The 51,447-nt window shown below is 65.5% G+C and carries 46 protein-coding genes and 1 tRNA gene (1 of these 47 running past the window's edge); 29 read left to right on the top strand and 18 right to left on the bottom strand.

Going from position 1 to position 51,447, the window contains the following annotated elements; all coding sequences use genetic code 11:
- Nucleotides 1–770: HNH endonuclease signature motif containing protein (locus M1248_RS26540; protein ID WP_317150203.1), on the top strand; the 770-nt coding region annotated here is incomplete at its 5' end.
- Here the strand turns inward: M1248_RS26540 and M1248_RS26535 are convergent.
- Together M1248_RS26535 and M1248_RS26530 are read right to left on the bottom strand one after the other, a co-directional pair.
- Nucleotides 767–2,224, bottom strand: a complete 1,458-nt coding sequence (locus M1248_RS26535; RefSeq protein WP_317150202.1) for an NAD(P)/FAD-dependent oxidoreductase — start codon at nucleotides 2,222–2,224, stop codon at nucleotides 767–769. The two genes, M1248_RS26540 and M1248_RS26535, sit on opposite strands and share 4 nt — an antisense overlap.
- Nucleotides 2,221–3,036, bottom strand: a complete 816-nt coding sequence (locus M1248_RS26530) for an SDR family oxidoreductase (protein WP_163729207.1) — start codon at nucleotides 3,034–3,036, stop codon at nucleotides 2,221–2,223. Before M1248_RS26530 ends, M1248_RS26535 begins: the two co-directional genes overlap by 4 nt.
- An 81-nt stretch (nucleotides 3,037–3,117) precedes the next feature.
- Between M1248_RS26530 and M1248_RS26525 the strand changes: the two genes are divergently transcribed.
- From M1248_RS26525 to M1248_RS26495, 7 genes are all read left to right on the top strand, one after another.
- The gene (locus M1248_RS26525; protein WP_317150206.1) at nucleotides 3,118–3,687 is read left to right on the top strand and encodes a TetR/AcrR family transcriptional regulator; all 570 of its coding nucleotides are present in this window, start codon (nucleotides 3,118–3,120) and stop codon (nucleotides 3,685–3,687) included.
- 32 nt (nucleotides 3,688–3,719) lie between these two features.
- Nucleotides 3,720–4,133, top strand: a complete 414-nt coding sequence (locus M1248_RS26520; protein WP_163729203.1) for an NINE protein — start codon at nucleotides 3,720–3,722, stop codon at nucleotides 4,131–4,133.
- Nucleotides 4,123–4,542: a DUF2752 domain-containing protein gene (locus M1248_RS26515; RefSeq protein ID WP_317150201.1), complete on the top strand. Its 420-nt coding sequence runs from the start codon at nucleotides 4,123–4,125 to the stop codon at nucleotides 4,540–4,542. The genes M1248_RS26520 and M1248_RS26515 overlap by 11 nt, the downstream gene beginning before the upstream one ends.
- An 86-nt stretch (nucleotides 4,543–4,628) precedes the next feature.
- Nucleotides 4,629–9,182 carry a glutamate synthase large subunit gene (gene gltB, locus M1248_RS26510; protein WP_317150200.1) on the top strand — a complete coding sequence of 1,518 codons (4,554 nt, stop codon included), beginning with the start codon at nucleotides 4,629–4,631 and terminating at the stop codon, nucleotides 9,180–9,182.
- Nucleotides 9,175–10,683 (top strand): glutamate synthase subunit beta, encoded by a 1,509-nt coding sequence (locus tag M1248_RS26505; protein WP_317150199.1) that lies wholly within the window; start codon nucleotides 9,175–9,177, stop codon nucleotides 10,681–10,683. The genes gltB and M1248_RS26505 overlap by 8 nt, the downstream gene beginning before the upstream one ends.
- Before the next feature lie 37 nt (nucleotides 10,684–10,720).
- On the top strand, nucleotides 10,721–12,139 hold the full coding sequence (gene pyk, locus M1248_RS26500; protein WP_163729195.1) for a pyruvate kinase: 1,419 nt from the start codon (nucleotides 10,721–10,723) through the stop codon (nucleotides 12,137–12,139).
- Between the two features lie 20 nt (nucleotides 12,140–12,159).
- On the top strand, nucleotides 12,160–13,020 hold the full coding sequence (locus M1248_RS26495; RefSeq protein WP_163729193.1) for an acyl-CoA thioesterase: 861 nt from the start codon (nucleotides 12,160–12,162) through the stop codon (nucleotides 13,018–13,020).
- On the opposite strand, the gene M1248_RS26490 is transcribed toward M1248_RS26495, so the two are convergent.
- From M1248_RS26490 to M1248_RS26465, 6 genes are all read right to left on the bottom strand, one after another.
- The gene (locus M1248_RS26490) at nucleotides 13,017–13,553 is read right to left on the bottom strand and encodes a DUF4190 domain-containing protein (RefSeq protein WP_317150198.1); all 537 of its coding nucleotides are present in this window, start codon (nucleotides 13,551–13,553) and stop codon (nucleotides 13,017–13,019) included. The genes M1248_RS26495 and M1248_RS26490 overlap by 4 nt on opposite strands.
- A gap of 11 nt (nucleotides 13,554–13,564) precedes the next feature.
- Nucleotides 13,565–15,055, bottom strand: a complete 1,491-nt coding sequence (locus tag M1248_RS26485) for an ATP-binding cassette domain-containing protein (protein ID WP_317150197.1) — start codon at nucleotides 15,053–15,055, stop codon at nucleotides 13,565–13,567.
- A complete protein-coding gene (gene cydD, locus M1248_RS26480) occupies nucleotides 15,048–16,619 on the bottom strand; it encodes a thiol reductant ABC exporter subunit CydD (protein ID WP_317150196.1) in 1,572 nt (523 codons plus the stop codon). Before cydD ends, M1248_RS26485 begins: the two co-directional genes overlap by 8 nt.
- A 41-nt stretch (nucleotides 16,620–16,660) precedes the next feature.
- A complete protein-coding gene (cydB, locus tag M1248_RS26475) occupies nucleotides 16,661–17,710 on the bottom strand; it encodes a cytochrome d ubiquinol oxidase subunit II (RefSeq protein ID WP_163729182.1) in 1,050 nt (349 codons plus the stop codon).
- Nucleotides 17,711–17,719: 9 nt separating this feature from the next.
- Nucleotides 17,720–19,180, bottom strand: a complete 1,461-nt coding sequence (locus M1248_RS26470) for a cytochrome ubiquinol oxidase subunit I (RefSeq protein WP_317150195.1) — start codon at nucleotides 19,178–19,180, stop codon at nucleotides 17,720–17,722.
- 62 nt (nucleotides 19,181–19,242) lie between these two features.
- Nucleotides 19,243–19,839, bottom strand: a complete 597-nt coding sequence (locus M1248_RS26465; protein ID WP_317150194.1) for an HdeD family acid-resistance protein — start codon at nucleotides 19,837–19,839, stop codon at nucleotides 19,243–19,245.
- A 187-nt stretch (nucleotides 19,840–20,026) separates the two neighbouring features.
- Between M1248_RS26465 and M1248_RS26460 the strand changes: the two genes are divergently transcribed.
- Genes M1248_RS26460 through M1248_RS26430 form a run of 7 tightly spaced genes read left to right on the top strand, consistent with a single transcriptional unit; the run spans nucleotide 20,027 to nucleotide 26,777 of the window.
- Entirely contained in the window at nucleotides 20,027–20,944 is a 918-nt protein-coding gene (locus M1248_RS26460; RefSeq protein WP_163729171.1) for an ABC transporter substrate-binding protein, read from the top strand.
- A 9-nt stretch (nucleotides 20,945–20,953) separates the two neighbouring features.
- The gene (locus M1248_RS26455; protein WP_163729168.1) at nucleotides 20,954–21,889 is read left to right on the top strand and encodes an amino acid ABC transporter permease; all 936 of its coding nucleotides are present in this window, start codon (nucleotides 20,954–20,956) and stop codon (nucleotides 21,887–21,889) included.
- The gene (locus M1248_RS26450; RefSeq protein WP_317150193.1) at nucleotides 21,886–22,647 is read left to right on the top strand and encodes an amino acid ABC transporter ATP-binding protein; all 762 of its coding nucleotides are present in this window, start codon (nucleotides 21,886–21,888) and stop codon (nucleotides 22,645–22,647) included. Before M1248_RS26455 ends, M1248_RS26450 begins: the two co-directional genes overlap by 4 nt.
- Nucleotides 22,647–23,777, top strand: a complete 1,131-nt coding sequence (macS, locus tag M1248_RS26445) for a MacS family sensor histidine kinase (protein WP_317150192.1) — start codon at nucleotides 22,647–22,649, stop codon at nucleotides 23,775–23,777. The genes M1248_RS26450 and macS overlap by 1 nt, the downstream gene beginning before the upstream one ends.
- Nucleotides 23,750–24,406, top strand: a complete 657-nt coding sequence (locus tag M1248_RS26440) for a response regulator (RefSeq protein WP_278220024.1) — start codon at nucleotides 23,750–23,752, stop codon at nucleotides 24,404–24,406. The genes macS and M1248_RS26440 overlap by 28 nt, the downstream gene beginning before the upstream one ends.
- Before the next feature lie 45 nt (nucleotides 24,407–24,451).
- A complete protein-coding gene (locus M1248_RS26435; protein ID WP_317150191.1) occupies nucleotides 24,452–26,233 on the top strand; it encodes a DUF2339 domain-containing protein in 1,782 nt (593 codons plus the stop codon).
- 55 nt (nucleotides 26,234–26,288) lie between these two features.
- The gene (locus tag M1248_RS26430; protein ID WP_317150190.1) at nucleotides 26,289–26,777 is read left to right on the top strand and encodes a DNA starvation/stationary phase protection protein; all 489 of its coding nucleotides are present in this window, start codon (nucleotides 26,289–26,291) and stop codon (nucleotides 26,775–26,777) included.
- A 25-nt stretch (nucleotides 26,778–26,802) separates the two neighbouring features.
- Here M1248_RS26430 and M1248_RS26425 read toward each other — a convergent pair whose 3' ends face one another.
- Entirely contained in the window at nucleotides 26,803–28,092 is a 1,290-nt protein-coding gene (locus M1248_RS26425; protein ID WP_163729151.1) for an adenylate/guanylate cyclase domain-containing protein, read from the bottom strand.
- 711 nt (nucleotides 28,093–28,803) lie between these two features.
- Between M1248_RS26425 and M1248_RS26420 the strand changes: the two genes are divergently transcribed.
- On the top strand, nucleotides 28,804–29,064 hold the full coding sequence (locus M1248_RS26420; protein WP_317150189.1) for a hypothetical protein: 261 nt from the start codon (nucleotides 28,804–28,806) through the stop codon (nucleotides 29,062–29,064).
- Between the two features lie 96 nt (nucleotides 29,065–29,160).
- Here the strand turns inward: M1248_RS26420 and M1248_RS26415 are convergent.
- Nucleotides 29,161–29,237, bottom strand: a tRNA-Leu gene (locus tag M1248_RS26415).
- Between the two features lie 88 nt (nucleotides 29,238–29,325).
- Here M1248_RS26415 and M1248_RS26410 point away from each other — a divergent pair.
- The 6 genes from M1248_RS26410 (at nucleotide 29,326) to M1248_RS26385 (ending at nucleotide 35,251) form a co-directional block, all read left to right on the top strand.
- On the top strand, nucleotides 29,326–29,958 hold the full coding sequence (locus tag M1248_RS26410) for an ANTAR domain-containing response regulator (RefSeq protein ID WP_163729078.1): 633 nt from the start codon (nucleotides 29,326–29,328) through the stop codon (nucleotides 29,956–29,958).
- Between the two features lie 199 nt (nucleotides 29,959–30,157).
- Nucleotides 30,158–31,375: a branched-chain amino acid ABC transporter substrate-binding protein gene (locus tag M1248_RS26405; protein ID WP_317150188.1), complete on the top strand. Its 1,218-nt coding sequence runs from the start codon at nucleotides 30,158–30,160 to the stop codon at nucleotides 31,373–31,375.
- A gap of 82 nt (nucleotides 31,376–31,457) precedes the next feature.
- Nucleotides 31,458–32,504, top strand: a complete 1,047-nt coding sequence (locus M1248_RS26400) for a branched-chain amino acid ABC transporter permease (RefSeq protein WP_163729071.1) — start codon at nucleotides 31,458–31,460, stop codon at nucleotides 32,502–32,504.
- On the top strand, nucleotides 32,501–33,700 hold the full coding sequence (locus M1248_RS26395; protein ID WP_163729068.1) for a branched-chain amino acid ABC transporter permease: 1,200 nt from the start codon (nucleotides 32,501–32,503) through the stop codon (nucleotides 33,698–33,700). Before M1248_RS26400 ends, M1248_RS26395 begins: the two co-directional genes overlap by 4 nt.
- Nucleotides 33,697–34,524: an ABC transporter ATP-binding protein gene (locus M1248_RS26390; protein ID WP_163729063.1), complete on the top strand. Its 828-nt coding sequence runs from the start codon at nucleotides 33,697–33,699 to the stop codon at nucleotides 34,522–34,524. The genes M1248_RS26395 and M1248_RS26390 overlap by 4 nt, the downstream gene beginning before the upstream one ends.
- Nucleotides 34,508–35,251 (top strand): ABC transporter ATP-binding protein, encoded by a 744-nt coding sequence (locus M1248_RS26385; protein ID WP_163729060.1) that lies wholly within the window; start codon nucleotides 34,508–34,510, stop codon nucleotides 35,249–35,251. The genes M1248_RS26390 and M1248_RS26385 overlap by 17 nt, the downstream gene beginning before the upstream one ends.
- A gap of 73 nt (nucleotides 35,252–35,324) precedes the next feature.
- Here M1248_RS26385 and M1248_RS26380 read toward each other — a convergent pair whose 3' ends face one another.
- From M1248_RS26380 to M1248_RS26370, 3 genes are read right to left on the bottom strand one after another with little or no spacing between them, the layout of a single operon-like run.
- Entirely contained in the window at nucleotides 35,325–35,639 is a 315-nt protein-coding gene (locus M1248_RS26380) for a hypothetical protein (RefSeq protein ID WP_317150187.1), read from the bottom strand.
- Between the two features lie 9 nt (nucleotides 35,640–35,648).
- On the bottom strand, nucleotides 35,649–36,848 hold the full coding sequence (locus tag M1248_RS26375; RefSeq protein WP_317150186.1) for a lipid-transfer protein: 1,200 nt from the start codon (nucleotides 36,846–36,848) through the stop codon (nucleotides 35,649–35,651).
- Nucleotides 36,845–37,282 (bottom strand): Zn-ribbon domain-containing OB-fold protein, encoded by a 438-nt coding sequence (locus M1248_RS26370; protein ID WP_317150185.1) that lies wholly within the window; start codon nucleotides 37,280–37,282, stop codon nucleotides 36,845–36,847. Before M1248_RS26370 ends, M1248_RS26375 begins: the two co-directional genes overlap by 4 nt.
- Before the next feature lie 163 nt (nucleotides 37,283–37,445).
- Between M1248_RS26370 and M1248_RS26365 the strand changes: the two genes are divergently transcribed.
- From M1248_RS26365 to polA, 3 genes are all read left to right on the top strand, one after another.
- On the top strand, nucleotides 37,446–37,823 hold the full coding sequence (locus M1248_RS26365) for a hypothetical protein (protein ID WP_163729047.1): 378 nt from the start codon (nucleotides 37,446–37,448) through the stop codon (nucleotides 37,821–37,823).
- A gap of 15 nt (nucleotides 37,824–37,838) precedes the next feature.
- Nucleotides 37,839–38,276 (top strand): hypothetical protein, encoded by a 438-nt coding sequence (locus M1248_RS26360; protein ID WP_317150184.1) that lies wholly within the window; start codon nucleotides 37,839–37,841, stop codon nucleotides 38,274–38,276.
- 94 nt (nucleotides 38,277–38,370) lie between these two features.
- On the top strand, nucleotides 38,371–41,031 hold the full coding sequence (gene polA, locus M1248_RS26355) for a DNA polymerase I (protein ID WP_317150205.1): 2,661 nt from the start codon (nucleotides 38,371–38,373) through the stop codon (nucleotides 41,029–41,031).
- Between the two features lie 186 nt (nucleotides 41,032–41,217).
- Here the strand turns inward: polA and M1248_RS26350 are convergent, their stop codons facing one another.
- Nucleotides 41,218–42,387, bottom strand: coding sequence for a PrsW family intramembrane metalloprotease (locus M1248_RS26350; protein ID WP_163729040.1), 1,170 nt, complete (start codon nucleotides 42,385–42,387; stop codon nucleotides 41,218–41,220).
- A 219-nt stretch (nucleotides 42,388–42,606) separates the two neighbouring features.
- On the opposite strand from M1248_RS26350, the gene rpsA reads away from it, so the two are divergent.
- Entirely contained in the window at nucleotides 42,607–44,052 is a 1,446-nt protein-coding gene (gene rpsA, locus M1248_RS26345; RefSeq protein WP_163729037.1) for a 30S ribosomal protein S1, read from the top strand.
- Nucleotides 44,053–44,153: 101 nt separating this feature from the next.
- Nucleotides 44,154–45,365, top strand: coding sequence for a dephospho-CoA kinase (coaE, locus tag M1248_RS26340; RefSeq protein WP_317150183.1), 1,212 nt, complete (start codon nucleotides 44,154–44,156; stop codon nucleotides 45,363–45,365).
- A 3-nt stretch (nucleotides 45,366–45,368) separates the two neighbouring features.
- Here coaE and M1248_RS26335 read toward each other — a convergent pair whose 3' ends face one another.
- Complete coding sequence (locus tag M1248_RS26335; protein WP_232076114.1) at nucleotides 45,369–45,953, bottom strand: hypothetical protein; 585 nt, start codon at nucleotides 45,951–45,953, stop codon at nucleotides 45,369–45,371.
- A 98-nt stretch (nucleotides 45,954–46,051) separates the two neighbouring features.
- Entirely contained in the window at nucleotides 46,052–46,495 is a 444-nt protein-coding gene (locus tag M1248_RS26330) for a DUF402 domain-containing protein (protein ID WP_163729028.1), read from the bottom strand.
- Between the two features lie 134 nt (nucleotides 46,496–46,629).
- On the opposite strand from M1248_RS26330, the gene uvrB reads away from it, so the two are divergent.
- Together uvrB and M1248_RS26320 are read left to right on the top strand one after the other, a co-directional pair.
- A complete protein-coding gene (gene uvrB, locus M1248_RS26325; protein WP_197905527.1) occupies nucleotides 46,630–48,780 on the top strand; it encodes an excinuclease ABC subunit UvrB in 2,151 nt (716 codons plus the stop codon).
- Nucleotides 48,781–48,842: 62 nt separating this feature from the next.
- Complete coding sequence (locus M1248_RS26320; RefSeq protein ID WP_163729025.1) at nucleotides 48,843–50,246, top strand: MFS transporter; 1,404 nt, start codon at nucleotides 48,843–48,845, stop codon at nucleotides 50,244–50,246.
- Here M1248_RS26320 and M1248_RS26315 read toward each other — a convergent pair.
- Entirely contained in the window at nucleotides 50,206–50,925 is a 720-nt protein-coding gene (locus M1248_RS26315; protein WP_163729022.1) for a hypothetical protein, read from the bottom strand. The two genes, M1248_RS26320 and M1248_RS26315, sit on opposite strands and share 41 nt — an antisense overlap.
- Nucleotides 50,922–51,447 carry the 3' portion of a 5'-methylthioadenosine/adenosylhomocysteine nucleosidase gene (locus M1248_RS26310; protein WP_163729019.1) on the bottom strand. The gene runs 191 nt beyond the window's last position, so 526 of the gene's 717 nt are visible here — the last part of the coding sequence; its start codon lies beyond the right edge, outside the window — the gene reads right to left on this strand; the stop codon is at nucleotides 50,922–50,924. Before M1248_RS26310 ends, M1248_RS26315 begins: the two co-directional genes overlap by 4 nt.

Raw genomic sequence — 51,447 nt, 5'->3', positions numbered from 1 at the left:
GTACAACTCGTAGTAGTCCCATCTCGGACTTACACAGAATTCGTGACAGGCTCCCAGCGACAGCAGCACAGGCCGACGCCAAGAGCGCTGCGGCCACAGCAGTCATTCATGTGCTCGCCGAACAAGCCACCCTCGACGGCACCAGTGACGCGCCAGGCTACCTACGCGGATTCGGGATTCTGCCGGCCGAGTCGGTACGCGAGGTCGCCAAGACCGCCACGCCCAAGCCGCTCACAGTGCCCAGCGGTGAGGCGCCCGATCCCGGATATCGGCCCTCGGCGAAGACCAAGGAATTCCTGGCGTGGCGTGACTTGACGTGCCGCTGGCCGGGCTGCGACAAGCCGGTCGAGAAGTCCGATGTCGATCACACGGTGCCGTACCCATTGGGTTCGACGCATCCGTCGAACACCAAGCACTACTGCCGGATCCACCATCTGCTCAAGACATTCTGCGGGTGGACCGACCGGCAGTTGCCCGACGGCACGATCCTGCTGACGTCCCCGACCGGGCACACCTACACCAGCGAAGCGCACGGCGCGGCGATGTTTCCCGCCTTGGCCCGGCCGACCGGCGAACTCGACTTGCCGCCCTATGTGGTCGATCAGAACCCGGACCGAATGGCAATGATGCCGCGGCGTAAACAAACCCGCGCCCAGGACCGCCAAGACCGCATCAACGCCGAACGACGTGAACGCACCGAATTCATCGCCGAAGAAGAACGACAACACCAAGCCTGGCTCGCCGCCAACTACCAGCCACCACCCTTCTAGCCGGAAGTGGTGATGTGAAAGTCGCGATCGTCGGGTCGGCTCAGCATGGCGGTCATCGTCTTGCGGTCGTATGGCCACAGGTCGACGTTGCCCTCGTCGGTGAGATACCAAGAGTTGCAACCGGTATTCCACACGGTGGGCCCCAACGCGGCAGTGACGTCGTCGTTGAACTTCGCGGTGGCTTCCTCGGTCACCTCGACGGTGTCGATCTCGCCATCGCGGAACTTCCGCAGCCAATGCGTGATGTACCGGGCCGTCAGCTCTGACGAATACTGCAGAGACACCGAACCCGTGGGTGAGTTGGGGCCTAGCACCGTAAAGAGATTGGGGAAACCAGGGATCGCCGTCATCCGATATCCCCGTGGGCTCTTGGCCCACGCGTCGTCGATCGAGACACCGTCGCGCCCGCGCAGGTCCATCGGGCGCATGTAGTTGTGCGCCTCGAATCCCGTGGCCAACACCAGCAGGTCGACGTCGATCTCACGGCCGTCCTCCAGCCGAATGCCCTGCGGCGTCACCCGCTCGATCGGCGTGGTGACCAGCTCTGCGTTCCCCGCACGGATCGCGCCATAGTACGAACTCGACACGACCTGCCGTTTGCAGAAGGGCTGGTAGTCCGGCGTGAGACTGTCGCGCAGTTCGCGATCGCGAATCTGTATGCGCAGACACAGTCGCGCGTAACTCTGTGCCAGTCGGCGCTGCACGGTCGGTCGCAGCGCGATGTCGGTCAAAATGCGCGAGCCTCTGAGCAATGCGCCGTAGAGCCGACGATGCAACGCGGGCGCCTTTCGCAGCAACGAGCCCACCACCGTCGGCTGGGACAGCCCCATCGGCGCCCAGATCACCCATTGCGGGGTCCGCACGAAGTGTGTGATGTGGCCGGCGCCGGCCTGGAGTGCAGACACGATCTGCACCCCGGTCGAGCCGTTGCCGATGACGGCGATCCGTCGCCCATCAGTGGCTACACCGTCGCCCCACCGCGCGGTGTGGACGACGTCGCCCGTAAAACTCTCCAGGCCGGGAATGTCGGGGGTGAACGGGTGATGGAGCACACCGGTCGCCGATATCAGAAAGTCCGCTTCCAACTCCGTACCATCGGAAGTCGTTACTTGCCAGGATGATCCGGTGAACACCGCTGACCGAACTTCCGAATCGAGCCTGAGGTGTGGGTCGAGCCCGAACTGCTCGACGACGTCGCGAAGGTACCGCTGAATCTCCTCGCCGGATGCGAACAGCCCCGACCAGTCCGGCTTCGGTGCGAACGAGAACTGGTACAGCTGCGACGGGACATCGCAGGTGAGGCCGGGATAGCGGTTCCAGTGCCACACACCGCCGACGTCGGAACCCTTCTCCAGGATCGTGAACTCGTGAAAACCGGCCCGCTGCAACGTCACCGCGGTGGCGATGCCCGCAATGCCCGCGCCGATGATGACAACCCGAGGTTCGCGCGTCATTGGCGGGCCTGCGCTGCGATCGTCTGCTCATAGGCGGCGCGGACATCGTCCTGCACCGACGTCAGCGCCCTGCGATCCCCGATCAGCTTGCGGCCCAGGCGCATCACCGGCTCCGGTGCCGTCGCATTCACCAGATCCCATCCCGCCAGATACCGGGGCACGGTGATTTCGGCGCGCCGACTGCGGACACTGCCGACAATCGCACGTGCGACGTCAGCGGCGTCGACCGTCGGCATCCCGTGGCCGAGTGGCACGCCCGACGCGAGCCGCGTCCGCACCGCACTCGGCAGCACCGCGCTCACGCTGACACCGGTACTCCGGTATTCCTCTCGGACCGCAGCGGACAGCCCTACGGCCGCGAACTTGCTGGCGTTGTAGACCGCCAATCCCGGGACGACCAGCTTGCCTGCCATCGACGCCACGTTGACCACATGTCCTCGGCCGCGCTCGATCATGTGCGGCATGACGGCTCTCATACCCTGAATCAGGCCCCACACGTTCACATCGAGCGTCGTTCTGCTGATCGCGTCGTTCTCGGAGAGGAAGTCGCCCAGCGGCATCACGCCGGCGTTGTTGATGAGGATGTCGATGCGGCCGTATCGGTCCATCACCGTGCCGACGAAAGCCCCGAACGATTCGCGCGAGGTGACGTCGACGACGAGTGCGTCGGCCGCGTCCGCCGGGTCGAGGTCCCCGACGCATACCACTGCGCCACGCGCGGCGAAGAGATCGGCGGTCGCCTTGCCGATTCCGCGGGCTCCGCCCGTCACGGCGACGACGGCGCCGCGCAGCGCGATCTTGGGATAGGGCATACCGTGCTCCCTCCATTAAGAAACCGACGGTATCCAGAGTCCAAGAGTATGTCAATGCGATACGATGGCGCCGTGCCTCGGATGACTCGCGCCGAAAGCCAGGCCCAGACCAGGATGCAGCTCCTCAAGACCGCCAGGCAGCTCTTCTTCGAGGACGGCTATCACCCGACATCGCTGGAAAAGGTCGCCGACGCCGCGGGTTTCTCGAAGGGCGCGGTCTACTCGAACTTCCGGAACAAGGACGAGCTGTGCATCGCCGTGCTCGACGAGGTCCGCGGAGAGCGTCTCGGCGAGATTCTCGACATCATGGCCAAGCCGGAGGCCGCCTCCCGCGTCGAGGGACTGCAGGCGTGGGCCGAGCGCGTCATCGGCGATTCGGCCTGGACGTCCTTGGAAGTCGAGTTCGCTGCACACGCCCGTCACAACGAGCAGCTGCGCAACGAACTCGCGTCTCGACTCAACGGCATACTCCAAATGCTCACCGGGGCAGCAGAATCCGCTGGCAGCACTACGCCGGCACTGCCAGGCGGCGAAACGGCCACCGTGATGCTTGCGCTCGGAGTCGGCCTCGGATTGCTTCGCTCCATCGACCCGTCGCTGCCGGTAGACGGTCTCGCCGACGTCCTTCAGCTCGTGAGTGGCCAAACCTGAAGTAATGGCCGTGTTTCTGGCATGCTGTGGGCATGACTGAGCCGCAGTTCGGTGGCAACGAATATGGAAGCCAGCCGACGCCGCCGCCCCCGCCGCAGCCTGGCTACCCACCGCCGCCGCAGGCTGGCTATCCGCCGCCGGGCGGCCAGTATCCGCAGGCCTACATGGACCCGAGCGCGCCCTTCGGCAGGCACCCGATGACCGGTGAGCCCTACTCCGACAAATCCAAGGTCGTCGCGGGCCTGCTGCAGCTGCTCGGTCTCTTCGGGCTCGTGGGCATCGGCCGCATGTACATCGGCCAGACCGGGCTCGGCGTCGCCCAGCTGATCGTCGGCCTGGTGACCTGCGGTATCGGCGCCGTGATCTGGGGGATCATCGACGCGATCCTCATGCTGACCGACAAGGTGCGCGATCCGCAGGGCCGACCGTTGCGCGATGGCACCTGATACGACCAGCACGACCCCCAACCGCGGGCGGCTCTACACCGCCCTCGGCACGGGTGCCGCGGCGGTGGGTGCGCTGGCCTACATCGGCATCGCCGACCCCCACCGGCCGAACTTTCTGTTCCCGGCGTGCCCCTTCCAGGCGGCGACGGGTCTCTTCTGTCCGGGCTGCGGCGGCCTGCGCATGGTCCACGACGTCCTGAACGGCGACCTGTCCGCTGCCGTCGTCGACAACGTCGTCGCCTTGATCGGCTTGCCGCTTCTGCTGATATGGGTGCTGCTGCGGCGCCAAAGTGGACGCCCATGGCTGACGCCGGTCTCCGGCGCCGTCATCGTCGTGGTCGCCGTCGCGTGGACCGTGGTCCGGAATCTCCCCGGATTCCCGCTGGTACCGACGCTTCTCGACGGGTAACAAGCGCGCTGCGCTGATACAATCGGACTTCGGGCCGGTGCAGTCCCGGGACATGATTTCCCAGGACTGCGGAGGGTTTTTCCTCGATGCTCTACTCGGCATTTCCCGAGCCCCAGGGGCTCTACGACCCGAATAACGAGTCTGACTCCTGCGGCGTCGCCATGATCACCGACATCCAAGGCCGCCGGTCGCACGCCATCGTCGTCGACGGATTGGTCGCCCTGGAACATCTCGAACACCGTGGCGCCGCGGGCGCCGAACCCAACAGCGGCGACGGTGCGGGCATCCTCATCCAGCTGCCCGTCGAACTGCTGCGCGAGGTCGTCGACTTCGAGCTGCCGACGCCGACGGCCGGAGGCGCCAACACCTTCGCCGCCGGCATCTGTTTCCTGCCGCAGGATGCCGCCGACAGGGCCGCCGCACGCGCCGACGTCGAAGCCATCGCCGCCGAAGAGGGGCTCACCGTGCTCGGCTGGCGTGAGGTCCCCACCGATCCGGACGGAGCCGAGGTCGGGGCGACGGCGCTCGGCTGTATGCCGCACATGGAGCAGCTGTTCGTCGCCTCGCCGCAGCACCTCGGTGGGATCGATCTCGACCGTCACGTCTACCCGCTGCGCAAGCGCGCCGAGCGTAACGGCGTGTACTTTCCTTCGCTGTCCAGCCGCACCATGGTGTACAAGGGCATGCTCACCACAATGCAACTGCCCCAATACTTTCCGGATCTTCGCGACAAACGGTGCTGCAGCGCGATCGCGATTGTGCACAGCCGGTTTTCGACGAACACGTTCCCGTCCTGGCCGCTGGCGCATCCCTTCCGCTTCGTCGCGCACAACGGTGAGATCAACACCGTGCGCGGCAACCGCAACCGGATGCACGCGCGCGAGGCGATGCTCGCCAGCGCCAAGATTCCAGGTGACCTGTCCCGGCTCTCACCGATCTGCACACCCGGGGCCTCCGATTCGGCGTCGTTCGACGAAGTCCTCGAACTCCTGCATCTGGGTGGGCGCACCCTGCCCCACGCCGTGCTCATGATGATCCCCGAGGCGTGGGAGAACAACACCACCATGGAGCCCGCCGAGCGGGCGTTCTGGCAGTTCCACGCGTCCCTGATGGAGCCGTGGGACGGGCCCGCGTGCGTCACGTTCACCGACGGCACGCTCGTCGGAGCTGTGTTGGACCGCAACGGTTTACGACCAGGACGCTGGTGGCGCACCCTGGATGACCGCCTCATCCTCGCCAGTGAGAGCGGTGTGCTCGACGTGCCGTCCGCGCACATCGTCGCCAAGGGCCGGCTGCAGCCCGGCAAGATGCTCCTCATCGACACCGCCGCCGGCCGCATCGTGGGCGACGACGAGATCAAGGAGTCCCTCGCCGGGCAGGAGCCCTACGGCGAGTGGTTGCACTCCGGACTGCTCGACATCAAGACCCTTGCCGACCGCGTCCGTTTCCAGCCGAACCACGAAACCGTCGTGCGCAGGCAGATCGCCTTCGGTTACACCGAAGAAGACCTGCGCATTCTGCTCAGCCCGATGGCCGCCTCGGGCGCTGAGCCGTTGGGCTCCATGGGCACCGACACTCCGACTGCCGTGCTGTCGCAGCGGTCCCGGCTGCTCTACGACTACTTCGTCGAACTCTTCGCGCAGGTGACCAACCCGCCGCTGGACGCGATCCGCGAGGAGGTCGTCACGTCGATGGCCCGCATCATGGGGCCGGAGCAGAACCTCCTCGAGCCGACCGCGGCGTCGTGCCGCCAGATCGTGCTGCGGTGGCCGGTTCTCGACAACGACGAGCTCAACAAGATCGTTCACATCAACGACGACGGCGAGTACGGCGGGCTGAGGACCGCGGTCCTCAAGGCGCTCTACGACGTCGAGCGCGGCGGTGACGGCCTGGCCGACGCGCTGGAGGACCTGCGCCTTCGGGCATGTGACGCCATCGCCAAAGGTGCGCGCACCCTGGTCATCTCCGACCGCGACTCCGACCACACGAGGGCGCCGATACCGTCGTTGCTCGCGGTCTCGGCCGTCCACCATCACCTCGTCCGCACAAAGCAGCGCACGACGGTCGCCCTGGTGGTGGAGAGCGGAGACGCCCGCGAGGTTCACCACATCGCGATGCTCATCGGTTTCGGCGCCGCCGCGGTCAATCCGTATCTGGCGTTCGAGTCGATCGAAGACCTCGTCCGTGAAGGTGAGCTCACCGGCATCGAACCCGCTGCGGCGGTGCGTAACTACCTCAAGGCCCTCGGCAAGGGCGTCATGAAGGTGATGAGCAAGATGGGCATCTCGACCGTCGCCTCCTATACCGCGGCGCAGGCTTTCGAGGCGGTCGGCATCGACAAGCACGTCATCGATCAGTACTTCACCGGTACGCCCAGCCAACTCGGCGGTGTCGGATTGGACGTGCTCGCCGAGGAAGTCAAGGTCCGGCATCGGCGTGCGTATCCGGAGAACCCGACCGAGCGGGTGCACCGGCGGCTCGAGGTCGGCGGTGAATACGCGTTCCGCCGCGAGGGCGAACTGCACCTGTTCACCCCGGAAGTGGTGTTCCTGCTGCAGCATTCGACCCGCACCGGTCGCCACGACATCTTCAAACAGTATTCCGATGAGGTGAACCGCCTCTCCAGGGAAGGCGGCACGCTGCGTGGTCTGTTCAGTTTCAAGAAGCTGAGGCCCCCGGTGCCGCTGGACGAGGTCGAATCGGTCGACTCCATCGTCACCCGATTCAACACCGGCGCGATGAGCTACGGCTCCATCTCCGCGGAAGCGCACGAGACCATGGCCATCGCCATGAACAACCTCGGTGGCCGCTCCAACTCAGGTGAGGGCGGCGAGGACACCGACCGCCTCTATGACCCCCGGCGTCGCAGCGCCGTGAAACAGGTCGCCTCGGGCCGGTTCGGCGTCACCAGCGACTATTTGGTCAACGGCACCGATATCCAGATCAAGATGGCACAGGGCGCCAAACCCGGCGAGGGCGGACAACTCCCGGGTTACAAGGTGTATCCGAACATCGCGAAGACGCGGCACTCGACACCGGGAGTCGGGTTGATCTCGCCGCCGCCGCACCACGACATCTACTCGATCGAGGACCTGGCTCAGCTGATCCACGATCTCAAGAACGCCAACGCCGACGCCCGCATCCACGTCAAGCTCGTCAGTAGCGTCGGCGTGGGCACGGTCGCGGCGGGTGTCTCCAAGGCGCACGCAGACGTGGTGCTGATCTCCGGGTATGACGGCGGCACCGGTGCCGCGCCGCTCACGAGCCTCAAGCATGCGGGCATGCCGTGGGAGATCGGGTTGGCCGATACCCAGCAGACGCTGATGCTCAACGGTCTGCGCGACCGCATCACCGTGCAGTGCGACGGTGGAATGCGCACCGCGCGTGATGTCGTTGTCGCGGCGCTGCTCGGCGCCGAGGAATACGGGTTCGCCACTGCGCCGCTTGTGGTTTCGGGCTGCATCATGATGCGGGTCTGTCATCTCGACACCTGCCCGGTGGGCGTCGCGACCCAGAACCCAGAGCTGCGGGCGCGATTCAACGGCAAGCCGGAGTTCGTCGAGAACTATTTCCGGTTCATCGCCGAGGACATCCGTCGCTACCTCGCCGAACTCGGTTTCCGCAGTATCGACGAGGCGGTGGGTCATGCCGAGATGCTGGACACCGACGAAGGCGTCGCCCATTGGAAGAGCAAGGGTCTGGACCTGGCGCCGGTGTTCGCGGTCGCCCGCGGGCGGGATGGCGGGGAAGACACGGAGCCGAGCGGAGCGCGCCGCCGCATCAGGGGGCAGGAGCACGGCCTCGAACAAGCGTTGGACCGCACGATCATCCAGCTCGCCGAGGGTGCGCTGGAAGACGCGCATCCGGTGCGGCTCGAACTGCCGGTGCGTAACGTCAACCGCACCGTCGGCACGCTGCTCGGGTCCGAGGTCACCCGACGCTATGGCGCCGCGGGCCTGCCCGACAACACGATTCACATCACGTTGACCGGCTCCGCGGGACAGTCCGTCGGGGCCTTCCTGCCGCCGGGAATCACGCTGGAGCTGATCGGCGACGCCAACGACTATGTGGGCAAGGGGCTGTCCGGCGGACGGGTCGTCGTCAGGCCGCCGGACGACGTGCTGTTCCTGCCCGAGGACAACGTCATCGCGGGCAATACCCTGCTGTTCGGCGCCACGTCGGGCGAACTGTATCTGCGCGGCCGGGTCGGCGAGCGGTTCGCCGCGCGCAACTCCGGGGCGCTGACCGTCGTGGAGGGTGTCGGCGACCACGCCTGCGAGTACATGACGGGCGGCCGGGTGGTCGTCCTCGGCAAGACGGGCCGCAACATGGCGGCCGGCATGTCCGGCGGCATAGCGTTCGTGCTCGGGCTCGACCCGAAGAAGGTCAACACCGAGATGGTCGAGCTGCAGCGGCTCGAACCCGAGGATCTGACCTGGTTGCGGGACGTCATCGCCACTCACGCCAAGTACACCGGAAGCACGCTGGCCGCCAGTGTGCTGTCCGACTGGCCAAGGCGCAGTGCGCAGTTCACCAAGGTGATGCCCCGCGACTATCAACGGGTCTTGGAGGCCACCTTGGTCGCCAAACGCGAGGGCCGCGATGTCGACACCGCGATCATGGAGGCGAGCCGTGGCTGATCCGACAGGATTTCTCAGGGTCCCCAAGGTCGAAGCCGCGAAGCGGGCGGTCGACGAACGCGTCGGTGACTGGCGCGAGGTCTATGAACAACAGGATCCGCACCAGCGCGCGGGTGAGGTCTCTCAGCAGGCCCGCCGATGCATGGACTGCGGAATCCCGTTCTGCCACTCTGGAAGTGCGGGCTGCCCGTTGGGCAACCTCATCCCGGAATGGAATGACCTGGTGCGGCGCGGCCGCTGGGACGCGGCGAGTGACCGTCTGCACGCGACGAACAACTTCCCGGAGTTCACCGGACGGCTGTGCCCGGCGCCGTGCGAAGCGGCGTGTGTCCTCTCCATCGGAGAGGAGCAGACGGGCGGCAGCGTCACGATCAAGCGCATCGAACAGACCATCGCCGACCAGGCCTGGATGGACGGCGTCGTCGAACCTCAGCCCGCGGCCATCGCGACGGGTAGGCGAGTGGCTGTCGTCGGATCGGGTCCCGCCGGACTCGCTGCGGCACAACAGCTCACGCGTGCCGGTCACGATGTCACCGTGTACGAGCGTGACGACCGGATCGGCGGTTTGATGCGCTACGGCATCCCGGAATACAAGCTCGAGAAGGCCACGCTGAACCAGCGGCTGGCCCAGATGCGGGCGGAGGGAACGCGGTTCGTCACCGAGTGTGAAGTCGGCGTCGACGTGCCCGTCGAGCGCCTGCGGGCCCAGTACGACGCTGTGGTGCTGGCGGTCGGCGCGCTGCGGGCACGCGACAGCGACGCGCAGGGCCGATCGCTCAAGGGCGTGCACCTGGCGATGGACCATTTGGTGCCCGCGAACAAGGAGTGTGAAGGCGACGGTCCGAGCCCGGTCTCCGCCGAGGGCAAGCACGTCGTGATCATCGGCGGCGGTGACACCGGCGCGGACTGCCTGGGCACCGCCCATCGTCAGGGGGCGAAGTCCGTGACCCAGCTGGACTACAATCCGGAGCCGCCGGAGGCGCGCGACGAGTCACGCTCGCCGTGGCCGATGTGGCCGGTCGTGCTGCGCACCCGCCTTTCGCCTGCACACGCCGAAGGTGGCGACCGCCGGTACGAAGTGGCAGTTCAACGCTTCCTCGGTGACGACCAGGGGAATCTGCGTGCCATCGAGATCGCGGAGGTGAAGGTCGAACGGGACGCCGAGGGGCGTCGGGTGATCACGCCCGTCGGTGACTCCTTGGAACTTCCGTGTGAGTTGGCCCTGCTGGCGATCGGCTTCGATGGTGTCGAGCACATGCCGCTGCTGGACGGGCTCGGTCTCGAACTCAACCGTCGCGGAGCGCTGCCCTGCGGATCGGACTGGCAGACAGACGCGCCCGGAGTGTTCGTATGTGGCGATGCTCACCGTGGTGCCTCACTGATCGTGTGGGCCATTGCCGAAGGCCGCAGCGCCGCTCATGCCGTGGACAAATACCTGATGGGGGAGTCGGATCTGCCCGCACCGGTGATCCCGGGCGCAGTGCCTCTGGCCAGCCTGTAGCCGGTGTCTGAATCGATTAACGACTATGCTCGCAGGCGTGAATAGACGCGGAAAGATCGTCTGCACCCTAGGTCCGGCCACCGCTTCCGATGAAGCTGTCAAGGCACTGGTCGAGGCCGGCATGGACGTCGCACGGCTCAACTTCAGCCACGGCGATTACTCCGATCACGAAGCCAACTACAAGCGCGTTCGCGCAGCATCCGATGCCACTGGGCGCGCCGTCGGCATCCTCGCCGACCTGCAGGGTCCGAAGATCCGCCTCGGCAGGTTCGCGGCGGGGCCCACCTACTGGGCCGAGGGTGAGACCGTGCGGATCACGGTCGACGACTGCGAAGGCACCCACGACCGGGTGTCGACGACCTACAAGCGGCTCGCGGAGGACGCCACCGAGGGCGACCGGGTGCTCGTCGACGACGGAAACGTCGGTCTGGTCGTCGACCAGATCGACGGTAACGACGTGGTGTGCATCGTCACCGAGGGCGGCGCGGTCAGCAACAACAAGGGGATGTCGCTCCCCGGCATGAACGTGTCGGCCCCCGCACTGTCGGAGAAGGACATCGAGGACCTGGAGTTCGCGCTTCAGATCGGCGTCGACCTGGTCGCGCTGTCGTTCGTCCGTTCACCCGCCGATATCGAACTCGTGCACGAGATCATGGATCGCGTCGGCCGGCGGGTGCCCGTCATCGCCAAGCTCGAGAAGCCCGAGGCCATCGACAACCTCGAAGCCATCGTGCTGGCTTTTGACGCGATCATGGTGGCCCGCGGCGACCTGGGTGTCGAACTACCTCTGGAAGAGGTCCCGCTGGTGCAGAAGCGGGCCATCCAAATGGCAAGGGAGAACGCCAAACCCGTCATCGTCGCGACTCAGATGCTCGAGTCGATGATCGAGAATTCCCGGCCGACCCGCGCCGAGGCGTCGGACGTCGCGAACGCGGTGCTCGACGGCGCGGACGCCGTGATGCTGTCGGGCGAAACCTCGGTGGGCAAGTACCCGCTGGAGGTCGTCAAGACGATGGCCCGCATCGTCAAGGCGGTCGAGGAGAACTCGGTCGTCGTCCCGCCGCTCACCCACGTGCCCCGCACCAAACGTGGCGTCATCTCCTATGCGGCGCGCGATATCGGCGAGCGTCTGGACGCCAAGGCGCTGGTCGCCTACACGCAGTCCGGTGACACGGTCCGCCGGCTCGCACGGTTGCACACCCCACTGCCGCTGCTGGCGTTCACGTCGCTGCCCGAGGTCCGCAGCCAGCTCGCGCTGAGCTGGGGCACCGAGACGTTCATCGTTCCGCACATCCAAACCACCGACGGCATGATCAAGCAGGTCGACAAGTCGCTACTCGAACTCGGCCGTTACAAGCGGGGCGACCTGGTGGTCATCATCGCCGGCGCTCCACCGGGCACAGTAGGCTCCACGAATCTGATCCACGTGCACCGGATCGGGGAGGACGACGTCTAGTCGCACGGAAAGGGGGCCCAGTGTCAACGGCAGATTTGGATGAGCTGCTGGCGATACTGGACCTCCGTCAGACCGGCGACGACACCTACGTCGGTTCGCACCCGAGCAAGAATCCGGTGCGCACATTCGGCGGCCAGATGATGGCGCAGTCGCTGATCGCGGCGACCCGCAGCCTCGAACATGACTTGCCGCCGAGCGCGCTGTCCGTGCATTTCATCGCCGGCGGCGATCCGGAGAAGGACCTCGAATTCCACATCGCGCGACTGCGCGACGAGCGCCGCTTCGCCAATCGCAGGGTCGACGTGATGCAGGACGGCGTGCTGTTGACCAGCGCGATGGTGTCGTATCTGGCCGGTGGCCGCAGCCTGGAACACGGGATCGAGCCGCCTGAGCTGCCGGATCCGTTGACCGTGCCACCGGTCGACGATCTGCTGCGCGGATACGAAGATGTTGTTCCGCATTTCGTGAACGCGCTGCGGCCGATCGACTGGCGCTACACCAACGATCCGACCTGGGTGATGCGCTCCAAGGGGGAGAAGCTCACCTACAACAGGGTCTGGATGAAGGCCCAGGGCCACATGCCCGACGACCCCGCACTGCACGCCGCAGCGCTGGCGTACGCGTCGGACACCACGGTGCTGGACTCGATCATCACCACCCACGGGCTGTCCTGGGGGTTCGACCGGATCTTCGCGGTCACCACCAACCACTCGGTGTGGTTTCACCGCCCGGTGCGGTTCGACGAATGGGTGCTGTATTCGACGTCGTCGCCCGTGGCCGCCGATTCACGGGGCCTCGGCACGGGGCACTTCTTCGACCGGTCGGGTCAGTTGCTGGCGACCGTGGTGCAGGAGGGCATCGTCAAGCACTTCCCGCGCTAGGGCGTCGGGGTGACCGTGATCGAGAACTGGTCCTCGAGGTTCTGGGTGAACTGGTCCGAGCACTCCTGCTGGGCGGCCGGATCCGAGCCGGCTCGGTTCAGGCAGTCGACGAGGTCGGTCCCGCCGACTTCGCCGAATCCCCATATGAACAGCCCGATTACGACGATGGCTTCGATGATGCTGAGGAACCCCAGCACGATTCCGGCGACAGCGACGCCTCCGTTGGTCGCCTCCCCGCGCTTGGCCTTGCCCCACCCGAGGAACCCGAGAATCACTGCGACGACGCCGAGTACGACGCCACCGACGACCGTCAGCAGCGCGATGATCGCAGTCACCAATGCCGCGATTCCCAAACCGTTTTGGGGTGCGGACGGTGGCGGTGCGTACCCGCCGTACGGCGCCTGCTGCGGCGGATAGCTTCCGGGATACCCACCGTAGGACGGTGGTGGGGGTCCGGCCGGCGGGGGCGGGGGTGCCGGCGGGGACGCAGGCGGCGGCGGGGGTGGCGTTTCGGGCTTGTCCGGCTCGCTCATGGTGTCTGAGGTTACTCGCAGGCTCCGAGATTGAGGACGGGACTTGCAAAGTCGGCCGGCAGGTGATGGGTGGCGACGACGACGGTGCGTTCGGCGGGGAACAGCGCGCCGGGGGTCAGCATTTCGATGAGAAGTCGCTCGCCATCGGCGGCGTCGAGGTGTTCGGTGGGTTCGTCGAGCAACAGGGTCGGCATCTTCGACACCAGCGCGCGGGCCAGCAGCAGTCTCCTGCGCTGCCCCGCCGAAACGGCCGCAGCCCCGCCGACGAGGACGGTGGACAGGCCGTCGGGCAGCGCGTCGAGCCAATCGGCGAGCCCCACCCGATGCAGGGCTTCACGGAGCTCGTCGTCGGTCGCATCGCCACGCGCGACAAGGAGGTTGTCGCGAACGGTCGTGGCGAACAGATGTGCATCCTCGGCAAAGAAGGCGGTCTGCGACGGGGTCTCCTCGGGCAGCAGACCCGCGAGGTTCATCAGCAGCGTCGTCTTCCCAGAGCCGCTCGGGCCGGTGACTGCCAGTCTGGCACCGGGTTCGAGGTCGATCTCGGGGACCGTCGGACGGCGCGCGTCGTCGCGGTCCGGGTTGACCAGCACGTGCAGGCGGCGTGCGGCGAGGCGTGAACGCGCCAGCTGGACGCCGGCGGCGGGCAGCGCTGTCGTCGCTTCAAAAGCGGAGAGCGGCAACAGCATCAGTATCGCGACCGTGGTCGGCGCGACGGTCGGCGCCAAGGCGATTCCGCAGACGACGGCACCCAGCACGCTGGCGCCGATGGCCGCGATAGGAGCCGCGGAGGCCAAAGCGGCGGGTGCCGCGGCCCGGTCGATGGCGCGGCCCCAGTCGCGTTGCTGCCGGTCGGCATTGGCCAGCAGCTCGTCGAGCCGACCGCTCACCCGCAGCTCGGGCGCGTGTTCGAGTGCGATCATGGCTGCCGTATCGCGCTGTGAACGATGTTGTACAGCAAGCTGTTCAGCGGCCGCCGCGGCCCGGGCGGTCAACACGGGTGCGACGACGCCCGCAATCAGCAAGCACAACATCAGAACAATGGCGGCCGGGGGAGAGATGACGGCGATGACGACGGTGGCGGCGGTCCCGAGGATGGCCGCGACCGATATCGGGACCGCCGCGCGCACGAGCACATCGGAGAGCTCGTCGACCGATGCGCCGATGTCGCTGACCAGTTCACCGGTATGCCGCCGCAGCACCGCGTCGGCGGGTCCTGCGGCGAGCTGTGCGTACAGTCGCTCCCGGACGTCGGCGGCGGCGCGCAGGGCGGTGTCGTGCGACGCCAGCCGTTCGCAGTAGCCCAGCACCCCGCGCGAGATACCCAGTGCGCGGACCGCCACGGCCGCCACCGTCAGGTGCAGCACCGGCGGCATCTGCCAGGCCCTGGTGATCAGCCATGCCGCCACGCCCGCCAGGGCGAGCGCGCTGCCGAGGGACAGCACCCCGAACAGGATGGCGAGCAGCAGCCGGGGAACCCGCGGGCGCAGCAAGTCAAACATCGACGAGGCTCCCGATCTGCAGGACGCGCTCGCCGATGGCGAGCACCGGTGCGCGGTGGCCGACCACGATCACTGTCGCACCGGCGGCGGCGCGTGTGGTGATGGCGTCGAGCACGCGGTGTTCGGCTTCGGCGTCGAGGTGAGCGGTCGGTTCGTCGAGAAGCAGGACGGGAGCGGCCGATCCGAGCACCCGGGCCAGTCCGAGTCGTTGGCGTTGACCGAGCGAGAGGCCGACGCCGCCGCTGCCCAGCATGGTGTTCAGGCCGTCGGGCAAGTCGGCCAGCACCTCATCGAAACAGGCCATCCGGCAGGCCTTCTCGATATCATCGAGCGGTCCGAAGAGCTCGAGATTCTGCCGCACGGTACCGGGAATGATCGCGGGGCGATGCGCAAGCCACCCGACTTGTGCCCACCAGGCGGGCAGGTCCAGATCGGCCACGTCGATGGCGTCGACGTGAATCCGGCCGGACTCGGGCTCGGTGAGACCCAGAATGGCGTGCAGCAGCGTGGTCTTGCCCGCTCCGTTGGGCCCGGCGATGACGGTCACCCGGCCGGGCTCGACGGTGGCGTCGAGTGCCGTGATGGCGATGGTGGACCCCCTTGTGGCAGATCCGGCCGTCACATGGCGGGTCCCGCCCGCCGACGACGGCAGCGCATCGACGAGACGGAACGCATTGTCGGCGGCTGTCTTTCCGTCCTGTGCGGCGTGATAGGCCGCACCGACGCGGCGCAGTGGCCAGAACACCTCGGGCGCCAGCAGCAGCGCCGTGAGACCCGCAGTCAAGGTCACATCGCCGTAGACCAGTCGCAGCCCCACGCTCACCGCGACGAGCGCGACACCGAGTGTGGCCAGCAATTCGAGCACCAGCGAAGACAGAAAGGCGATGCGCAACGTCGCCATCGTCGAACGACGATGGGCGGCGCCCAATTCGGCGATCCGCGTCGCTGAGCCTCCCACGCGTCGCAGGGCCCGCAGCGTCGGCAGGCCCGCCACCAGATCCAGCAGACGCGATTGCAGCGTGGCCATCGCGCGTAACGCCGCAGCAGAGCGCTCGGAGGTGGTGAGGCCGATCAGGACCATGAAGATCGGAATGAGTGGCAGTGCGATCGAGACGATCAATGCGGATCGCCAGTCGTACCAGGCGATCACGGCGACGGTGGCCGGTGTAAGAAGCACGGCGGCGAGCAGCGCGGGTAGATATGCGGTGAAGTACATCCGCAGGCCGTCGAGGCCCCGGGTGACGAGGATGGCGGCGTCGTCACGGTGCCGCGTGAACTGGCGTGGCGGCAATGCGGTCGTCGCCGCCAGCACCGACCGGCTGATGTCGGCAATCACCTCGCTCGCCCCGCGCTGCGCGAGCCGGCCCTGCCGCCAGGTGACCACTGTCCGGAATGTCCACAGCAGCACAAGAATCGACAGCGGCCCTGCCAGCCGGCTGAGGCTGCGCGCATCCGGATCGGTGATCACGCGGGCCGCGATGTCGGCCAGCACGACCGCGGAGGCGATCGTGGCGCCGGCGATCAGTACGCCGCAGGCGGTCGACGACACGAGAAATCGGCGCATCGCTGTCGATGCACGCCACAGGCGCGGGTCGACAGGCCCGTTCACGTGCGTTGCCGTGACAATCCGACTGAGGCCGGGATGGCATCGGCGGTGATCCTGCGGCGGAACACCCAGTACGTCCACCCCTGGTATCCGACCACCAGTGGCAGCAGCGTCAAGGACGCCCACGACATGATCGCCAGCGTGTACGGCGTCGATGAACCGTTGTAGATCGTCACGTTCCAGTCCGGATTCAGCGTGGACGGCAACAGATTCGGATACATGGTGCCGAACAGCAGCACCACGACCGAGGCGACCACGACCATCGTCGAGGCGAACGCCCAGCCCTCCCGGCGGCGGGTCAGCATCAGTGCCACCGCCGTCAGCAGCGCGATCACGGCGATCCCCAGCGGCAACCATGTCCAAGTCTTGCCGTGCGCCAGTTGCGTCCAGAGTCCGAACCCGCCTGCGAACACGATGGCCGGCAGCGACAACACACGGGCGAAGCGGAATGCGTCGTCGCGCACCGCACCTGCGGTCTTCAATGCCACGAACACCGCACCGTAGAACGCGAACAGCGAGGCCGTCGCCAGCCCGCCGAGAACCGTGTAGCCGCTGAGGACATCGCCGATCGACAGGTGAGCCTGGCCGTCGGCATCAATGGGTAGGCCCCGCACCAGGATCGCGAACGCGACGCCCCACAGGATGGCGGGCAACCAGGATCCGGCCGCGATACCGGCGTCGGCCCATGTGCGCCAACGCGGATCGTTGATCTTGCCGCGCCATTCGATACCGACGACGCGCACGATCATCCCGACCAGGATGGCCAGCAGGGGCAGATACAGCGCCGAGAACATCGTGGCGTACCAGTTCGGGAACGCGGCGAACATCGCTGCGCCAGCGGTGATCAACCAGACCTCATTGGCGTCCCACACCGGACCGATGGTGTTCAGCGCGGCGCGCCTGCGCTGCTCGGGATCCGCGCCGCTGCTCTTGCCCGCCCGCCCGAACGGGGCCATCAGCATGCCGACCCCGAAGTCGAAGCCCTCGAGCAGAACGAAGCCGCCGAACAGGACGGCGATGATGAAGAACCACATCTCTTGTAGGCCCATCACACACTCCTAGTACGCGAAGGACAGGGGAGCGACGTCCTCGTCGTCCGGCGCGGGCGGCGGTACGGGCTCCGAGTCGTGCTCCAGCGGACCCTCGATCACATACCGGCGTAGCAACCAGAACCAGATCACGCCGAGTGCGCCGTACAGCAGCGTGAAGACGGTCAGTGAGAGCACCACCATGCCCGTCGCATGGCTGGATACGCCCTCCTGCACCGTCATTCGCACCAGTTGATCCCCGGTGGGGTTGGGCACCACCACCCAGGGTTGCCTGCCCATCTCGGTGAAGATCCAGCCCGCCGAGTTGGCCAGGAACGGTGTCGGCAGAGTGATCAACGCGAACCGGCTGAACCACCGTTGGTCGGGTATTCGGCCACGCCGTGTCAGCCATAGCGCGGCGAGCGCGAACACGACGGGCACGAGCAGGAGTCCGATCATGGCCCGGAACGCCCAGTAGGTCACGAACAGGTTGGGTCGGTAGTCGCCTGGGCCGAACTTCTGCTGGTATTCCTGCTGCAGATCGTTGACGCCTTCAAGGGTGACACCGCTGAACCTCGACTCCGCAAGGAAGGGCAGCACGTAGGGCACCTCGATGAGGTGGGTGACGCTGTCGCAGTTGTTGTGGGTGCCGACGGTCAGGATCGAGAAGTCGGGATCGGTTTCGGTGTGGCACAACGACTCTGCGGACGCCATCTTCATGGGTTGTTGGACGAACATCAGCTTGCCCTGGAAGTCTCCGGTGAAGAACAAGCCGCCCGCCGCCACCAGCGCGACGAGGCTGGCTGCGATGGTCGCGGGCCGGTACATGGTGCGTGCCTCTTCGGTTTCGTCCGCACGCTTGACCGACCGCACCATCAGCCAGGCACTCACCGCGGCGACGAAAACGGCTGCGGTGAGGAACGCTCCGGCCACGGCGTGCAGGAAGGCCCAGATCGCCGTGTTGTTGGTCAGCAGCGCGCCGAAGTCGACCAGTTCGGCGCGTCCGGTCTCCGGATTGTATTTGGCGCCAACGGGATGCTGCATGAACGAGTTCGCCGCGATGATGAAGTAGGCCGAGGCGTTGACCGCGAATGCGACGATCCAGATGCATGCCAGGTGGACGAGACGCGGTAGGCGGGTCCAGCCGAAGATCCACAGGCCGATGAACGTCGATTCGAAGAAGAACGCGATCAGTCCCTCGAACGCCAGGGGCGCGCCGAAGATATCGCCGACGAAGCGCGAGTATTCACTCCAGTTCATTCCGAACTGGAATTCCTGCACGATGCCGGTTGCGACGCCGAGCGCGAAATTGATCAGGAACAGCTTGCCGAAGAACCGGGTCAGCCGGTACCACGCGGGATTGCCGGTGACGACCCACGCCGTCTGCATGGCGGCGATGAGCGGAGCCAGCCCGATGGTGAGGGGGACGAGTATGAAGTGGTAGACGGTGGTCGTTCCGAACTGCCACCGCGACACATCGAGTGCGTCCATGCGAACCTCTCCCGTGGCTGTTCCGTCAGCCTACGACAGAGCGTAGTAGAAATCAGTGTGCGTTAGCTCACCGGCGCTTCTGTCGAAGGTGCAGGCGCGGCGCCGCCGAGGCCCTTGGAGGCTTTCCGAATGGCGAATGCCGTGCCGATCTCGGCTGCGCCGAGGAAAATCAGGATGATGCCGGTGACCTGGGTGACGGCGACCAGCCCCTCCATGGGCCACGCGAACATGATGATGCCCGCGATCAGACCCAGCACGCCGATGAAGATTTCCCAAATGCGTCCCGGCAGGGTGGGGTCCGAGACCGCCGACATCAGCGTCGCGACGCCGCGGAAGATGAAGCCGATGCCGATCCAGATGGCCAGCAGCTCGATCGAGTTCGAGAAGTTGATGAAACAGAGGACGGCCAGCACCAGTGCCGCCGCGCCGCCGATGAACAACAGGACTCTGCCGCCGAGGGACGACTTCAGACTGAACGCCATGACGACTTGCGAGATGCCGGTGACGAGAAGATAAGCGCCGAAGAAAATGGCGGTGACGAAGATCGCTGCCGCGGGCCGCCACAGGACCAGGACCCCGAGAATCAGCACCAGGATTCCGGTGGCCAGTGCCGACTTCCAAAGGTGCGGCAGCATGCTTGGTCGAGCAGGACTTTCCATGCGCGAAGTTTCGCATAAAGGCAATACCGAGGCCTGGATATTCCCCGTTCCGTATGCAAATCGTGTCATTGGAGCACTACGGAATTCGTCGGCCGTTCGTGTTCCCCTGCCGCCTGCGTACGTCTCTATTACTGTTCCCCTACCGGCGCTTCTCGCTGGATCAACGAGGCAGAAAGTAGAGAAAACCGTGCTACGTGAGTGTCAAGACCGCCGAGGGAAACTTCTGCGTATCGCGGGTGTGTTTGCTGCGACTGGCGCACTGCTCCTCTCGGGGTGCGCGAGCGGTACCAACACCAGCGAAAGTGAGACCGGCAGCCCGACGGCCGCCGCCGATAAGGTCGAGGAGATCGCGAACACCGTTCCAGAGGCGATCAAAGAGTCCGGCAAGCTGATCGTCGGCGTCAACATTCCTTACGCGCCGAACGAATTCAAGGATCCCAGCGGCAAGATCGTCGGCTTCGACGTCGATCTGATGAATGCGATAGCCGGAACTCTGGGGCTGGAAGCCGAGTACCGCGAATCGGACTTTGCCAAGATCATTCCATCGATTCAGGGCGGCACATACAACGTCGGGATGTCGTCATTCACCGACACCAAAGAGCGCGAGGAATCGGTCGACTTCGTCACGTATTTCAGTGCGGGCATTCTCTGGGCGCAACGGCCCGGCTCGCCGATCGATCCGAACAACGCGTGCGGCAAGAAGGTTGCGGTGCAGGCCACCACGACCGAGGAGACCGAGGAGCTGCCGGCCAAGAGCAAGGCATGCGTCGACGCGGGCAAGCCGCCGATCGAGATCGTGTCGTTCGACGGGCAGGATGCCGCAACCAACGCCGTGGTGCTCGGTCAGGTGGACGCCATGTCGGCCGACTCGCCCGTGACGTCGTACGCGATCAAGCAGAGCAACGGCAAGCTGGAGGCCGCAGGCGAGATCTTCGACTCCGCGCCCTACGGGTGGCCGGTTCAGAAGGGTTCGCCGCTGGCGCAGTCCCTGCAGAAGGCGCTCGAGCATCTGATCGAGTCGGGTAAGTACGAGGAGATCGCCAAGAACTGGGGCGTCGAGAACGGGATGATCGACAAGCCAGTTATCAACGGCGCCATCAACTAGAGGTCCCAAATGACTGATGTCGACACGTCGCCACCCAGTGCTCCGGCCGCAATCGATGCTATACCTCTGCGTCATCCGTGGCGGTGGGTGGCGGCGGTCGTCATCATCATTCTCGTCGCGCTGTTTCTCTATGGCGCGGCCACGAATCCGGCATACCGCTGGAGTGTCTACATGCAGTACCTGTTCAACGAGCGGGTGTTGTCCGTCGGTGTACTCAACACGCTGCAATTGACCCTCTACTCGATGGTGCTGGCGATCGTGCTGGGCGTCGTGCTGGCGGTGATGCGACTTTCTGCGAACCCCATCTTCCAGGCGGTGTCGTGGGTGTACCTGTGGATTTTCCGCGGCACGCCGATCTACGTTCAGCTCGTCTTCTGGGGCCTGATCCCGACGATCTACCAGAACATCCGGCTCGGGGTGCCCTTCGGGCCGGCGTTCTTCGAGCTCAATCTGCAGGTGCTGTCGATCCCGTTCCTGCTGGCGATCCTCGGTCTGGCACTCAACGAGGCGGCCTACATGGCCGAGATCATCCGCGCCGGAATCAGTTCCGTGCCAGAGGGACAGATGGAAGCGTCGACCGCGTTGGGCATGTCGTGGGGGATGGCGATGTGGCGCACGGTGTTGCCGCAAGCGATGCGCGTGATCATTCCGCCGACCGGCAACGAGGTGATCAGCATGCTCAAGACGACGTCGCTGGTGACCGCCGTGCCGTTCACGCTCGACCTGTACGGCATCACGTCCCGTGAAATCGCCGCGCGGACCTTCGAGCCCGTGCCGCTGCTGCTCGTCGCGGCGACCTGGTATCTGGTGATCACGAGCATCCTGATGGTCGGGCAGTACTACCTGGAGAGACACTTCGCCCGCGGCGCGTCCCGCAAGTTGACGACCAAACAGCTCGAGGCGCTTGCCAAAGCACAGGGACTGGCGGGAGAGGCGCATCCATGACCCCGATGGTCAAGGCCGAATCGGTCTGCAAAAGCTTTGGCGCGCTGGAAGTTCTGAAGGGCATCACTCTCGAGATCGGCAAGAGCGAGGTGCTGGTCATGGTCGGCCCGTCCGGCTCCGGCAAGTCGACGTTCCTTCGGTGCATCAACCATCTCGAGCAGGTCAATGCCGGCCGGCTCTATGTCGACGGTGAGTTGATCGGCTACCGCGACAAAGGCTCGAAGCTGTACGAGATGTCGCCCCGTGACGCCGCAAAGCAGCGCCGCGAAATCGGAATGGTGTTCCAGCACTTCAACCTGTTCCCGCATCGCACCGCGCTGGAGAACGTCATCGAGGCACCCATCCACGTCAAGCGCCTCAAGAAGGCCGAGGCGCTGGCGCGGGGCAAGGATCTGCTCAGACAGGTTGGGCTGTCGGAGAAAGCCGACGCCTATCCGGCTCAACTCTCCGGAGGACAGCAGCAGCGGGTCGCGATTGCCCGTGCCCTGGCGATGAGCCCCAAGCTGATGTTGTTCGACGAGCCCACCTCGGCACTGGACCCCGAGCTGGTCGGTGAGGTTCTCGAGGTAATGAAAAAGCTTGCCGCCGAGGGGATGACGATGGTGGTGGTGACCCATGAGATGGGCTTCGCCCGCGAGGTCGCCAATCATCTGGTGTTCATGGACGGCGGTGTGGTGGTCGAAAGCGGGCCGCCTCGTGAGGTGCTGAGCAATCCCCAACACGAACGGACGAAGGCGTTCCTGTCAAAGGTGCTGTAATGCCGGCGGCGAGCCAACCGGATCCGGCCACGCCGCTATGGCGGGCAGCCCAGGTTTTCCGTCTGCTCAGTTGTATTTACGCACTGGGCTTTCAAATCGCGGTCAACGGCGAACTGGACCGTCCGGCGATCGGCTGGACGCTGTTCGCGGTGCTGCTCGCATGGAGTGCGATGTGCGCGTTTGCATATCTGCGTGGCTTCGGCAGGCGCGCGTCCTGGGTGGTGGCCGAGATCGTCGTCGTCGTCGCGCTGATACTGTCCACCGAGTTCGTCGCCTCCGAGCAGTGGGCGTTCGCCAACCAGTCGTGGCCGACCACGCTGTGGGCGACCAATGCCACGATCTCTGCGGCCATCCTGTCCGGACCGATCGCCGGAATGCTGGCCGGGGTCGCGGTGATGATCGCCAGCACCATCGTTAAGGGCTTCATCAATTACGACCTGGGTCGCAACGCGACAATCGTGATCGAGCTCGCGGTCGGACTCGCGGTCGGCATGGCGGCACAGACGGCACGGCGTGCGCACGCCGAACTCGAACAGGCCGCGCGGCTGGCCGCCTCGCACCAAGAACGGGAGAGGTTGTCGCGCCAGGTGCACGACGGCGCCATCCAGGTGCTGGCGCTGGTATCCCGTCGCGGCCGCGAAATCGGCGGAGCCACAGCCGAATTAGCTGAGCTGGCGGGCGAGCAGGAGCGCGCCCTGCGCCGACTCGTCAGCTCGGCCGACACCGAGACGCCGGCCGGGGAGATGACCGACGTCGGCGCACTGTTGCGTAAACGGGCCTCGGACGTGGTGTCGGTGAGTGTGCCCGCCGAACCAGTGCTGCTGGATACGGCCACGGCGGGCGAGCTGTACGGCGCCGCCGCGAACGCGTTGGACAACGTGACTGCACACGCCGGCCCAGACGCCCGCGCCTACGTCCTGCTCGAGGACCTCGGCGACTCGGTGACGGTCAGCATCCGCGACGACGGCGTCGGAATCACGAAGGGCAGGCTGGAGCAAGCGGTCGGGGAGGGCCGCGTCGGGGTGGCCAAATCGATTGTCGGACGGATGAATTGGTTGGGTGGAAGCGCGACGCTCACCACCTCGCCGGGATGTGGGACGGAATGGGAGCTGACAGTACCCCGACGGTGATGGTGGTCGACGACCATCCGATCTGGCGGGACGCGGTGGCCCGGGATCTCGCCGAGGACGGATTCACCGTCGTCGCCACCGCGGACGGTGTGGCGGCGGCGCGTCGCCGGGCCGCCGTCGTGCTCCCGGATGTCGTCGTGATGGACATGCGACTATCCGACGGCGACGGCGCGCAGGCGACCGCGGAGGTGCTTGCGGTCTCGCCGTCTTCGCGAATCCTGGTGCTCTCGGCGTCCGACGAGCGGGAAGACGTGCTGGAAGCGGTAAAGGCCGGTGCGACAGGCTATCTCGTGAAGAGTGCCTCGAAGCAGGAACTCGGTGATGCGGTGCGCGCCACCGCGGAGGGCCGGGCCGTCTTCACTCCGGGACTGGCGGGTTTGGTCCTCGGCGAGTACCGGCGAATCGCGGCGAGCCCAGAAGCAGGGCCAGCCACCCCGAGCCTCACCGAACGGGAGACCGAGATCTTGCGGCACGTCGCGAAGGGACTGACCGCGAAGCAGATCGCCACCCGACTCTCGTTGAGCCACCGGACTGTCGAGAACCACGTCCAGGCCACGTTCCGCAAGCTCCAGGTCGCGAATCGGGTCGAATTGGCCCGGTACGCGATCGAACACGGCCTGGACGAGTAGTCCTACTCATCCGAAAGCGGTGATCCGGCTGCCACGATGTCAGCCATGACCGAACAACGCGCCCTCATCGCCCGGGTCTCCGCCGATTTCTCGGCGATATCGCAGTACATGGCGAGGGTATCGGCAGACCTCAGCGCACTGGACCGCCTGCTGTCCGAACAGCCGCCCTATCCGGTGCCGTACGCGCCGCAGTACCAGTACCAGTACCCGCCCCAAGTCCAGCCGCCTGCTACGCCACCGGCGTACCCGGCACCGGCGTACCCGGCGTACCCGGCGCCACCGGTGGCGCAGAAGGCGCCGCGCGACCAGGGGTGGATAGGCAAGCTGCTCGCCGTCGCGGGTGTTGCCGTCACGCTGATCGGCGTCGTGCTGCTGGTCGTGCTCGCCGCACAGGCAGGCATTTTGCGTCCCGAGATCCGGGTCGCCGGCGGTGCGTTGTTGGCGGGCGCGCTGGTCGGGGTGGGCGTCTGGCTGTACCGGCGGCCCGGTGGCCGGGTCGGGGCCATCGCCCTGGCCGCGACCGGTGTCGCCGCGGCCTACATCGACGTCATCGCGGTGACGACGATCTACGGCTGGGTGTCGGCGCCCGTCGGTCTCGTCACCGCCGCGATCATCGGCGGCGGCGGGCTGACCTTGGCCCGGCGGTGGGACTCACAGCAGCTCGGTGTGCTGGTATTGGTCCCGCTGATCGTGCTGGCTCCCGTGGTGACAGACGGAGTCACGCTGCTGCTCGTGGGCTTCATGCTTGCCCTCGCCGCCGCGTCGCTACCGGTGCAGCTGGGCAAGGATTGGATCTGGCTGCACTGTGCGCGGATCGCCGCCAGTACGTTTCCGCTGCTCCTCGCCCTGCTAGGGCTGTACTTCGACGATCGGAGCGACCTGTGGCTGGTGGGGGCGTGCACCATCGCAGCGGGGCTGGCGGTGGTCGCCGCGCTGATCCTGTTGCCCCGGACCACCAATCGTGTGTTGATGGCGTTGGTGACCGGCGCCGGTGTGCTGCCCGCGCTGTGTGTGGCGCTGGTTGCCGACCGGGTGGTCGCCGCTCTGATGGCGGCCGTCGTGGCGGCGACGTTTCTGGCGATCGTGCTCATCGGCAACCGCGTGGCCGGCGTCGACGGCGCGGTGCGGCCGATCTGGGCGGCGCTGTCGGCGATCTCGGCGACGATCGCGGTGCTGGTCGCGTTCGACGGTTACGTCACAGGTCCGGTCCTGTTGGCCATGGCGATCGTGGTGGCCGTCGCCGCGCGTCGTGAGGCGACTGCACGGTGGGTCGCGCTTGGCCTGGCCGGAGTGGGCGCCGCGTTCTATCTCAGCTATGCACCGCCGAGCTCGCTGATCTACGCCACCGAAACCGATACCGCGACAGCGGTGTCCACGCTGATCGCCAGCCTGCTGTTGATCGCTTTCGCCGTGGTGATCGTGTGGACGCTCGACGGTCCCGATTCGGCTATGTGGGCGGGGGCGGCAGTGGTCGCCGCGTATGCGATGACCACCTTCACCGTCACCGCGGGTGTTCTGATCGGCGGCGAAGAGCGCGGTTTCTTCGCTGGGCACATGGCCGCGACGATCTGCTGGATCGTGATGGCGGCCGCCCTGCTCATTTACGCCGCACGGTTGCCGCGAGCCACTCGATCGTTGCCGATCGGCGGGGGATTGGCGCTGGTCGGGGCGGCGATGGCCAAGCTCTTCCTGTTCGACCTCGGCACGCTGGACGGCATCTTCCGGGTTGCGGTGTTCATCGTCGTCGGCCTGATACTGCTGGGAATGGGCGCCGGCTACGCTCGCCTGCTCGACAAGCAGGACCAGCAACAGGACAACACGTTGTGAGCGTAGTCACAGCGTAATTTGGAGTCATTCCAGATTGGCGGACGTTGATGAGAACATGGGCACACAACGACGCACTGACACAGACGTACACGGATTCCAGGCATCGGCGGAGCTGAGCAAGAACCTCCAGCGGGTCCTGGTCGACCTGATCGAGCTGCACCTGCAGGGCAAGCAGGCACATTGGAACGTCGTCGGTACCAACTTTCGCGACCTCCACCTGCAGCTCGACGAGGTCGTTGACTTCGCGCGCGAAGCCAGCGACACCGTCGCTGAGCGGATGCGGGCGCTATGGGCGGTGCCGGACGGACGGTCGGATACCGTCACCGTAAGCACCACGCTGCCGCAGTTCCCGCCGTACGAACACAGCACCGACGAGGTCGTCGACCTGATCACCGATCGCATCTACGCGGCAGTCGACACCCTGCGCAATGTGCATGACGCGGTGGATGCCGAAGATCCCAGCACCGCCGATATCCTGCACCAGCTCATCGATGGTTTGGAGAAGCTGGCATGGCTCATCAAGTCGGAGAACCGGAAGGTCTAGGACCCACGCGCGCCCCGCGCTCAGCCTAAGAACGCCCCGCGGCCGCACCCTGTTCTACCGCGCCTCGGACGGCATCGTCGTCGCGACGCGCGACCAGGTACCAGGTGTGCATGACGCCCTTGCCCTTGACGTCAACGCCACCGCGCTCTTCGAGTACGAATGCGTGGTTCAGGCGTTCGTACACGTCCTGCGGCACCTGGATCCGGCCCTCGACATCCGTGGTTTCCATGCGCGACGCGACGTTCACGGCGTCACCCCAGACGTCGTAGAAGAACTTGCGCGCGCCGACGACACCCGCCACCACCGGCCCGGCCCCCAGGCCGATTCGTAGCGGCACCGCGTGTCCGTTCGGGTCTTTGAGATCGGCGACGGCCTCGGCCATGTCCAATGCCAGGCATGCCAATGCCTCCATGTGGTCGGGCCGCGGCTCGGGCACTCCGCTGACCACCATGTACGAGTCGCCGCTGGTCTTGACCTTCTCCAGACCGTGCTTGTCGACCAGGAGGTCGAGGTCGGTGTAGAGCCGGTCCAGAAACCGCACGAGGTCGCTCGGCGTGGTGTCGCTTGCACGTTTGGTGTAGTCGGCGATGTCGGCGAACAGGATCGAGGCGTCGTCGTACTTGTCGGCGATGATGTTTCGCGACGGATCCTTGAGCCGCTCGGCGATGGACGCCGGCAAGATGTTGGTCAGCAGTTGCTCGGATCGCTCGTACTCCGCCTCCATGGCCACTCGGGTGCGGCGGATCTCGCGCAGTGCGAACCAGATGGTCGCGATGACGAGGATCCACGCCGTGATCACCGTCAGCGTGAACGAGACCTTGAACGCCCACGGAGGTTGGGTGCCGGTGTCGTTGGGCACGAAGAATTCGAGCAGGACCACCGTCGCGGCGCCGATAGCGGCCAGTATGGAGGCCAGGACAATATGGTCGGGCCCGAGAATCACCAGCACGATGGCCGCGGCCACGACGAAATAGAACTGCAGCCCCGAACCCGTGCCCAGATAGACGCACAGCACCGTGATGGTGAGGTACGAGATCACGAAAAACACCACGGGAGCTACGAGTTCGCCCATGCCGCACATGCGCGGGATCATCACGAAGACGGCCGCGCTGCCCAGGTTGATGGCGGTGACCCACCAGTCCTGACCGATGAAGAGCCCCTGGATGCCGAAGAACGCGGAGATCGCCGCACTGATCATCGCGGTCACGTCAAGCACGCGCCGGTGCCGGGCTGCGCGCTCGGAGAGGAGGCGGGTGCGCCCGGGTCCGCGGCGCTCCACGGCCACGTCGGGCACGCACACTGGCCGGCCTCTCATCGCCACCACCCGAGCCTAGCTTCGAAGTGGCAGCTACCTGCGGTTTTCGCGTGTGCGAGAGAGAGGTTTCGGCGAGTTCGTTTTGTGGACTCTTGTTTTTGCTTCTCGGATGCGTCGCGCCATTGCGTTCGAGTCATTTCGTTTGCTTGAGCACAGACTTGTTGCCGGAAGTGGCCCGCGGGCGCGTCACAGGACCGGGCTGCGAGGTGTCCACGAGATCCGTTGCCGACTCCGCGGCTCGGCACTGCTTGGGTCTCGAACTCGAGCCGTTTACTGCGACCGGAATGCACACCTATAAGCCGACTTATCGGAACTCTGCGTGCCGGAAAGGCGGTTAGGCTTCATTTAGTTGGTCGCCTATGTTGCCAACACCTATCAAGATCGTGGTTCGCGAACCCGGTATCGAAACCTGCGCTTTGGAGGGTTTCGAAATATGTTGTAGAACAGGACATTTCGATCAAGTGGCATTGTAATGCCAGGTGGGATGACAAACCATTTAAATGGACCAAATTATTTGCTAAATCTGCATCGGATTGCATAGTTGAGAAGTGGCGCAACTGGACAGAAGGTCCGCCTGTCGGCGTGTATCCACTACGGCTCAATAGAGTTTCAACTCATCTGTCAATATTCCCCACGGGATTCGAAGCGATGCGATAAATTCATCCGCACGTCCCGTGAAGTGCTCGATGTGGGACAGGACGAGGAGTGGTCATGAGGCCCGTCGGGGACCGCAGGCTGGTGCGATGTGACGCCGCCCCGGAGGTTGCCGTGGACTCTATGGCCTTCCGGAATCGGCACGTCAACAATTTGCTCCTGCTAAGGAACGTGGACGTCGCCAAAGACTTTCGGGCGCCAGGAATCAGCATGCTGCGCGTGATGGTTCTGCCCAGCTGGGACGGCTTGGCCGACGGCGGTGGCTACGGGGGAAGCCGCAACGTGTCGCTCGTCTCAGATCCCTTCATCGCAGCATAGAACGAGGGGTACCTGCTGCGGATCACGTAAGTGGTCCGCAGCAGGTCTGCGCAAATATGGTGACTGGCCTGCCATCCCGAGCGGTTGGGGTGTTTCTGGTGCCCTCGGTGAGACTCGAACTCACACTGGACGGGTTTTGAATCCGTTTCCTCTGCCAATTGGGATACGAGGGCGTTCGCGCGTCGGCAACGCAGCGGCCTTCCACCATAGAGGATGCCCCCGAGGTCGCTGATCGCGGCCGCTACCGCCACAATGTCTTCCATGGCAGTTCCTCCTGAGTCACCGGCCGGCAACGAGAAACCACGACGCGTTCTCGTCGCCGAAGACGAAGCGCTCATCCGGATGGACCTAGCCGAGATGCTGCGCGAAGAGGGTTACGAAATCGTCGGCGAGGCCGGCGACGGGCAGGAGGCCGTCGACCTGGCCGAGAGCCTGAAGCCCGACCTGGTGATCATGGACGTGAAGATGCCTCGTCGCGACGGTATCGATGCCGCATCGGAGATCGCGGGAAAGCGGATCGCTCCGATCGTCATTCTCACCGCGTTCAGTCAGCGCGAGCTCGTCGAGCGGGCCCGCGACGCCGGCGCCATGGCATATCTGGTCAAGCCCTTCAACATCAACGACCTCATTCCGGCCATCGAGGTGGCGGTGAGTCGGTTCAGTGAAATCGCCGCACTGGAGCGTGAAGTCGCCGAGCTGTCGGATCGGTTGGAGACCCGAAAACTGGTCGAGCGCGCGAAGGGTTTGCTGCAAGCCAACCAGGGGATGACCGAGCCTGAGGCGTTCAAGTGGATTCAGCGCGCGGCGATGGATCGCCGTACCACCATGAAGCGCGTAGCTGAGGTCGTACTGGAGACCCTCGACACGCCCACCGACGCGTCCCCGTCGACCTAGCGATTACCCCGGCCAACCGTTAATTGTTCGTTTCCGACGCCGCGGTTTGGCCCGATTGCCCACCAGATCGACACGGTCCCTTCGTCAACATCACGCACTGCCGCCATGTGTTGGCTATGGTCGTCCCGAAGCATCGCCGCCCCCGCCGACCTGGGCAGGGCCGATGATGCCGACGAAAACATTAACCCGGAGGTGAAGCGTGCGCGGTCGCGTGGCACGGAAAGCATGTGCTATCGGTAGCGCAAGTTTGGTTGTGCTCGGCATAGCCGGCTGCCAACAACAATCCGAGCCGAGCGAGGACGGCGCGGCACCCAGTGACCTGAAGATCGTCGAACAGGTCCAGATCGACGAAAACGGCACTGAGGTCAAGCCACCCGAAGGTGTGACGCCGCTTGATCCCGCCGGTGACGGCAACGCACAGTGCCCGCCCGTGTCCCTGGCCATGGCGGGCGCGCTGAACGGGCCGGATGCCGCGCTGGGCATCAACATCAGGAACGGCATCCAGCTCGCCGTCGACCAGCACAACGCCGCCAACAAGGGCTGCCAGGTGCAGTTGAAGACATTCGACACCGAAGGCGATCCGCAGAAGGCCACCCAGGTCGCACCGCAGATCATCAACGACGCCTTCACCATCGGCCTGATCGGACCGGCCTTCTCCGGCGAGACCAACGCCACCGGCGACGTGTTCAACCAGGCCGGCCTGGTTGCCGCCACGGCGTCGGCCACCAACGTCACGCTCTCGGAGAAGGGATGGAAGACCTTCTTCCGCGGCCTGGCCAACGATGGCGTGCAGGGGCCGTCGGTCGCCAACTATTTGAAGAACACACTGGGCCACAAGAAGGTGTGCGTGGTCGACGACAGCACTGACTACGGTCTGGGCCTGGCCCAGGCGGTCCGGGAAACGTTGGGCCCGATTGCCGATTCGGCGTGCAACATCTCGGTGAAGAAGGGCGACAAGGACTTCTCCGCCGCGGTGACTCAGGTGAAGGGCGCCAGCCCAGACTCGGTGTTCTTCGCCGGGTACTACGCCGAGGCGGCTCCGTTCGTCCAGCAGCTCAAGGACGGCGGCTTCGAGGGCACCTTCGTCAGCGCCGACGGCACCAAGGATCCCGAGTTCGTCAAGCAGGCGGGTGAGGCGTCCAAGGATGCGGTTTTGGCCTGCCCCTGCGGCCCCGCCACCGGCACCTTCGCGGAGGATTACAAGAAGGCCTTCAACCAGGAGCCGGGGACCTACAGCGTCGAGGGTTACGATCTGGGCGCGATCCTGCTGAAGGGCATCGACTCCGGCAAGATCACGCGGCCAGACCTGCTGGAGTTCGTGCGTACGTACGACGGCCAGGGCGTCGGTCGCAAGTACCAGTGGACCCCGACGGGCGAGCTGACCACGACATTGATCTGGATCTACAAAGTTCAGTAGGAAGCTGCTCGAGACGCGTCCGAGACCAAAGGGCTCGGGCGCGTTCTCGTTCGCACAGTGAATTTGCAAGGAGCCGCCGCCGGTGATTTCCCAGTGCGTGGACCACGGAGCCCAGTACGCCTGTCTGGCCGCGAACATCAACTTCAACCTCGACGGCCTGCGAAATGGCTTCTGGCAGTTGACGATCGACGGCCTGTCCTGGGGCGCGATCTACGCGCTGGTGGCTGTCGGCTACACGCTGGTGTTCGGAGTGCTCCGTCTGATCAACTTCGCGCATTCCGAGATCTTCATGCTCGGCATGTTCGGCGCCTATTTCTGCCTCGACATCATCCTGGGTTTCACCCCGAGCGGTAACGACTACGAGAAAGGCGTAGCGCTCACGGTGCTGTACCTCGGCGTCGCAATGCTTTTCGCGATGCTGGTGTCGGGCTCGGCGGCGGTCGGCCTGGAGTTCATCGCGTACCGGCCGCTGCGAAAACGTGGGGCGCGATCCTTGACGTTTTTGATCACGGCGATCGGTATGTCGTTCGTGCTGCAGGAGTTCGTGCACTTCGTGCTGCCCAAGCTGCTCCCGGGTTACGGCGGTAGCAACGCTCAGCAGCCGATCATCTTGATGCAGCCCAAGACGCAGTTCACCATCTTCGGTGCGACGGTCTCCAACGTCACGTTGGTGATCGTCGCCTCCGCGCTGATCTTCGCCCTGCTGACCGATATGGCGATCAATCGAACGAAGTTCGGCCGGGGCATCCGCGCCGTCGCCCAGGACCCCACCACGGCGACCCTGATGGGCGTCTCCCGCGAACGCATCATCATGACGACGTTCCTGCTCGGTGGTCTGCTCGCCGGTGCGGCCGCGCTGCTGTACACGCTGAAGGTGCCGCAGGGGATCATCTACTCCGGCGGATTCCTGCTCGGCATCAAGGCATTCTCCGCCGCCGTCCTCGGCGGTATCGGCAACCTGCGCGGCGCGCTATTGGGTGGACTGCTGCTCGGGATCATGGAGAACTACGGGCAGGCGGTGTTCGGTACCCAGTGGCGCGACGTGGTGGCGTTCGTCCTGCTCGTTCTGGTGCTGCTGATTCGGCCGACCGGAATACTCGGTGAAAGCCTTGGGAAGGCACGAGCATGAGCGCCAACGAGAAACCGAAGCCGGGATCATCCTGGTCCGACAGGTTGCTGGCGCCCGGCGACGGGCTGCGTCAGTGGTGGGATCGGCTGTCCCGCGTACAGAAGTGGGGTTTCGGCGTCATCGGCTTCGGACTGCTGGCGTTGCTGCCGCTGTTCCCGCCGCCGTTCCTGAACACGCCGAACATCAGCTTCGGCGGCACGATGGCGCAGTTCGCGATGGTGGCAATCATCGCGATCGGCCTCAACGTCGTGGTGGGCCAAACCGGTCTGCTCGACCTCGGATACGTCGGCTTCTACGCTGTCGGCGCCTACACCGTCGCGCTGCTGACCAGTCCGAACAGCCCATGGAACCGCACCGGCCCGGACGGATGGTTCGACGAGAGTTGGGCGTGGCTCGCGTGTGTGCCGTTGGCGATGGCCATCACCGCGTTGAGCGGACTGATCCTCGGCTCGCCGACGCTGCGGCTCCGCGGCGACTACCTGGCCATCGTCACGCTCGGGTTCGGCGAGATCATCCGGCTGCTCGCCGACAACCTCGCCGACGTCACCAACGGGCCCCGCGGTCTCAACGAGGTCGCCTATCCGCGGGTGGGCCAAACCGAGCAGTTGCCCGACGGAGTCTTCTCCAGCGGAAACTCGATGGGCGACGCGAATTACGGCACCTGGTGGTTCTGGCTGGGCATCGTGATGATCGTCATCATTCTTCTGCTCGTGGGCAACCTGGAGCGCAGCCGAGTCGGACGGGCCTGGGTGGCCATCCGCGAAGACGAAGACGCCGCGGAAGTCATGGGTGTCAACACGTTCAAGTTCAAATTGTGGGCGTTCGTGATCGGCGCAGCCATCGGCGGGCTGTCCGGAGCGCTCTACGCCGGCCAAGTGCAGTACGTTGCACCGCCGACGTTCAACATCATCAACTCGATGCTGTTTCTGTGTGCGGTGGTGCTCGGCGGGCAGGGCAACAAACTCGGCGTGGTGTTCGGCGCGTTCATCATCGTCTATCTGCCGAACCGCCTACTGGGCGTGGAATTCCTCGGGATCAATCTCGGTGACCTCAAATACCTGTTCTTCGGGATGGCGCTCGTCGCGCTGATGATCTTCCGGCCCCAGGGTCTGTTCCCGGCGCGTCAGCAACTACTCGCCTACGGCAAGGCCGCGCGCGATTTCCTGCGGTCGCCCGAGAAAGAGTCGGCGAAATGAGTATCGAGGAACTGGCAGGCGTCCACCGTGAGATCGAGGCGGCCGAGGGCGAAACACTGCTGCAGACAGAGGATTTGACGGTCAAGTTCGGCGGTCTGACCGCGCTGGATTCGGTTACCTTCGATATTCGGCGCGGTGAGATCCTCGGAATGATCGGTCCGAACGGCGCGGGCAAGACAACGTGCTTCAACGCCATCACCGGGGTGTACCGGCCTACGTCCGGCACGGTGACGTTCGACGGCGCCCCGTTGGGCCGCATCAAACGCCACCAGATCACCCGTCGCGGTATCGCCCGTACGTTCCAGAACATCCGACTGTGGGGCGAGATGACCGCGCTGGAGAACGTCATGGTCGGCACGGACGCACGACACTTCACGTCGGTGCCGGGTGCGCTCGTGCGTACTCCGCGCCATCGCCGGGAGGAGCACTCGGCGATCGAGCGTTCGGCGGCCCTGCTGCATTTCGTCGGGATAGCTCATCGCGGCGAGGAGAAGGCGAAGAACCTGCCCTACGGCGATCAACGACGGTTGGAGATCGCCCGCGCGCTGGCCACCGAACCGAAGCTGCTGTGCCTCGACGAGCCTGCCGCGGGATTCAATCCCCGCGAGAAGGCCGCGCTGATCGAGCTGATTCAGAAGATCCGAGACGACGGCTACACCGTACTGCTCATCGAGCACGACATGCGGCTGGTCATGGGGGTGACCGACCGCATCGTCGTACTGGAGTTCGGCCGCAAGATCGCCGACGGCCTGCCGGCCGAGATCCGCGAGGACCCCAAGGTCATCGCGGCGTATTTGGGAGTGCCAGATGACGACATCGAATGACGACAGGCCGATCTTGCTCGAGGTGCGCGACCTGGTCGTGCAATATGGCCGGATCCGTGCGCTGCACGGCATTTCGCTGCAGGTCCGGGAGGGCGAATTGGTGACCCTGCTCGGCTCCAACGGAGCGGGCAAGACGACGACGATGCGCGCGATCTCCGGCCTGCTGCCGTTGACGTCGGGGTCGGTGTGGTTCGAAGGTGCCGACATCTCCAAGGTCAAAGCCCATCACCGGGCAGTTCGAGGTTTGGTGCAGGCACCGGAGGGCCGCGGAGTGTTTCCGGGTATGACGGTGATCGAGAACCTTGAAATGGGTTGCTACGGGAGAAAGTTCGCGTCCAAGGCCGAGCATCGGGAACGGCTTGACTGGATTTTGGAGACGTTCCCTCGGCTGGCGGAACGGCGAAGCCAGGTCGGCGGAACACTCTCGGGTGGCGAACAGCAGATGCTCGCGATCGGCCGTGCGCTGATGGCCCGGCCGCGAGTGCTGCTACTCGACGAGCCGTCTATGGGCTTGGCGCCGATGGTGATATCGCAGATCTTCAAGATCATCGCCGAAATCAACGCCAGCGGTACCACGGTGCTGCTGGTGGAGCAGAACGCCCAGCAGGCGCTGAGCCGATCCGACCGCGCCTACATTTTGGAGACCGGCGAGGTGACCCGCAGCGGTGTGGCACGGGAACTGTTGGCGGACGACAGCATTCGCGCCGCCTACCTCGGCGTCGCCTAGCTCGGTTCCCGCGAGCGACCGTGTCTGTACACCGACACGCCGCCGAGGGTGTGCACTTTGCGGTCGCTCGCGCTCAACGCGTGGTGCGCACCTGTAGGGCATCGAGGACGTCGGCCTGCGAAGTCGGCACCTCGATGCGCATTACCAGTTCGTCGCGGGTCAGGTCGAAATCGAACGTGAAGAACGAGCAGCATTCACTCTCACGCTGCGCCAGATCGCGCGCGGCGGACTCGACATCGGCGGGCAGGCAGAGATCCAGGCGTGTCAGGTGCACTCGCTTCGATCGCAGTACCAACCTGAACAGGTCGTCGAATTCGGCGACTCGCAAGGGGCGTTCGGACGTCGGCAGTGTGCACGCATCCGGCGCCCAGTCGTCCGTTTCGCTCATCGCCCGAATCTAGCGCGCGACGACCACTGACGAGCCGTGCCCGAACAATCCCTGGTTGGCGGTGACACCGACCTTGGCGCCTTCGACCTGACGGCCGGTGGCCTGTCCCTTGAGCTGCCAGGTGAGCTCGCAGACCTGCGCGATCGCCTGTGCCGGAATGGCCTCGCCGAAGCAGGCCAGTCCACCCGAAGCGTTGACCGGGATCTTGCCGCCGATGGTCGTCGCGCCGCTGCGCAGCAGCTTCTCGGCCTCGCCCTTGGGGCACAGGCCCAGATGCTCGTACCAGTCCAATTCCAGTGCGGTGGACAGGTCGTACACCTCGGCAAGACTGAGGTCTTCGGGCCCGATGCCTGCCTCGGCATAAGCGGCGTCGAGAATCTGATCCTTGAACACCCGATCGGGCGCGGGCACCGCCGCGGTGGAATCCGTTGCGATGTCCGGCAATTCCGGCAGGTGCTGCGGGTACTGCGGCGTTTGGAGGCTCACCGCACGCACCGAAGGCACACCCTCGAGCGATCCGAGATGCTTCTCGGCGAACGACTTGCTGGCCACTATCAACGCGGCCGCTCCGTCGGAAGTGGCGCAAATGTCAAGCAGGCGAAGCGGATCGGAGACCACCGGGCTGGCCAGCACGTCGTCGACCGAGCTTTCCTTGCGGTACCGCGCGTTCGGATTGTCCAGCCCGTGCTTGGCGTTCTTGACCTTCACCTGGGCGAAATCCTCGAGCGTCGCGCCGTAGAGGTCCATGCGACGGCGCGCCAGTAGCGCGAAGTACACGGTGTTAGTCGCACCGATCAAATGGAAACGCTGCCAGTCGGGGTCGTTCTTGCGTTCGCCGCCGACCGGGGCGAAGAAGCCCTTGGGGGTGGTGTCCGCACCGATCACCAGCGCGACGTCGCAGAAGCCTGCGAGGATCTGAGCCCGCGCGCTCTGCAACGCCTGCGAGCCGCTCGCGCACGCCGCGTAGCTGGAGGTGACGGGGACGCCGTTCCAGCCCAGCTTCTGCGCGAACGTCGCGCCTGCGACGAATCCCGGATATCCGTTGCGGATCGTGTCGGCACCTGCGACGAGCTGGATCTGGCGCCAATCCAGGCCGGCCTCCGCGAGCGCGGCCCGGGCCGCGACGACGCCGTACTCGGTGAAGTCACGGCCCCACTTGCCCCACGGGTGCATACCCGCACCCAGGATGTACACCGGTTCTGGACTCATGACGCGATCCTCCAGGCGTGTACGACGCGCTCGATGCCGTCGTCGTCGACAAACAGCGGCATGGTGGTCAGTTCCATCTCGATGCCGACCTTCAAGTCAGCCGCGAGTGTCCCCTCGACGACCTTGCCCAACACGATGATGCCCTCGTCGGCCAGCTGAACGGCGGCCACGGCGAACGGCTCGAACGGATCCGGCGACGGATACGGAGGCGGTGGGGCATAACGGTTTTCGGTGTAGCTCCACAGCGTCCCCCGTCGGGACAGCGGGACCTGGGCCAACTCGTCGCCGTTACAGGCCGGATTGGGGCAGTTGTTGGCACGCGGGGGGAACACGAACGTCCCGCACCGATGGCACTTGCTGCCGATCAGATACGCGGCGCCCGATTCGTCGGTGGCGAACCACCCGTCGACCGCGGGCTGAGTAGATGCTGACACGCGGTCAGCCTAACGAACCGGGCCCTGGAACTGAAACGTGTTCCAGTTTGGCCCCGGGCCTGCAGCAGGATCTGCGTAATTGGGATCGGTAGCCGCGGCGACCATCTGTACTGAGTGCACCGGCGTCGCCAACGAGGCGCGCCCACGAGATTGGAGACCACCAATGGGATTCTTCGACAAGGCGAAGCAGGCCGCGCAGCAGGCCAGTCAGGCATTCGCGCAGCCGCAGGGTGACGGGCAGGTGCACGTCCGGGGCGCTGGACCCATCGATCCGGCCATCATGGGCGGCCCGTCGACCCGCTCGGTGTCGACCGACGACCCGATCTGGCAGCCCATCAACGGCATCTCGCTGCAGGACTACGCCGAGCTGGCTCGCGACGCGCAGGCCCGGGGCATCAACGACGAGGCCGGCATGATCACCCTCGCCCAGGAGCGCGGCTGGGATCCCGCGGACACGAAGGCCGCACTCGACGGCTGGGTGCAGCGGATGGGCCAGTCGATGGCCGTCGGCCAGCAGTTCCGCAAGTTCCTCGGCTACTGATCGGGGTCGGTCAACATGCCCAACCCGTTCAAGGACTGGGCGCGGATGTACGGCGCCAACAAGCAGTACCTGGAGTCGCAGGGCCGCCCGTCGTCGTTCTTCGGCCAGATCGGGGACATCCCCAACCGCATTCACGAGGCCGCCGATGCCACCGAGATCGGCATGAAGATGATGCGCCATTCGCAGTTGACGAACGGTGGCGGCGTGCCCGCCACCGTCACCGTCGAAGGCGTCTGGGAGGTCGGGTCCTACATGAACATGTCACCGGTCCTACGCATCCAGGGGCAGGTGGTGCGCGAGGACGGAACCGCGCCGTACGGCGCGGTCTTCGACGAGGTCGTCGCGCAGATGCATGTCGCGCGTGCGCAGCCGGGCATGACGCTTGCGGTGTTCGTCGACCCGCAGAATCCGACGGACATGGCGATCGACTGGATTCGCACCGGCCGGATTTAGTCCTCGGCGGCTACAGCGTGTCGGCGGCCGTGCATAGAGTAGGGCCGTGACCGCGAGCGCAACGACCGAGAAGGCCACCGAAAAGCCGACATTGATGCTGCTGGACGGCAATTCGTTGGCGTTCCGGGCGTTTTACGCGCTGCCCGCCGAGAACTTCAAGACCCAGGGCGGCCTGACCACCAACGCGGTGTATGGCTTCACCGCGATGCTGATCAACCTGCTGCGCGACGAGCAGCCCTCCCACATCGCTGCAGCGTTCGACGTGTCGCGGCAGACGTTCCGCCTGGAGAAGTACCCGGAGTACAAGGCGGGCCGGTCGGCCACCCCCGATGAGTTCCGCGGCCAGATCGACATCACCAAGGAGGTGCTCGGCGCGCTCGGCATCACGGTGCTGGCCGAGCCAGGCTTCGAGGCCGACGACGTGATCGCCACGCTGGCGACCCAGGCCGAAAACGAGGGCTACCGGGTGCTGGTGGTGACGGGTGACCGTGACTCGCTGCAGCTGGTCAGCGACGACGTGACGGTGCTGTACCCGCGCAAAGGCGTCAGCGAGCTGACTCGGTTCACCCCGGACGCCGTGCTGGAGAAGTATGGGCTCACCCCGCAGCAGTATCCCGACTTCGCGGCCCTGCGCGGCGACCCGAGCGACAACCTGCCCGGCATTCCGGGTGTGGGGGAGAAGACCGCCACGAAGTGGATCGCCGAATACGGGTCGCTGCAGACGCTGGTCGACCGGGTGGACACCGTCAAGGGCAAGGTCGGTGATGCGCTGCGGGCGAATCTGTCGTCCGTCGTGCTCAACCGTGAACTCACCGACCTGGTCAAGGACGTTCCGCTGGCCCAGACCCCCGACACGTTACGGATGCAGCCGTGGGATCGTGACCAGATCCACCGCCTGTTCGACGATCTCGAATTCCGGGTACTTCGCGACAGGCTGTTCGACACGCTGGCCTCTGCGGACCCCGAAGTCGATCAGGGCTTCGACGTACGCGGCGGCGCGCTCGAGTCCGGCGAGTTGGCGGCCTGGCTGGCCGAACACGGATCCGGCAAGCGGTTCGGGATGGCCGTTGTCGGTACGCATTTGGCATTCGACGCCGACGCCACCGCGTTGGCGATCGTCGCGGCCGACGGTGACGGTCGCTACCTCGATACGGCGACGTTGCAGTCCGACGACGAGGCCGCGCTCGCGTCGTGGCTGGCCGATCCGAGCCAGCCGAAGGCACTGCATGAGGCCAAGCTGGCGATGCACGACCTCGAGGGTCGCGGCTGGAAGCTCGCCGGCGTCACGTCCGACACCGCGCTCGCCGCCTATCTGGTGCGCCCGGGGCAACGCAGTTTCGCGCTCGACGACCTATCGCTGCGGTACCTGAAACGTGAGCTCCGTGCGGATAACCCTGAGCAGCAACAGCTTTCCCTGCTCGATGACACCGACGGCGTTGACGAGCAGGCCGTCCAGACGGTGATCCTGCGCGCGAGCGCGGTGATGGACCTCGCCGACGCCCTGGACGAGGAACTGGCGCGCATCGACTCGTCGGCGCTGCTGGGCAGCATGGAACTGCCGGTGCAGCGTGCGCTCGCCGAGATGGAGTCCGCGGGCATCGCCGTGGATCTGAAGCAACTTGCGGAACTGCAGAGCGAGTTCGCTGATCAGATTCGCGACGCCGCCGAAGCGGCGTACGCGGTGATCGGCAAACAGATCAATCTCGGCTCACCGAAACAGCTACAGGTCGTGCTGTTCGACGAGTTGGAGATGCCGAAGACCAAACGGACCAAGACCGGCTACACCACCGACGCGGATGCGCTGCAGAGTCTTTTTGACAAAACCGGGCATCCGTTCCTGCAGCATCTGCTGGCGCACCGCGACGCAACCCGACTCAAGGTCACCGTCGACGGGTTGCTCAATGCGGTCGCCTCGGATGGTCGCATCCACACGACGTTCAACCAGACGATCGCCGCCACGGGCAGGCTTTCGTCGACCGAGCCGAACCTGCAGAACATTCCGATCCGTACCGAAGCGGGCCGTCGAATCCGGGATGCCTTCGTCGTCGGCAAGGGTTACGCCGAGCTCATGACGGCCGATTACAGCCAGATCGAGATGCGCATCATGGCGCATCTTTCCAAGGACGAGGGTCTGATCGAGGCGTTCAACACCGGCGAGGACTTGCATTCGTTCGTCGCATCACGGGCGTTCGGCGTGCCCATCGACGAGGTCACCGCGGAGCTGCGGCGCCGGGTGAAGGCGATGTCGTACGGGCTCGCCTACGGGCTGAGCGCATACGGCCTGGCCGCGCAGCTGAAGATCAGCACCGAGGAAGCCAAAGAGCAGATGGAGCAGTACTTCGACCGGTTCGGAGGCATCCGCGATTACCTGCGCGACGTTGTCGATCAGGCACGCAAGGACGGCTACACGTCGACGGTGTTCGGGCGTCGCCGCTACTTGCCGGAGCTGGACAGCAGCAACCGCAACGTGCGCGAGGCCGCCGAACGCGCCGCGCTCAACGCGCCGATCCAGGGCAGCGCCGCCGACATCATCAAGGTCGCGATGATCAACGTCGACACCGCCCTCAAGGACGCCGAGCTGAAGTCGCGCATGCTGCTACAGGTCCACGACGAGCTGCTGTTCGAGATAGCCGACGGTGAACGCGATGCGGTTGAGAAGCTGGTCCGCGAGCAGATGGGCAACGCCTACCCGCTCGACGTTCCGCTGGAGGTCTCCGTCGGCTACGGCCGAAGCTGGGACGCCGCGGCCCACTAGCGGGCGTCAGCCGCGGGCCGCTGCCACTGTCCTCGCACACCACGCAACTCGACGCTGCCGCGGGGCATCGTGCCCGATCCATCGACAAATCATCGCTATCCACGAAATGCAGCGAAAGTGCGAGGAGGCGTCAGCATTTCGTCGAAAGCGATGAGGTCCCTGCCTCGCGGCGGGGTGGCAAGCGGTTTAGCGCACCGGCGGAGCGTGAAACCCGGCGAGTCCCGCCAGGGCGGGCGTCTGCATCCGCGCGACGTGCACCGCGTTGGCCTCCTCGGTCTGCATCGCGTACACCCGCGCATCGCCGAATCCGCGGTCGATGCGGTCGCGCACAAACGCCAGTTCCACGACCTGGGCCGCGAAAGCCTTGACCGCTTTTCCGGCTGGCTTACCTCCGGAACGGCGTGCGTGGGCGATCGCCAACTTGCGGTTCTTGATCGAGTTCAGCCATGTCGCCTCGCTCGGCGTAACGAGCTGGGCGGCCACCATGCCCGGCAGTTTCTCGGCGACGACCCGCTGCTCCTTCTTGCGGCTGCGCACCCCCAGCACGATCGCGAACACGAAGACCGGCACCATCCAGAACACATAGACCGCCAGATAGGTCTCCGGTCCGATCACCGACGACCCGTTCCACAGACCGTGCATGATCACCGCCCCGGCGTACCCGAGCAGGATGTAGAACGACTTCGCGACAGGGTTGCGGTTATGCAGGGCGAACCACACCCCGAGCGCAAACATGGTGGTGAACAGCGAATGTGCGAACGGCCCCATGACCAGGCGGACCCCCGCCGTCAGCAGCGAGTCGCCCAGAGTCTCGCCGCCCGCGATGTACAGGATGTCCTCCAGCCAGGCGAAACCGGCGCCGACGAGGCCCGCGTACACCAGGCAGTCGGTCAGGGAATTGAGTTCATTGCGTCGTCGCCCCGTCATCATGAGCAGCAGAAATGCGCCTTTGGCCGCTTCTTCGATGACCGGTGCGCCAATCGCGATGGACACCCAGCTGCTGTCCTCGGACCCGCCCTGTGAGATCAGTGCGTCCAGGAAGAGACCGATGATCACCGACAGGATCACGGCGACCGACGCACCCCACAGAAACGCGAAAATCAACAGTCGGGGCGGTTCCGGTTCCCACCGATCGAGCCAGATGTAGGCGAAGACGACCACGCCGATCGCCACCCCGGACAGCACGAAGCCGATCGATGCGCCGACCGGGTTCAGCGCGGTCAGACCGATGACGATCAGCCCGGCGAGGATGCCGAGCAGGATGAGCACGCCCAACGGTGCTCCGACTTGCCGGATCTTCCGCTCGAACGGCGGTCGCGTCGGCCATGACTGCTGGGGCGCACCGGCATATGCCACGTAGGCAGGGTAATCAAGGATGAGATCGTTTGCGGGCTTCCTGGACCGGGTTTGTCCAGCATGTACCCAGTCGAGTAACCTCTACGGGTACCTGTCTGTGGTTTCGATTGGGCTCGGTCCGGCGTGCGTTCGGCTTGAGTTCCTGGATGGCGGGTAACACCCAATAGCAATCACTGTCCCAAGTCCCTACGACCAAACCTGTCCGGAGCAACCCACCACATGCCAAGTCCCTCCGTCACCTCGCCGCAAGTAGCCGTCAACGACATCGGCTCGGCCGAGGACTTTCTCGCCGCCATCGACAAAACCATCAAATACTTCAACGATGGCGACATCGTCGAGGGAACCATCGTCAAGGTTGACCGTGACGAAGTCCTGCTCGACATCGGTTACAAGACCGAAGGCGTCATCCCTTCCCGTGAGCTCTCCATCAAGCACGACGTCGACCCCAACGAGGTTGTTTCCGTCGGCGATGAGGTTGAAGCCCTGGTCCTCACCAAAGAGGACAAGGAAGGCCGCCTGATCCTGTCCAAGAAGCGCGCTCAGTACGAGCGCGCCTGGGGCACCATCGAAGAGCTCAAGGAAAAGGACGAGGCCGTCAAGGGCACCGTCATCGAGGTCGTCAAGGGCGGCCTCATCCTCGACATCGGCCTGCGCGGCTTCCTGCCCGCGTCGCTGGTCGAGATGCGTCGTGTCCGCGATCTGCAGCCGTACATCGGTAAGGAGATCGAGGCCAAGATCATCGAGCTCGACAAGAACCGCAACAACGTGGTGCTGAGCCGCCGCGCCTGGCTGGAGCAGACCCAGTCCGAGGTGCGCAGCGAGTTCCTCAACCAGCTGCAGAAGGGCGCCATTCGCAAGGGTGTCGTGTCCTCGATCGTCAACTTCGGCGCCTTCGTCGATCTCGGCGGCGTCGACGGCCTGGTGCACGTTTCCGAGCTGTCCTGGAAGCACATCGACCATCCGTCCGAGGTCGTGCAGGTCGGCGACGAGGTCACCGTCGAGGTGCTCGACGTCGACATGGATCGCGAGCGGGTTTCGTTGTCGCTCAAGGCGACTCAGGAAGATCCGTGGCGCCACTTCGCCCGCACCCACGCCATCGGTCAGATCGTGCCCGGCAAGGTCACCAAGCTGGTGCCGTTCGGTGCGTTCGTCCGCGTCGAGGAGGGCATCGAGGGGCTCGTCCACATCTCAGAGCTGTCCGAGCGCCACGTCGAGGTCCCCGATCAGGTCGTTCAGGTCGGCGACGACGCAATGGTCAAGGTCATCGACATCGACCTGGAGCGTCGCCGCATCTCGCTGAGCCTCAAGCAGGCCAACGAGGACTACACCGAGGAGTTCGACCCGTCGAAGTACGGCATGGCCGACAGCTACGACGAGCAGGGCAACTACATCTTCCCCGAGGGCTTCGACGCCGACACCAACGAATGGCTCGAGGGCTTCGAGAAGCAGCGTGAAGAGTGGGAGTCGCGCTACGCCGAGGCGGAGCGCCGCCACAAGATGCACACCGCGCAGATGGAGAAGTTCGCCGCGGCCGAAGCCGAAGAGGCAGCCAGGCCTGCGTCGTCGTCCAACGGGTCGCCGCGCTCTGAGGAGTCCGCCGGCGGTTCACTCGCCAGTGACGCCCAGTTGGCGGCTCTGCGCGAGAAGCTCGCAGGCAACGCGTAATTCTTCGTAACAACGAGCGCCCCGACGAGAGTCGGGGCGTTCGTTGTTTCGGCGGCGGGAGTCGGGGCGTTCGTTGTTCTCGGGCCTGACAGACTGGGGCGGTGCTGCGCATTGGCCTGTCCGGCGGTATCGGCGCCGGAAAGTCGACGGTGTCCTCGACGTTCAGTGAGCTCGGCGGAATCGTCGTCGACGGCGACGTGATCGCCCGCGAGGTGGTGGAACCGGGGACCGAGGGGCTGGGCAAGCTCGTCGACGCGTTCGGTAAGGACATCCTGCAGGCGGACGGTTCGTTGAACCGGCCCGCCCTGGCGGCGATCGCCTTCAGCGACGACGAGAAGCGGCAGACACTGAACGGGATCGTGCATCCGTTGGTGGCCCACCGCAGGTCTGAGTTGATCGCGGCTGCGGCCGACGATGCCGTGATCGTGGAGGACATTCCGCTGCTGGTGGAGTCCGGCATGGCGCCGATGTTCCCGTTGGTGGTGATCGTGCACGCGGACGTGGAAACAAGGGTCAAGCGCCTGATCGAGCACCGCGGCTTCACCGAGGAGGACGCCCGCGCGCGCATCGCTGCACAGGCCACCGAGGAGCAGCGGCGCGCCGTCGCCGATGTGTGGCTCGACAACTCCGGCAGCGCAGGGGAGTTGGTGGAGCAGGCGCGGGCGCTGTGGCATGAGCGGATCCTGCCGTTCGCCCACAACCTCGAACACGGCCGGCCCGCGCGCTCGGAACCGGTCCTCGTGCCGAGCGACCCGTCGTGGCCCGATCAGGGCCGTCGTATCGCAGCTCGGCTCAACACGGCCTGCGGGCGCCGGGCGGTGCGCATCGACCACATCGGGTCGACGGCCGTCCCCGGGGTGGACGCCAAGGACGTGATCGACATGCAGGTGACGGTCGCCTCGCTCGAGGAGGCCGACGAACTGGCCGACGCGTTGACCACCGCTGGCTACGTGCGCAGTCCGATCACCGCCGACGTCGGCAAGCCCGACGCCCGCAGTACGGTCGCGTCTTTCGATCACACGAACGAAGAATCGTTGTGGCACAAGCGACTTCACTGCTCAGCCGATCCGGGCCGGCCGACCAATGTCCATATCAGGGTCGACGGTTGGCCAGGTCAGCAGTTCGCGCTGCTGTTCGTCGACTGGTTGCGGGACAACACTTCCGTCCAAGCCGACTACGTCGCGCTCAAGCGGAAGGTCGCGGGACAGGCGCACGTCGACAACGGCGCGTACGCCGACGCGAAGGAGCCGTGGTTTCTCGACGCCTACCGGCGGGCCTGGGAATGGGCGGACACCACGGGCTGGCGCCCGTGACGGTCAGGCGGTAGGCGGAGGCGACGCCGCCGGCGGTGCGGCATTGGGATCGGCCGGTAGGGCGGCTGGATCGACGGGCGCATCGACGGGGTCGGGGACGCCGACGACCGGGATATCCAACGGGGCGCCGCACTGCAGCGTCCCGTACAGCGGATCGTCCTTGACGCGGAAGAACCTCGGTGCGATGAACTGGTCCGCCTGAGCGACGATCTGGTCGTCGACCAGGATCTCGCAGTGCAGGTTCGATCCATACGGCCATCCGATGGACAGCGTCATGCCTGCCTTCGCGGGATCGTCGAGGACCGTGTTCACCTCGAAGGTCTGGCCGGGCAGCATCGTCGGGGTTGCGCTGTTGACGTTCGCGTCGTCCTGTTTGTACGCCACCACGGCGTCGCGGGACGTGCCATCGGCTCGGGCACGGTAGACCACGTTGTGGAGTACCTCGGGGACGGCCGCGTCAGGCGCCGGCTGCGGTTCGGCGGGCTCGGTACCGGGCTGGGCGAGCGCGGTCGCGGGAGAACCCAGCATCCCCATACCGACTGCGGCGACAGCGGCGAGTGCCGACCATCGGCGCTTGGGAGAACTCATGACAGCCGACTTTACCGGCTCTTCGCTCGTCAGAGCTATGACGTTGACCTGCGCTGTTGTCGTCATCACACCGGAAATCGATCAAGATCGTTCACGTGTTACGCAGGATCGCGCCAGGTCAGGGCCATCCCTTGGCCGGCGAGCCATCGATCGAGGTCATAGCCGTTTCTCGACAGCCCGTCGAGCGTCGATACCGCAGTCTGAACTGCCTGCTCAGCGGCCTCGGGCGACAGCAGGCGGTGCCTGACTGCGGTGAGTAGCTCGTCGACGTCGGCGAGATCGGCCCCGACGCCGGTGCGCACCACCAGATCCAGATAGTGGTCTTCGGCCTGCCACACCGTCTCGCCGGGGCTGTACAGGCCGATATCGAGGTAATAGTCCTGGTCGCGCTCATGACCCGGGTTGAAGTGGAACACGGTGGCCCGCAGGTTGAGCGCGGGCAGCAGCCACGACTCGAGGTAGTGGAACTGGGCGCGGCCGGGGGCCGGTCGGGCCATGTAGAGGCCCCACGGCTCGACGGTGTACACGTCAACGGCCCGCACGATGCCTTTCGGGTCGGTGTTGGTGCGAGCCCGCAGGTCGAATGTCTCGTGCTTGGGAGGGTGGATGCGATCAGCCTACGTCGGCCAGGGCTGCGGAACAGAACATGTCGGTGCGGGGTTCTACCCTGGTGAATATGGCTTTCGCTACTGAACACCCGGTGCTGGCGGTCTCGGAGTACCGTCCTGTCGACTCGATCGTGCGCGCCGGCGGCCGGTTCGAGGTCGTCAGCGAGCACCAGCCCGCGGGCGATCAGCCGGCGGCGATCCAGGAGCTCGAGCGCCGGATCGTGGCGGGGGAGCGCGACGTCGTGCTGCTCGGCGCCACCGGTACCGGTAAGTCGGCGACGACGGCATGGCTCATCGAGCGTCTTCAGCGGCCCACCTTGGTGATGGCACCCAACAAGACACTGGCCGCGCAGCTGGCGAACGAGTTGCGGGAAATGTTGCCACACAACGCTGTTGAGTATTTCGTTTCGTACTACGACTACTACCAGCCCGAGGCGTACATCGCTCAGACTGACACCTACATCGAGAAGGACAGCTCGATCAACGACGACGTGGAGCGATTGCGGCACTCGGCGACGTCGAGCCTGCTGTCGCGTCGCGATGTGGTCGTGGTCGCGTCGGTGTCGTGCATCTACGGTCTTGGCACCCCGCAGTCCTACCTGGACCGGTCGGTGGAACTGCAGGTCGGCCAAGAAGTTCCCCGTGACGCGCTGCTGCGGTTGCTTGTCGACGTCCAGTACACGCGCAACGACATGGCGTTTACCCGCGGCTCGTTCCGGGTCAGGGGTGACACCGTCGAGATCATCCCCTCGTACGAGGAGCTGGCGGTGCGCATCGAGTTCTTCGGCGACGAGGTCGAGGCGTTGTATTACATGCACCCGCTGACCGGCGACGTCGTGCGCCAGGTCGACTCGCTGCGCGTCTTTCCGGCCACCCACTACGTGGCGGGACCCGAACGCATGGCGCATGCGATCTCCACGATCGAGCAGGAACTCGAGGAGCGGCTGGCCGAATTGGAAGGCCAGGGCAAGCTTCTCGAGGCCCAGCGGCTGCGGATGCGCACCAATTACGACGTCGAGATGATGCGCCAGGTCGGCTTCTGTTCGGGCATCGAGAACTACTCGCGCCACATCGACGCTCGCCCGGCGGGTTCGGCGCCTGCGACGCTCCTGGATTACTTCCCGGAGGACTTCCTGTTGGTCATCGACGAGTCGCACGTGACGGTGCCCCAGATCGGCGGGATGTACGAGGGCGACATGTCGCGCAAGCGCAACCTCGTCGATTTCGGGTTCCGGCTGCCCTCGGCGGTGGACAACAGGCCGCTCACGTGGGAGGAGTTCGCGGACCGGATCGGACAGACGGTGTATCTGTCGGCAACACCCGGACCGTACGAGCTGAGCCAGAGCGGTGGCGAATTCGTCGAACAGGTGATTCGGCCGACGGGCCTTGTCGATCCCCAGGTGGTGCTGAAGCCGACCAAAGGTCAGATCGACGACCTGATCGGCGAGATTCGCAAGCGAACCGAGCGTGACGAGCGGGTGCTCGTCACCACACTGACCAAGAAGATGGCCGAGGACCTGACCGACTATCTGCTCGAGATGGGCATCCGGGTGCGCTACCTGCACTCAGAGGTTGACACGCTGCGTCGCGTCGAGCTGTTGCGGCAGCTCCGGCTCGGTGACTACGACGTGCTCGTGGGCATCAACCTGCTCCGAGAGGGTCTCGACCTGCCGGAGGTGTCGTTGGTGTCGATCCTCGACGCGGACAAGGAAGGCTTCCTGCGGTCGACCCGCAGCCTGATCCAGACCATCGGTCGCGCGGCGCGCAACGTGTCGGGCGAAGTGCACATGTACGCCGACAAGATCACCGACTCGATGCGCGAGGCGATTGATGAGACCGATCGGCGCCGGGCCAAGCAGATCGCCTACAACGAAGAACACGGCATCGACCCAAAGCCGTTGCGTAAGAAGATCGCTGACATCCTCGACCAGGTCTACCGTGAGGCCGACGACGTCGAAATCGGTGGTTCGGGCCGCAACGCGTCACGTGGCCGTCGGGCGCAGGGCGAGCCGGGCCGTGCCGTCAGCGCGGGCATCATCGAGGGCCGCGACACGTCGAACATGCCGCGTGCTGAGTTGGCCGATCTGATCCGGGATCTGACCGAGCAGATGATGACCGCGGCGCGCGATCTGCAGTTCGAGTTGGCGGCGCGGATCCGCGACGAGATTCACGACCTGAAGAAGGAACTGCGCGGCATGGACGCTGCGGGCCTGAAGTAGCCGGCATTGCGCCTGCGAAAAAGCTTGACCTCAACAGCGGTTGAGCTCCTAGCGTGAGCGGCGTGACTGTGACCGCGACGACCGCCACCGGTGGCTGGCGTGAGCTGTTGGGCCCGAAACACCTCGGGGCCTCGACGGTGTTGGCCGGCGGCGTTGCGCTGTACGCCACCAACGAATTCCTGACCATCAGCCTGCTGCCGAGCACGGTGGCCGATATCGGTGGGCAGCGCCTCTACGCCTGGGTCACCACCGTGTACTTGGTCGCCTCGGTCGTGTCGGCGACCACGGTGAGCGCTGTGCTGGCGCGGGTTGGGCCGCGGTGGGCGTACCTTTCCGGCCTCGGAGTGTTCGGGCTGGGCAGCCTGCTGTGCGCCCTGGCGCCCACAATGGAGTTGCTGCTGGTCGGCCGAGTGGTCCAGGGCGCAGCGGGCGGGCTGCTTGCCGGGCTTGGCTATGCGGTGATCAATTCCACGCTGCCGCAATCGTTGTGGACCAAGGCGTCGGCCCTCGTGTCGGCGATGTGGGGCGTGGGGACGATACTCGGTCCGGCCGCAGGTGGCCTGTTCGCGCAATACGGTTCCTGGCGTTGGGCATTCGGCATGCTCGTCGGACTCGCCGCGCTGATCGCTGTGCTGGTGCCGTTCGCTCTGCCCGCTCGGACGGACGCGCCTCGGGTGCGTGACCGGATCCCGGTGTGGTCGCTGCTGCTGCTCGGGTCGGCCGCGTTGGCGATCAGTGTCGCGGGTGTCCCGCGGAACATGGCGTGGACCATTGCTTTGGTTGCGCTGGGCGCGGTGTTGGTCGCGGTGTTTTTGATTGTCGATCGTCGCGCAGGCGCGGCGGTCCTGCCGCCCACGGCTTTTCGGCCAGGCCCGCTGAAGTGGATCTATCTCACCCTCGGCATGTTGATGGCCGCGACGATGGTCGATCTGTACGTGCCGTTCTTCGGCCAGCGGCTGGCGCATCTGGCCCCGGTAGGGGCGGGATTCCTCGGTGTGGCGCTGGCGGTCGGGTGGACGATGAGCGAGATCGCCAGCGCGTCGGTGACCAGGACGAAGATCGTGGTGCGCATCGTCGCGGTCGCGCCGCTTGTGATGGCGACCGGACTGGCGCTGGCCGCGGTGAGTCAGGTCCAGGACGCATCGGCAGGCGTGATCGCGGTCTGGGTGGTGGCGCTGGCACTGACGGGCGTGGGGGTCGGCATGGCGTGGCCGCACCTGTCGGCGTGGGCGATGGGCTCGGTCGACGATGAAAGCGAAGGTGGCCGCGCCGCGGCGGCCATCAACACGGTGCAGCTGATCTTCGGAGCGTTCGGGGCCGGGCTGGCGGGCATCGTGGTCAACACCACCGATCGCGGCGATGCGACCGCCGCGCGCTGGATGTTCGCGACGTTCGCGGTGCTGGCCGTGGTCGGCCTGATTGCGTCTACGAGAAGTGGTAGTCGGACAGGTCGATCGACACCATGAGCTCACTGAACCGCGGTCGCCCGTCGTCGCCGCACCGGTACGCCCGTCGTTTGGTCGGCATCATGATGCCGTCGGCGTCCACGAAGTCCGAGATGTACTGAATCGCCGAGAAACTGCCCGCGATTTCGACCCGGTAGTCGTGGCGCGCCAGCAACAGGTCGGGTCCGAAGTAGAACTCCTGAAGCGTGCTGTGGCTGACGATGCCGGCCGGAAAAGTGACCTGCAGGCCGGTCAGCGTTCGGCCGTCGTCTTCGATCGGGTCGAGCTCGCTGACGGTGAACCCCGGGAGCGCCAACAGAAACGGACTCGTCAGGTACGTCCACAGCGCGTATCCGTTGAAGTGGGCCCGCTGCAAAGGATTCCACGGAGTGTTGAGGTCGTCGCCTTCGAATGACGCCTCGGGGTTCATCAGTTCAGCCACGACGACGCCGTCGAGTTTCTCGATCGCGACGCGCTCCGCCGTGAAATCGGTTTTCTGGTCGTCCGCGCCGAAGGGTTGCACCGAGGCCCATTCGTGTTGCAGCGCTGCGGTCATTCGGCGAGGCGTCGGGTCCTGGGGTTGGCCCTTCATCTCGAACATCAGACCGCCGCTGACGATCGTGGCCTCGACGCGTGAGAAGCGCCGCCAGGCGTCCAGTCCACCGTGTGCATCGAGCACCCTGTCCAGCAGACGCGTCACAGCACCGGCAGCAGGTGTCGCAGAATGGTGGCCGACGTCGCCGACGCCTGGTCGACGAATGCGGTGAAGTCGAAAAGCGAATTCCCGCCGGCGAGGTCGGAGAGCGCGCGGATGACCAACCAGGGAAGTCCGAACGCCTCGCAGACTTGCGCGACCGCGCCGCCCTCCATTTCGATCGCCTTGCCTCCGAACTCGGCAAGCAGCCACTCTCGCGTGGAATCGCAGTTCAGATACTGGTCGCCGGTAAGCACTGTGCCATAGACGATTTGACCCGGAACCGCCATGTCGGCGAGCCGGCCTTTCACCCTGCCGAGCAGCTCGGGATCCACCGGATAGCCGAGGCGATCGGTTTCGTTGATGATCGGCGCGTGGCCCGGTTGATAGGGGCGGATCTTCTCGTTCTCGAGGACACCGGCGTCGTGCTGGACGATGCGGTCGGCCACGACGACGTCACCGATGGACAGCGCCGGGTCGAGCCCGCCTGCCACACCGGAGAAAACGATTGTGCGGCACCCGAACCGG

Origin of the sequence: Mycobacterium sp. 29Ha, assembly GCF_032883055.1 — a bacterium.
GTDB classification, from domain to species: domain Bacteria; phylum Actinomycetota; class Actinomycetes; order Mycobacteriales; family Mycobacteriaceae; genus Mycobacterium; species Mycobacterium gallinarum.
This window is presented reverse-complemented; position numbering and strand designations above follow the sequence as displayed.

Coding starts and splice junctions, on each gene's coding strand:
- M1248_RS26535 (WP_317150202.1), bottom strand. CDS start 2,224: ATGACGCGCGAACCTCGGGTTGTCATCATCGGCGCGGGCATTGCGGGC.
- M1248_RS26530 (WP_163729207.1), bottom strand. CDS start 3,036: ATGCCCTATCCCAAGATCGCGCTGCGCGGCGCCGTCGTCGCCGTGACG.
- M1248_RS26525 (WP_317150206.1), top strand. CDS start 3,118: ATGACTCGCGCCGAAAGCCAGGCCCAGACCAGGATGCAGCTCCTCAAG.
- M1248_RS26520 (WP_163729203.1), top strand. CDS start 3,720: ATGACTGAGCCGCAGTTCGGTGGCAACGAATATGGAAGCCAGCCGACG.
- M1248_RS26515 (WP_317150201.1), top strand. CDS start 4,123: ATGGCACCTGATACGACCAGCACGACCCCCAACCGCGGGCGGCTCTAC.
- gltB (WP_317150200.1), top strand. CDS start 4,629: ATGCTCTACTCGGCATTTCCCGAGCCCCAGGGGCTCTACGACCCGAAT.
- M1248_RS26490 (WP_317150198.1), bottom strand. CDS start 13,553: ATGAGCGAGCCGGACAAGCCCGAAACGCCACCCCCGCCGCCGCCTGCG.
- M1248_RS26485 (WP_317150197.1), bottom strand. CDS start 15,055: ATGTTTGACTTGCTGCGCCCGCGGGTTCCCCGGCTGCTGCTCGCCATC.
- cydD (WP_317150196.1), bottom strand. CDS start 16,619: ATGCGCCGATTTCTCGTGTCGTCGACCGCCTGCGGCGTACTGATCGCC.
- cydB (WP_163729182.1), bottom strand. CDS start 17,710: ATGGGCCTACAAGAGATGTGGTTCTTCATCATCGCCGTCCTGTTCGGC.
- M1248_RS26470 (WP_317150195.1), bottom strand. CDS start 19,180: ATGGACGCACTCGATGTGTCGCGGTGGCAGTTCGGAACGACCACCGTC.
- M1248_RS26465 (WP_317150194.1), bottom strand. CDS start 19,839: ATGGAAAGTCCTGCTCGACCAAGCATGCTGCCGCACCTTTGGAAGTCG.
- M1248_RS26455 (WP_163729168.1), top strand. CDS start 20,954: ATGACTGATGTCGACACGTCGCCACCCAGTGCTCCGGCCGCAATCGAT.
- M1248_RS26450 (WP_317150193.1), top strand. CDS start 21,886: ATGACCCCGATGGTCAAGGCCGAATCGGTCTGCAAAAGCTTTGGCGCG.
- macS (WP_317150192.1), top strand. CDS start 22,647: ATGCCGGCGGCGAGCCAACCGGATCCGGCCACGCCGCTATGGCGGGCA.
- M1248_RS26440 (WP_278220024.1), top strand. CDS start 23,750: ATGGGAGCTGACAGTACCCCGACGGTGATGGTGGTCGACGACCATCCG.
- M1248_RS26435 (WP_317150191.1), top strand. CDS start 24,452: ATGACCGAACAACGCGCCCTCATCGCCCGGGTCTCCGCCGATTTCTCG.
- M1248_RS26430 (WP_317150190.1), top strand. CDS start 26,289: ATGGGCACACAACGACGCACTGACACAGACGTACACGGATTCCAGGCA.
- M1248_RS26425 (WP_163729151.1), bottom strand. CDS start 28,092: ATGAGAGGCCGGCCAGTGTGCGTGCCCGACGTGGCCGTGGAGCGCCGC.
- M1248_RS26420 (WP_317150189.1), top strand. CDS start 28,804: ATGAGGCCCGTCGGGGACCGCAGGCTGGTGCGATGTGACGCCGCCCCG.
- M1248_RS26410 (WP_163729078.1), top strand. CDS start 29,326: ATGGCAGTTCCTCCTGAGTCACCGGCCGGCAACGAGAAACCACGACGC.
- M1248_RS26395 (WP_163729068.1), top strand. CDS start 32,501: ATGAGCGCCAACGAGAAACCGAAGCCGGGATCATCCTGGTCCGACAGG.
- M1248_RS26390 (WP_163729063.1), top strand. CDS start 33,697: ATGAGTATCGAGGAACTGGCAGGCGTCCACCGTGAGATCGAGGCGGCC.
- M1248_RS26385 (WP_163729060.1), top strand. CDS start 34,508: ATGACGACATCGAATGACGACAGGCCGATCTTGCTCGAGGTGCGCGAC.
- M1248_RS26380 (WP_317150187.1), bottom strand. CDS start 35,639: ATGAGCGAAACGGACGACTGGGCGCCGGATGCGTGCACACTGCCGACG.
- M1248_RS26375 (WP_317150186.1), bottom strand. CDS start 36,848: ATGAGTCCAGAACCGGTGTACATCCTGGGTGCGGGTATGCACCCGTGG.
- M1248_RS26365 (WP_163729047.1), top strand. CDS start 37,446: ATGGGATTCTTCGACAAGGCGAAGCAGGCCGCGCAGCAGGCCAGTCAG.
- M1248_RS26360 (WP_317150184.1), top strand. CDS start 37,839: ATGCCCAACCCGTTCAAGGACTGGGCGCGGATGTACGGCGCCAACAAG.
- polA (WP_317150205.1), top strand. CDS start 38,371: ATGCTGCTGGACGGCAATTCGTTGGCGTTCCGGGCGTTTTACGCGCTG.
- rpsA (WP_163729037.1), top strand. CDS start 42,607: ATGCCAAGTCCCTCCGTCACCTCGCCGCAAGTAGCCGTCAACGACATC.
- M1248_RS26335 (WP_232076114.1), bottom strand. CDS start 45,953: ATGAGTTCTCCCAAGCGCCGATGGTCGGCACTCGCCGCTGTCGCCGCA.
- uvrB (WP_197905527.1), top strand. CDS start 46,630: ATGGCTTTCGCTACTGAACACCCGGTGCTGGCGGTCTCGGAGTACCGT.